Annotated in this window: 35 protein-coding genes and 1 tRNA gene; 20 read left to right on the top strand and 16 right to left on the bottom strand. The window is 47.5% G+C overall.

From position 1 onward, the window contains the following. Positions 1–1,076: 1,076 nt before the first annotated feature. Entirely contained in the window at positions 1,077–1,787 is a 711-nt protein-coding gene (locus ACZOTW_RS01110) for a hypothetical protein (protein WP_483997253.1), read from the bottom strand. A gap of 543 nt (positions 1,788–2,330) precedes the next feature. On the opposite strand from ACZOTW_RS01110, the gene mutY reads away from it, so the two are divergent. After that, positions 2,331–3,341 carry an A/G-specific adenine glycosylase gene (gene mutY, locus ACZOTW_RS01115; protein WP_483997254.1) on the top strand — a complete coding sequence of 337 codons (1,011 nt, stop codon included), beginning with the start codon at positions 2,331–2,333 and terminating at the stop codon, positions 3,339–3,341. Between the two features lie 111 nt (positions 3,342–3,452). Further along, positions 3,453–4,283, top strand: coding sequence for a type IV pilin protein (locus ACZOTW_RS01120; RefSeq protein WP_483997255.1), 831 nt, complete (start codon positions 3,453–3,455; stop codon positions 4,281–4,283). Positions 4,284–4,360: 77 nt separating this feature from the next. Here ACZOTW_RS01120 and ACZOTW_RS01125 read toward each other — a convergent pair whose 3' ends face one another. From ACZOTW_RS01125 to ACZOTW_RS01140, 4 genes are all read right to left on the bottom strand, one after another. Continuing rightward, on the bottom strand, positions 4,361–5,602 hold the full coding sequence (locus ACZOTW_RS01125) for an OmpP1/FadL family transporter (protein ID WP_483997256.1): 1,242 nt from the start codon (positions 5,600–5,602) through the stop codon (positions 4,361–4,363). A gap of 78 nt (positions 5,603–5,680) precedes the next feature. Further along, positions 5,681–6,340 (bottom strand): tetratricopeptide repeat protein, encoded by a 660-nt coding sequence (locus tag ACZOTW_RS01130; RefSeq protein ID WP_177748772.1) that lies wholly within the window; start codon positions 6,338–6,340, stop codon positions 5,681–5,683. A 38-nt stretch (positions 6,341–6,378) separates the two neighbouring features. Next, positions 6,379–6,894 carry a deoxycytidylate deaminase gene (locus tag ACZOTW_RS01135; protein WP_428043191.1) on the bottom strand — a complete coding sequence of 172 codons (516 nt, stop codon included), beginning with the start codon at positions 6,892–6,894 and terminating at the stop codon, positions 6,379–6,381. A 9-nt stretch (positions 6,895–6,903) separates the two neighbouring features. Continuing rightward, on the bottom strand, positions 6,904–7,236 hold the full coding sequence (locus ACZOTW_RS01140; RefSeq protein WP_177748774.1) for a DMT family protein: 333 nt from the start codon (positions 7,234–7,236) through the stop codon (positions 6,904–6,906). 148 nt (positions 7,237–7,384) lie between these two features. On the opposite strand from ACZOTW_RS01140, the gene ACZOTW_RS01145 reads away from it, so the two are divergent. From ACZOTW_RS01145 to ACZOTW_RS01160, 4 genes are read left to right on the top strand one after another with little or no spacing between them, the layout of a single operon-like run. Then, positions 7,385–8,755 carry a TolC family protein gene (locus ACZOTW_RS01145; protein ID WP_428044809.1) on the top strand — a complete coding sequence of 457 codons (1,371 nt, stop codon included), beginning with the start codon at positions 7,385–7,387 and terminating at the stop codon, positions 8,753–8,755. Positions 8,756–8,758: 3 nt separating this feature from the next. Next, positions 8,759–10,009 carry an efflux RND transporter periplasmic adaptor subunit gene (locus ACZOTW_RS01150; protein ID WP_483997257.1) on the top strand — a complete coding sequence of 417 codons (1,251 nt, stop codon included), beginning with the start codon at positions 8,759–8,761 and terminating at the stop codon, positions 10,007–10,009. 9 nt (positions 10,010–10,018) lie between these two features. Beyond that, positions 10,019–10,705, top strand: a complete 687-nt coding sequence (locus ACZOTW_RS01155) for an ABC transporter ATP-binding protein (protein ID WP_177748780.1) — start codon at positions 10,019–10,021, stop codon at positions 10,703–10,705. 1 nt (position 10,706) lies between these two features. Continuing rightward, entirely contained in the window at positions 10,707–11,933 is a 1,227-nt protein-coding gene (locus ACZOTW_RS01160; RefSeq protein ID WP_428041171.1) for an ABC transporter permease, read from the top strand. A gap of 386 nt (positions 11,934–12,319) precedes the next feature. Here ACZOTW_RS01160 and ACZOTW_RS01165 read toward each other — a convergent pair whose 3' ends face one another. Continuing rightward, positions 12,320–14,887, bottom strand: a complete 2,568-nt coding sequence (locus tag ACZOTW_RS01165; protein ID WP_483997258.1) for an MFS transporter — start codon at positions 14,885–14,887, stop codon at positions 12,320–12,322. A gap of 345 nt (positions 14,888–15,232) precedes the next feature. Here ACZOTW_RS01165 and ACZOTW_RS01170 point away from each other — a divergent pair, with 345 nt between their 5' ends. From ACZOTW_RS01170 to ACZOTW_RS01180, 3 genes are read left to right on the top strand one after another with little or no spacing between them, the layout of a single operon-like run. Continuing rightward, positions 15,233–15,820, top strand: a complete 588-nt coding sequence (locus tag ACZOTW_RS01170) for an RNA polymerase sigma factor (protein ID WP_483997259.1) — start codon at positions 15,233–15,235, stop codon at positions 15,818–15,820. Next, a complete protein-coding gene (locus ACZOTW_RS01175) occupies positions 15,817–16,224 on the top strand; it encodes an anti-sigma factor family protein (protein WP_483997260.1) in 408 nt (135 codons plus the stop codon). The genes ACZOTW_RS01170 and ACZOTW_RS01175 overlap by 4 nt, the downstream gene beginning before the upstream one ends. A gap of 15 nt (positions 16,225–16,239) precedes the next feature. Further along, on the top strand, positions 16,240–16,854 hold the full coding sequence (locus tag ACZOTW_RS01180; protein ID WP_483997261.1) for a hypothetical protein: 615 nt from the start codon (positions 16,240–16,242) through the stop codon (positions 16,852–16,854). Positions 16,855–16,914: 60 nt separating this feature from the next. Here ACZOTW_RS01180 and ACZOTW_RS01185 read toward each other — a convergent pair whose 3' ends face one another. Further along, positions 16,915–18,147, bottom strand: a complete 1,233-nt coding sequence (locus ACZOTW_RS01185; protein ID WP_483997262.1) for a competence/damage-inducible protein A — start codon at positions 18,145–18,147, stop codon at positions 16,915–16,917. Between the two features lie 87 nt (positions 18,148–18,234). On the opposite strand from ACZOTW_RS01185, the gene ACZOTW_RS01190 reads away from it, so the two are divergent. Both ACZOTW_RS01190 and ACZOTW_RS01195 read left to right on the top strand, forming a co-directional pair. Further along, positions 18,235–19,557 carry a Na+/H+ antiporter NhaC family protein gene (locus ACZOTW_RS01190; RefSeq protein WP_428045903.1) on the top strand — a complete coding sequence of 441 codons (1,323 nt, stop codon included), beginning with the start codon at positions 18,235–18,237 and terminating at the stop codon, positions 19,555–19,557. Positions 19,558–19,665: 108 nt separating this feature from the next. Further along, positions 19,666–20,619 (top strand): hypothetical protein, encoded by a 954-nt coding sequence (locus ACZOTW_RS01195; RefSeq protein ID WP_483997263.1) that lies wholly within the window; start codon positions 19,666–19,668, stop codon positions 20,617–20,619. A 418-nt stretch (positions 20,620–21,037) separates the two neighbouring features. Here the strand turns inward: ACZOTW_RS01195 and ACZOTW_RS01200 are convergent, their stop codons facing one another. Beyond that, complete coding sequence (locus ACZOTW_RS01200; protein WP_177748796.1) at positions 21,038–21,349, bottom strand: hypothetical protein; 312 nt, start codon at positions 21,347–21,349, stop codon at positions 21,038–21,040. A gap of 111 nt (positions 21,350–21,460) precedes the next feature. On the opposite strand from ACZOTW_RS01200, the gene ACZOTW_RS01205 reads away from it, so the two are divergent. Beyond that, on the top strand, positions 21,461–22,702 hold the full coding sequence (locus tag ACZOTW_RS01205) for a DNA recombination protein RmuC (RefSeq protein WP_483997264.1): 1,242 nt from the start codon (positions 21,461–21,463) through the stop codon (positions 22,700–22,702). 5 nt (positions 22,703–22,707) lie between these two features. On the opposite strand, the gene ACZOTW_RS01210 is transcribed toward ACZOTW_RS01205, so the two are convergent. Then, a complete protein-coding gene (locus tag ACZOTW_RS01210; RefSeq protein WP_483997265.1) occupies positions 22,708–23,334 on the bottom strand; it encodes a hypothetical protein in 627 nt (208 codons plus the stop codon). A gap of 225 nt (positions 23,335–23,559) precedes the next feature. Here ACZOTW_RS01210 and ACZOTW_RS01215 point away from each other — a divergent pair, with 225 nt between their 5' ends. The 6 genes from ACZOTW_RS01215 to ACZOTW_RS01240 all read left to right on the top strand — a co-directional run bounded on the left by ACZOTW_RS01215 (position 23,560) and on the right by ACZOTW_RS01240 (position 29,451). After that, a complete protein-coding gene (locus ACZOTW_RS01215; protein WP_483997266.1) occupies positions 23,560–24,777 on the top strand; it encodes a carbohydrate porin in 1,218 nt (405 codons plus the stop codon). Between the two features lie 30 nt (positions 24,778–24,807). Then, complete coding sequence (locus ACZOTW_RS01220; protein ID WP_177748804.1) at positions 24,808–25,404, top strand: pyruvoyl-dependent arginine decarboxylase; 597 nt, start codon at positions 24,808–24,810, stop codon at positions 25,402–25,404. Positions 25,405–25,428: 24 nt separating this feature from the next. Beyond that, complete coding sequence (locus ACZOTW_RS01225; RefSeq protein ID WP_428039694.1) at positions 25,429–26,883, top strand: amino acid permease; 1,455 nt, start codon at positions 25,429–25,431, stop codon at positions 26,881–26,883. A 126-nt stretch (positions 26,884–27,009) separates the two neighbouring features. Next, complete coding sequence (locus ACZOTW_RS01230; protein ID WP_483997267.1) at positions 27,010–28,335, top strand: hypothetical protein; 1,326 nt, start codon at positions 27,010–27,012, stop codon at positions 28,333–28,335. Positions 28,336–28,348: 13 nt separating this feature from the next. Continuing rightward, complete coding sequence (locus ACZOTW_RS01235; RefSeq protein ID WP_483997268.1) at positions 28,349–29,083, top strand: SIR2 family NAD-dependent protein deacylase; 735 nt, start codon at positions 28,349–28,351, stop codon at positions 29,081–29,083. Further along, positions 29,080–29,451: a hypothetical protein gene (locus tag ACZOTW_RS01240; protein ID WP_483997269.1), complete on the top strand. Its 372-nt coding sequence runs from the start codon at positions 29,080–29,082 to the stop codon at positions 29,449–29,451. Before ACZOTW_RS01235 ends, ACZOTW_RS01240 begins: the two co-directional genes overlap by 4 nt. A gap of 28 nt (positions 29,452–29,479) precedes the next feature. Here the strand turns inward: ACZOTW_RS01240 and ACZOTW_RS01245 are convergent, their stop codons facing one another. The 7 genes from ACZOTW_RS01245 to ACZOTW_RS01275 all read right to left on the bottom strand — a co-directional run bounded on the left by ACZOTW_RS01245 (position 29,480) and on the right by ACZOTW_RS01275 (position 37,404). After that, on the bottom strand, positions 29,480–29,881 hold the full coding sequence (locus ACZOTW_RS01245) for a DUF805 domain-containing protein (protein WP_483997270.1): 402 nt from the start codon (positions 29,879–29,881) through the stop codon (positions 29,480–29,482). Next, positions 29,878–30,468: a hydrolase gene (locus tag ACZOTW_RS01250; protein ID WP_428037374.1), complete on the bottom strand. Its 591-nt coding sequence runs from the start codon at positions 30,466–30,468 to the stop codon at positions 29,878–29,880. The genes ACZOTW_RS01245 and ACZOTW_RS01250 overlap by 4 nt, the downstream gene beginning before the upstream one ends. A 14-nt stretch (positions 30,469–30,482) precedes the next feature. After that, positions 30,483–31,277, bottom strand: coding sequence for a hypothetical protein (locus tag ACZOTW_RS01255; protein ID WP_483997271.1), 795 nt, complete (start codon positions 31,275–31,277; stop codon positions 30,483–30,485). A 51-nt stretch (positions 31,278–31,328) separates the two neighbouring features. Next, entirely contained in the window at positions 31,329–31,682 is a 354-nt protein-coding gene (locus ACZOTW_RS01260; RefSeq protein WP_428039700.1) for a DUF805 domain-containing protein, read from the bottom strand. Between the two features lie 57 nt (positions 31,683–31,739). Then, a complete protein-coding gene (locus ACZOTW_RS01265; protein ID WP_483997272.1) occupies positions 31,740–33,533 on the bottom strand; it encodes a sulfatase-like hydrolase/transferase in 1,794 nt (597 codons plus the stop codon). Between the two features lie 23 nt (positions 33,534–33,556). After that, complete coding sequence (locus ACZOTW_RS01270; RefSeq protein WP_483997273.1) at positions 33,557–35,617, bottom strand: Eco57I restriction-modification methylase domain-containing protein; 2,061 nt, start codon at positions 35,615–35,617, stop codon at positions 33,557–33,559. 92 nt (positions 35,618–35,709) lie between these two features. Further along, positions 35,710–37,404, bottom strand: coding sequence for a diphosphate--fructose-6-phosphate 1-phosphotransferase (locus tag ACZOTW_RS01275; protein WP_483997274.1), 1,695 nt, complete (start codon positions 37,402–37,404; stop codon positions 35,710–35,712). Between the two features lie 196 nt (positions 37,405–37,600). Between ACZOTW_RS01275 and ACZOTW_RS01280 the strand changes: the two genes are divergently transcribed. Both ACZOTW_RS01280 and ACZOTW_RS01285 read left to right on the top strand, forming a co-directional pair. Further along, positions 37,601–42,745 (top strand): MFS transporter, encoded by a 5,145-nt coding sequence (locus tag ACZOTW_RS01280; protein ID WP_483997275.1) that lies wholly within the window; start codon positions 37,601–37,603, stop codon positions 42,743–42,745. 250 nt (positions 42,746–42,995) lie between these two features. Continuing rightward, a tRNA-Arg gene (locus tag ACZOTW_RS01285) sits at positions 42,996–43,067 on the top strand. The last annotated feature ends 42 nt before the right edge of the window (positions 43,068–43,109 follow it).

Genomic DNA, 43,109 nt, shown 5'->3' on the forward strand with positions numbered 1-43,109 from the left:
AGCCCAGCCCAGCCCAGCCCAGCCCAGCCCAGCCCAGCCCAGCCCAGCCCAGCCCAGCCCAGCCCAGCCCAGCCCAGCCCAGCCCAGCCTCATCTCTTTCCTTTTGTTTCTTTGTTTGAAATTTAAAATGCGCTAAAACGCGCTATTTCAAAAAGGGGGATATGTAGATACCCCTAAAAACGAAATAGATGGCGTTTTTAAAAGTTGTTAAAATTTAAGCATTTTTTATTTTATACTAAAAATATGAAAATAAGTAGTGTTGTTTTTCAATTTACCTCATATCCTAAGTATCCTAAAATCGTTTTAGGGCATTTTGCAAAAATAAGTTAAAAAAATAAAAAAATTGCAAAAAGTAAAAATTGCAAAAACTGGTCGTTTTTCAAGATTTTAAAAAGGGGGTGGGGAAAAGCTCTTAAAATGATTTTTAAGTAAGATTTTGCGTGCCCAAAACAAACTGGAAAAACAGGTTTTTAATCCTAAAATAAGTGCCGGAAATAGGTTTTCCGTAAGCAAAAATAATGCGGATTTTAGAAGATATTTACGAGGTGTTTTCTGCTAACAAACAATATCTAAAATAAAAATTAGTTTACTTAAAAAAATATTTAAAATTAAAGTATAAAACAAAATATTTTAATAAAAAGTATAGGATATTATTTTTGCGTTTTTTCTATACTTTAATTAACATAATAAAAATTATCGTTAGTTGTTTAAAGCGGGCAAATAATCCCCCAAACGCAAAAATGAAAGACCTTTTTATGACAAAATCTTTGTGCTATTTACCCACATTTTTGCTGCTGATTGAGTGGATAAATAATTAGTTTTTGCAAGCAAAGTAAGTGTGAAAAATCTGATAATGTTTAGTAGAATTTATAAATTTGCTCTTTTTAGGGGAAAACAGGAATAAAAAATAGAAAAAATATATATAAAAATAAAAATACTTAAAATTTAAGTACTTTTAAATTTAAAATTATTTTTTATAACACCCCCCAAAAAATAATCCCCAATATTCCTAAAATATTCTAGGCATACTTTATAATATCAATATAAAAAAGGCCTGTTCCTTTAAAAGGTTGTTTTTACAATAATTCTTTGGCTAATTTTTCAGCCAAAACGAACGCTTTGGCAAACCCTTCATTAGTTAGCCAGTAGGTGCGGGAACGCTTGGAGCCATCGCTTGCCAGATGTCCATTGCGGATTTCCGGGGCCAAGATACGGTCCAGCCGCCCCTCATCAAAGCCAGATTTCCGCATTGATTGGGACAAGTGCAAGGCCGGATAGTTTGGCTTTTTTAATAATACGCGCGCCCCCGCCACAAGTAACGAAGCGGCTTCTGCCGCGCTTAAACGCATTTTCCGGCGCAGAACCACAATATCCCCCTCCTCTTTTAAAAGTTGTTCCCACAAACGTACAGGTTGCGGAATATCCGCAAGTGGCATATCTGCCTGCAACGCAGTCTCCCCACGCAAGGCCGGAGGTACGCTGGATAAGGGTGGTAGAGGCGTTGGCGCGTTTGTGGCGGTTTGAGGAATATCAGTCGGGCTAAATAAAGGCGACTCCGGTACGGTTTGGGATGCGGTGGGTTTTGGGCCGCCTGTCAGCGGATAAGTGGTGCGCTTACGCGGCGCCGGGATAGCAGAGGAGGCAGGCCCAGATATCTTCTTTCCTATTAGGGCTAGAAAATAATTGCGCTGTTGCTCAATAAATTCCCGGCTTCCCTCGGCTTCAAACTCCTCTCCGCCCGGAAAACGGAACCGTATTTTTAAGATTTTTTCGCTATCTCCCGACATAGTTATCCCCACCTTGCCATAAAGTTATCCACCGGAGTTATCCGCCGGATATGACATATAATAAATAATTTTTTGACATATGTCAACAGTTGCTATTTTATGTCGATTATATGACAAATCTTGTGTATAACCCCTATTCTACGACGAGAAAATGACTAAAAATTATCCCAGATTAGCACATTTTTTGCTAAATTCAGCCCAAAAATCCCCCTCGTTTTGTGTTTTGAAAATCAAAAAAATCTAATATATGTCTTGAACTTAGTTTTTTTATAAACAGCCTTATTAAAAAAATCGTTTATTCTGCACAGGTCTTTGGCAAAAAAGCGCCCTCTTTTTGACAATCAATTTTTAGAAAAACAAAATTCAAAAAGCAAAAACGATGCAAAAAATGAATTTTCTATCTTTAAAAACAATAAAAATACCTAACGGTCAAAAAGTTTAATAAACGGGCTTGTAATAAGATTGATAAAGTTAAAATTGCAAAATTAAATGTGAATTTGCAAGAAAACAAATTCGCTATAAAATTTGTAAAATAACAATAATATGAATTTGGCAAAGACTCTGTTAATTTGGTACCAGCAAAATAAGCGTGATTTGCCGTGGCGGCACACGCGGAATCCGTATTTGATTTGGCTTTCCGAAATTATTTTGCAACAAACCCGCGTGGCGCAGGGGCTTTCCTATTATATGCGCTTTACCGAGCGCTTTCCAACCCCTGCCGCGTTGGCCGAGGCCGATGAGGACGAAGTGCTAAAATATTGGCAAGGTTTGGGGTACTACTCCCGCGCGCGGAATTTGCACGCGGCCGCCAAAAGTATGCAAGGTGTTTTCCCCTCCACCTACGAGGGGGTCCGTGCGCTGAAAGGTGTGGGCGACTATACCGCCGCGGCGATTTGCTCATTTGCCTACAAAATGCCCTATGCTGTATTGGACGGAAATGTCTATCGGGTGCTGTCGCGCATATTTGAAATACAGACACCCATAGACTCTCCTGCGGGTAAGAAAGAATTTTCCGCCCTTGCCCAAAAGTTGCTTGATAAAACCCACCCGGACGATTACAACCAAGCCATAATGGATTTTGGCGCGACGGTTTGCACGCCGGTTTCCCCTCAATGTCTGCTTTGCCCGTTGGCGGACCGGTGTCAGGCGCACTTGCACGGGCGGGTGGAGAATTTTCCCGTCAAACAGCAAAAAACAAAAGTTTCTTCGCGCTATTTTCACTATATATATGTAGAGCAAGGCAAAGATGCTTGGCTGCATAGGCGCGGGGCGGGTGATATTTGGCAGAATTTGTACGAACCCCCTCTTTTGGAAACTTCCGCCGACGCAGACGCATTGCCCAAGGTGGCTTGGCTTAAAAAGCCCGAGTTGTTGGCGGAACCCATCAAACACGTTCTTTCCCACCGCGTGATTTATGCGGACTTGCGGAAAGTTACACTTCCCCCCTCTTTCCCCGTGCCGGAGAATTTTATCCGCGTGCCCGCCAAAGATGTAAAGAAATACGCGGTATCCCGCCTGGTGCAAAAACTACTAGAAAAAGCCGGGTTGTTGTAATTTTTGCTAAAAACTCTGTTTGTTTGGGCCGGCTAATGTAAAAGGGCTTGACTCGTTTTTTTTTTGATAAATTTTGAGTTGTAGCAAAATTTATCAAAAAGGAATGGAATAATGAAAAATGTGCGTATGAGCCGATTAGGCCGATTATTAAGAGGTTGGAATAAACAATTTTTTTCTTTGTCATTCCCGAGGAATTACCGACGCGGAGCGTTCGGGGAACTGGCGTTATCTTTGTTGTCATTCCGGGGCCCGCATTCGGGCGGGAACCCGGAATCCAGAAATAAAACAAAGAGTTTCTCTAATAAACAGACTGGATTCCAGGTCCACGCCTGGGATGACAACGACAACAACGGATCCCGTATAAAGACACTACGGGATGACGGCTTAACTACGCACTCCTGCACGCCTAATGTTTTTTACACTACTGCCCGTGGTTTTACCTTAATAGAACTTTTGGTTGTCGTGCTGATTATTGGAATTTTGGCATCAGTAGCGGTGCCGCAATACAAAGTGGCTGTTGGAAAGGCTCGGTATCAAAAAATAATGATGACTTTGCGCCCATTAAAGACGGCGTTGGAAGCATATTATTTGGCTAATGGCGAATATCCGCCCGATACCTTGGACGGTGTAGATATAGATATTGCAGGTTGTTCCCCCAAGGGGCACGACCAACAGCGGTGCGACGGTTTTGCTATTGATTATAATGGGGGGAGGCCTTATGCTTCCAAGGGATACGACGATATTGATGTAGTTGAGACAAGCCTTAATTTACGTTGCATTATTCACTTGGACCACTCCCCCAAACTTCCGGGAAAAACTGTTTGCGCGGGAGGAAACATTTATCATCCAAACTATAAATTAATTAAAAGTTTGGGTGGCGTGCAAACTACGGTGGCGATACATGAACTGTCGGCCTCTAATGGGTGGTATATAATGCCGTAAGCAAAATTTCGCTTTTTGATAAAACAACAAACCCGCCCGAAAAGGGCGGGTTTGTTAACGGGTACAACACAATACAACTAAAATTTATAGCCAACGGTTATGCCGTACATATCACTTCTGCCGTCGGTGTATTTTATCGGTAAATTTTGCAGTTGTTCCGATCTTCCGCTCAAACTCCGGGCAAAAATGTGCGAGTAGGACAAGTCCACACTCCAAGTGTCGTTATGATAGCCCGCACCTACGCTGGCAATATGGCGGTCGTCCACCGGCACGAGGGTGTCCATTTCGTGCTTGTTAATAGGCGATTTATCAAACACATAGCCCGCGCGGACGGCCCAGTTGGGGTTCAGGTTATATTCCGCCCCAAAATTTAAGCGGTATGTATCTTGATATTTTTTCTGGTTGCGGATAACCGGGCTAGATTCTCTGTCTTTATATTGGATAAGAATTTGGTCGTATGCGCTCCAAAAGGTACCCACGATTCCGGCTTCCAAAATCAAATCTTCCGTCGGGCGGAACGAAACACCCGCCGTCAAACTATCGGGCAGGGTAATAGCCCCCTCTGCATCTGCGCCGTGGATGTTGATAAGAGTAATAGTATTGCCGTTGGCATTAATGCGTCCGTTCAGTTTTTGTTTTACCTTGGTGCGGTACATAGCGCCCAAGGACCATTTTTCGGCCCACTCGGGGCGGTAGATAAAGGAGAAGTTTCCCCCCCAACTTACGCCGGAACCGCTGATTTCGTATTGGGAATTGGGGTCCCCGATACCGGCAGTGGCGGCTAAGTTAGAATAAGAGTTTTGGGTAAAACCAATTACCATTGCTTCCAGGCCCATAGCCACGGAAAATTCGTCATTGGCTTTTACGGCAATCGTTGGGGTAAAGGAAAAGGTTTCCAGTTTTACTTTATAGGCTAAATTGCTGCCCAGCCACATTTCAACGGGATCATCATATTCCCCCCCCAAACCATAGCGGGAAAATCCGCCTAATCCTACGGACACTTGGTCGCTCCATTTTTGGGTAACGTAAAAATTGGGCAAATACCAAACGTCATTTTTTAATCCGCGCTGTTGTCCGGCAACGGTGGTTTTGGCATTAGCGGTTACGACGGTAAGACCCAGTTGGGCCTGGGTGCCGTCCAGTTCGGTGATGAGCGCAGGGTTCACAGCCAAAGAGGCAGGCTCTGCCTTGTTTGCCACAGTGGCGCCGCCCATAGCGGTACCGCGGGCGCTGTATTCATACAAGGCAAATCCGGCGCCGTAAGACAAATCGGCAAGCAGGACGGATAACATCAATACGACGGATAACTTTTTTAACATACATCTCCTTATTTTACGGGTTTCCCCGAATTACATAAAAAACCCCGCCGGATAATAGCGGCGGGGTGTGCGGCAAAACTATTTCTGCAATTCTTTCATTTTATCCTTGGCGACACTGCCAAAATAGGTTTTGGCATAGTTTTCCGCCAAGTGTTTATAGGCATTTAACGCTTCTGTTTTGTTGCCGGCCAGTTCCTGGCTCATTGCCAATGTAAAATAGGCTTGCGGCAAAGCAAAACTTTTCGGATTTTTGCTGATAAACTTATTCATTTCTTCTGCGGCAGCCTTGTAATCTTTGGCGGCTTGCTGGCTGGCGGCCAAAGAGAGCGAGGCAACGGTGTAAACAGATTCATTGGCTGCGGTTGTTAACGGTTTATATACGTCGGCCGCTTGGGCAAAGTTTTCGCTGGCGTAGAGCATATCGCCTTTAAAAAGTTGGGCATATTGTGCCGCCGCCGAACCCGGAAAAGCCGCATTAAGCGCGTCAATCTGTTTAAAGCCTTCCTCTTGGTTTCCGCCCAATACTTGCACTTGCGCGGCATAATAGGAGGCCCAAGATTTCTCGGTTACGTTTTTAACGTGCGTGCTGTACGCAAAACCGATAACGGCGGCCAATACCAAAATACCGAGAGCCGTCAAAACACCCTTTTTGTTTTGTTTGCAAAAATCCAGGGTGGAGGTAATGAACGACAAAATAAAATCTTTTTCTTCAACAGGAGCAGTAATTTTTTTAGTCATATCTTTATTATAGTAAATATCGGGCCGGAACATAAAGCCTAGGGATTGGCGGCGATATCTTCCTCTGTAAGTTGGCGGCACTCAATCCCGTTGCGCGAAAGGAAATAAATACCTTCCTGGCTGCGGTCGTACTGGTTTTTATAAAACACTTTTTTAATGCCCGCGCTGACAATTACCTTGGCACAATGTACGCAAGGGGACCAGGTAACATATACCGAAGCACCCAAGGTAGCAATGCCGTTTTTGGCGGCAAAGGAAATGGCGTTTTGTTCGGCGTGGAGTTCATTTTCAATGGACCATTTGCCGTGTAAATCGTAAAAGGTGCGGCTGGCAACAAAATCCATATAAGTAGGGAATTTATCCCGGTAGTGGGCCTCATAAACGGCGCGGAAATTTTCTTCACAATGCCGTTGCCCGGTGGGAGTACCGTTAAATCCCATACTGATTACGCGGTTGTCCTTTACCAAAACCGCGCCTACTTGCAAACGGCAACAAGTGGACTGATCGGCCACCAGTTCCGCCATTTTAATAAACAGCCGGTGTTTATTCTTCATAGGGCTATCTTACCATTTTTTAAATACAAAAAATACCGCCGCCACCAAACAGAGAAAACCAACCAGGTGGTTCCACTTAAAACTTTCTTTAAAATAAACCGCCGAAAAGCCTGCAAAAACGGCCAGCGTGATGACCTCTTGCATTACCTTTAATTGCGTAACCGAGAAATAATTGCTGCCAATACGGTTTGCGGGTACTTGCAGGCAGTATTCAAAAAATGCAATCCCCCAACTGGCCAAAATAACCAGCCAAAGGGCTTTATTTTTAAATTTTAAATGTCCGTACCAAGCCATCGTCATAAACAGGTTGGAGGCACAAAGCAAAATAATAGGTTTCCACATATTCCTTATATATATTATCACTTTTGGAAGCGTTTTACCCCCCCTCATAAAAATAAGTGCAATAAAATGCTATCTTTTGGTGTTCTACAACTGGCGGCGCTTTATGTGGGGCCGCTTAACTATACAAGGGAATTTATATAATATAAGTATGAAATATTCTCGTTATTTACTTCTTTTTACCTGCTTTTTGGGTGGTACTTGGGCGCACGGAACTGTAATTGCGCCTGTGGAACCGGCCCCCCAAACCACGCAGAATACTGTCCAAAATACCACCCCGCTTATGACACCGCGCGGGGCGGACGGAAAGCCCCTGCCGGATATCACCCGGGAACTTTCGCTGGATGACTGCATACAACTGGCCATTGCCAACAGCCCCAAGGCGGTGGCGGCTCAGTTACAGTTGCAAAATGCCGAGGTAAATTTAAATTTGGCCAAGTCCGAATTTTTGCCAACGGCTTCTGTTGGTGCCAGCCAAGGCTATACGGTGCAAAAGGTGGGGTCTTCCCCCCGTACGGACCACGGCGATACAAATGTATATGCTCAGGCCAGTTTGTCTATCAGCGGAGTTACGGATATTGCCCGCAATATTAAAACGCAAAAATTGGTGGTAGAGCAGGGCAAATTAAATTTGGAAAGCGTTAAAAACGATTTAATCCGTACGGTTAAAAAGAATTATTATGCTCTTTTGTCTGCTTCGCGCGCGGTTGAAATACGCACCAAGTCGCGCGATTTGTATAAGGACCAGTACGAACGTGCCGAAGCCTATTACAAATTGGGCTTGCGCCCCAAGGTGGATGTTACGACGGCAGAAGTAAATTTAAATAACGAAGAATTGCGTTTAATCCGCGCAAAAAACCTGGTGAAAACCGCTTCGGCTGATTTGGCTAATTCTTTGGGAATTACGGTGCCGGACGTATTAAAGGTTGCGGAGATTGCTTCGTTTGAAAAATTTGATAAAACATTTGACGAAGCCGTCCAAACGGCTTACGCCAACCGCCCGGACGTGGAATCCGCCCGCACGGACGTGCGTATCAGCCAAATTAAATTAAACCAGGCCAAGGCGGGCTTTTTCCCCACCTTCTCCTTGTCGGCGGGTTATACCAAAAGCGGCGACGATTTCTATTTGGATAACGAGGATACCAAACTTTTAGCCGCAGTGGAGTGGCCTATTTTTAACGCTTTTAAAACGTATAATGGTGTGAAGCAAGCCAAAATTTCGTTAGAAAATACGCTAAATGATAACCGCAGTTTGCTTAATAATGTATTTTTGGAAGTACAAAGCGCGTATATTAAAATGCAGGAAGCGGCGGAAAGTATCCCAATAGCGGAATTAAATGTGGAAAAGGCCAAGGAAAACCTGGAACTTGCGCAAGGCCGCTATAACGAAGGAATCGGTGATGTGATTGAACTAAAAGATGCCGAGGTGGCTTATACGGATGCGGAACTCAGCCTGCTGACTTCCCGCTACGATTATGCCTCTGCGGTAGCAGATTTGAAACAAGCAATGGGGACGAATTAATTTATGAAAAAAGAAAATATTTTTAAACGGATGATAAAAGGATTTTGGCACCTTTCTTGGTGGAAGAAACTCCTTATTTTGGCGGTAGTGGTTGCCGCTGTGTGGGCAGTAAAAGCGTATTTCTTTGCTCCGCCGCCTGCCCCGCTGTTTAAAACGGCGGAAGTGAAAAAGGGAGATATCGTGGATATTGTGGAAGCCTCCGGCCCGATTAATCCCGTGAACACCACGGAAGTCGGCGCGTTGGTTTCCGGCGAGATCTTAAAGATTTATGTGGATTACAACAGCCAAGTAAAAAAAGGCGATTTAATGGCCGTTATTGACCAAACCCAAATTTTGGCTTCGTTGGCCGAGGCCAAGGCGCGCTTATCGTCCGCCAAGGAAAGTTTATCGTCGGCCGAGGTTTCCTACCGCTTGGCAAAAAAGAATTACGAGCGTTATTCTGCTTTGTATGAAAAGGACTATGTTTCCAAGGTAAACTTGGAGGAATACGAACTGGCCTTTGTAAACGCCAAGAGCAGTTTAAATTCCGCCCAGGCGCAGGTGGTGCAGGCGCAATCTAATTTGGAAACGGCGGAAAAGGATTTATCCAATACAAAAATCGTATCCCCTATTGACGGTATGGTACTCACGCGCAAAGTAAGCGAAGGGCAGACCATTACTGCCGGATTCTCCACCCCGGAATTGTTTGTGGTGGCGCAAGATTTAACTAAAATGCAGATTGAGGCCAAAGTGTCCGAGGCGGATATCGTTAAAATACAACCCGGCCAAACGGCTGATTTTACCTTGGACGGTTATATGGGAGAAACCTTCCACGGTACGGTCCGCCAAGTGCGTACCAACTATGTGGACAGTTCAAGTTCAAGTTCATCTTCTTCGTCTTCCTCGTCCAGCACTACCTATACCGTAGTGATTGATGTGAACAACAGCGATTTGCGCTTAAAACCCGGTATGACGGCCACTCTTACTATCCGCACCACGGATAAAAAAGATGTTTTGCTTGTGCCGAACGAAGCCTTGCGTTTCTCCCCCTCCACCAATACGCAAAAATACGAAAATACGGGCGTGTGGAAAATGGAACCCGGGCAAGAGTTGGAACGCGTGGACGTGAAAATCGGTATTATTGCCACCAAAAACACCGAAATTACCGGTGGCAATATCAAAGAGGGCGATTTGGTGGTCGTGGGCGAGAACGATTTGAAAGCGTCCGGCTCTACGGATAGTATGCGCCCGCCGCGCCCCGGCAGACGCCGCTAGGAGCAAACTATGGCGCTGATTGATACGCAGAATTTGTACAAGATTTACAAACTGGGCGACGTGGAAGTCCGCGCGCTGAACGGTGTGAGCGTGTCCATAGAAAAGGGCGAATTTGTAGCTGTAATGGGGCCGTCCGGTTCGGGTAAATCAACCTTTATGAATATTTTGGGGTGTTTGGATAAGCCGACGAGCGGTAAGTATATTTTGGATGGTATAGACGTAACGGCGACGGACTTATCCAAATTGGCCGGGGTGCGCAACCGCAAAATTGGCTTTGTGTTCCAGGGTTTTAACTTAATTAAGCGTACAACCGCGGTGGAAAATGTAGAATTGCCGATGATTTACAATCACACTCCCGCCCACTTGCGGCGTGAAAAGGCCTTGGCGGCTTTGAAGGCGGTGGGCCTTGAAAAACGGGCTTTCCACTTGCCAAACCAACTTTCGGGGGGACAGCAGCAGCGTGTGGCTATTGCGCGCAGTTTGGTGTGTGATGCGCCGATTATCTTTGCCGATGAGCCGACGGGTAATCTGGATACCAAAATGAGTATTGAGGTAATGGATTTATTTACGCGCCTTAATAAAGAAATGGGTAAAACCATTATTTTAATCACGCACGAGCCGGACATTGCCGAGTTCGCTTCGCGCCTGATTAAATTTAAAGACGGCGAAAAAATAAGCGACGAGGTTCAAAAATAATATGTGGGATTCCTTCTACTCTATTTTTAAGATTTCGCTCAAAGCGATTTTTGCCAACAAAATGCGCGCCGCGCTGACGAGTTTGGGCATTGTTATCGGGGTGTCTGCCGTAATTACAATGTTAGCCGTCGGCTCCGGGGCGCAAAAGAGCGTGTCGGACAGCGTTTCCCGCTTTGGCACGAATATTTTGTTTTTACGCCAACCCTGGGATTTGGACGAAAGTATCTCCTCCCCCAAAGACGTAACCATGGATGACGTACTCGCTATCCGCGAAGTGCCCGGCGTGTCCGCCGCCGCCCCCTACATTAGTACGGGTTTTGATGTAAAATACCGCAATACCAGCGTATCCTTGGGCGTGTTGGCTACGGACACCGATATTTTTAAAACGTACGATTGGCCGATAGAATCGGGCCGGCAGTTTACCGAAAAGGAAATTTCGGAATATGCGCAGGTAATGGTTATCGGTGCTTCCGCCGCCAAGACGATTTTTAGTGATGTGGACCCGCTGGGAAAAACAGTGGTGCTGGACAATATCCCTTTTAAAGTGGTGGGTGTGGTGCAGAAAACGGGGCAGAGCGGTATGGGCTTTGATATGGACGAAGGTGCGCTGATTCCTTATACCACGGGCAAGGTAAAAATGAACGCGGGGTGGAACAGTTCTAACCGCCGCGCCCTGGACCGCGTGGTTATTAAGGTAGCCGATTTTAACACGATTGAAAATACCAAGGTGGATATCCAAAATGCCGTGCGTAATACGCACCGTATTCACCCGCTTGCCAAGGATGATTTTCAGTTGGACGATTTCGCCTCGTTTATTGAACAGGCCAAAACAATGGGCAAAACAATGAGTTTGCTCTTGGGCGCGATTGGCGCGGTGTCCCTTATTGTGGGCGGTATTGGCGTAATGAACATTATGCTTGTGTCCGTTACCGAGCGCACGCGCGAAATTGGTATCCGTATGGCTATCGGCGCGACCGGTTGGGATATTTGTATGCAGTTTTTGGTAGAATCGGTTACGCTTTCTTGCATTGGCGGGCTGATAGGCATTATCGTAGGGGTTGGAATTACTTTATTAGTGGCGGCAAACTCGTCTATTCCGGCGGATCTGAATATTTCTGCTGTGCTTTTGGCGGTAGGGTTTTCTGCGGCGACGGGTATTTTCTTTGGGTTTTACCCCGCTTACAAGGCTTCTAAACTTACACCGATAGATGCGCTGCGTTATGAGTAAATATCTTTTTCTTGCACAAGAAAAAGAACGAAAAAGAGTGGCGGGTCGGTGCCCATAAAAGGCAGTAACGGCGGGTATTTTTACAACTCACCCTTACGGGTTCAAACAACTAAAAATACTTTTCCGCCTTATACGCCTTTTATAAACGGGCAAGACCCGCTTAACGGCAAAGAGCCTTTCAACCACTTTTATCTGCAACGCACGGGCGGCCTTAACGGCGAACGGCAACAGCGAACAGCAACTACATAAGCGGAAAACGATGCTGTTTATCCGTCTTTACTATTTTTATAAAGGTTCCGCTTTATTCCTTTTTCTTTAAAGAAGTGTAAATGTAACAAATTCCATTAAAAACCCCCTTGGGAATACCCAAGGGGGTTTTAACTTGCTTATTTTTTCTTTCCGCCAAAATAATTTGCTATTTTTTTAAGCCAATTCGGTGAGGTGTTTTTTCCGGTTGCCGTATTGAGTGCCGTGCCGGCTTGGTTTCTTTCCAGTTTCAGGAACAGCCCCGCAGAAAGCAAAGCCAATACAGACGGTACGCCAATTAACGCCGCCGTGGTGGCTCCGGCAGAGGAAAAAATCCCCGCATCCATTAAGTTTTGTGCCAAATTGCTAAACAGCATAGGTCCCAACGCGCAGGAAACCGCACTCGCCACAATGAGCGAAATGACACGGTCCTGCGTATGTGTATTTTTAGCCGTGCGGGCAAAAGCCAGCGTAAATGCGGTGGAAATGCCCACCTCTGCCGCAAACAAAGCCGCCGTCAGCGCGTATGCGTCGTTTGCTAACGGAAGGGCCACAATTCCCCCCACCGCCGATAACAAGGTGGCAATGCTCATATTGTGTTTGGGAAACCATTTTAAAAAGTTTCCGGCCAAATACCGTCCCAGTAAGAACGGTGCGGCAAACTGTGCCAAACCAAAAAGGTATTGGGCGGACGGGTCGTTAGTTAAGCCCGGGAGCAGGAATAAAAATCCGTTGCTAAAACAGGTTTCCACGGCGTTCATTACAAAAAGTCCCGCAAGTAGCGCGGCTACGCCCTTTTCCTCTTTAAACAGGTTCACATAGGCATTGTTTTTAAGGGCCGCCCATTTACCTGTTTTTGCTTCGCTGCCGGCTTTGGCTTGCGGTACGGCAACCTGCGGTTTGGAGTTGGGGATTTTGGCTAAATTAAGTCCCAACGCGGCGGCCGCCACCAAGGGAATAGGCATCGCAAAAGTGAAACTCCAATCTTGCGCCAACAGTTTAGTGGCAATAAACGGGAACGCAAACGAAGCGGCCATACCCATCGCGCGGCCTAATTCGGTGTTCGCGTTTCTTTTTTGGCGGACGAGTTCGCTTTCCCCCGCACTGATTTCTGTCATCATCGGGCCGATAGCATTATGCACAAACACACCGCCCGTGCTGGCTGCCATAATACAGCCCAAAATGGAATAAAAGTGTGCCATAGCATCTTGCCACGGTACAAAGTTGCCATTAAGTCCAAGCAGGGCAACCCCTGCGGTAAAGCCCGCGCCTAACAGGCCGAGACCCACATTTAACGAGGCTTTCCGGCCGATTTTTTCTTTTAACCAGTTAGATAAAAACGAACCTACGGAATAAGGGAAATAGGTGGCTGCCGCTACCAAAATATTATCCTCTAACGACAGACCGAAACTCGTGCCAAAGTTCGCAATAACCGGGGTGGCTACTTCCAGCCCTACCACAAACGAAGACAGATATAAACTGGCCCGTTGGACGAACGTGGAGGCTTGCGGCTGAGCCGGGAGCGCAGCCTGCGTGGCGGTTTTTTTAGTAAAAAGTTTTTTTACTCCCCCCGCCAATTTTTTTGCGGCTTTCCACAGTGCGGGAACCGGGAGTCCTCCATACAAGGCATTTTTGTCATCCGTGTTTTGGCTGTGGCCTAAAAAACTGACGGAACTTGTCTGTTGTGCGGCGGCGCGGCGGGCTTGCAAGGCTTTTTTTGCACCGCGCTGATAAGCGGTTAAAGGAGCGGCCTCAACATCAGATTGGGCGAATGTTTCCGCCTGCGCAACGGCAAGCGAAGGCATTGGCAAATCAAGCGCGGGGAGTTCCACCTGGCTAAAAGCAGGAGCAAGATTCTGCGCCTGCATGCCCGATACAGGAGCCTTTTGGGGTGTTAAAGCCACATATTCGGCCACGGCTTGCTTGGTGGGATTAGCGGCTAAAAGGGTGATTTTCCCCGCGTTTTTAAGGTTATAAGGCGTCTGTTGTGCTTGTCCTTCTACTGACGGAACGGATAACCCCATTTCCCGCGCGTATTCTACTGCACCCGCTACGGCAGTTTGGGTTTTAACTTCTTTAATAAACGGCGCAAAAGAATCATAGGCTTGCAGTTTCAGTAACGCTTTGGCAACTACGCAAGCCGCAACGCCTTCCAATTCGCTGTTGGCGGTTTTGCGGTAAAGGGCGGTTAAAAGCACGGCATCTTGCTTGCTTCCAAACAGGCCGATAGCCGCCGCATCTGCAAGGGCATTTTGTACAGTTTGCGGAGAAACATTGGCTAAATCGGTGCGCCAAAAGGTAAGCGCTTGTGCCAGTTGTTCATCGGGAATATGCTGGCCCAAGGCGGCCTGGGCAAAGTCTTCACGCAGTAAAGCGGCGCGTTCGGCGGCTTGCGGATAGGCCAAAATGCGGGCGGAAATGTCTTGCAAGTGTCCGGCTTGCACACGCTGGCGGATTTGCGGCGCAGTTAAATGTTGGGACACGCGGGCTTGCGTATCCAGGCGGGCCAGCGTGGAGCCTAATTTAGCGGTATTGACGGCGGCAGCAGCCGGGATTTTTACGGAAAAAGAGGAAACCGGCAGGGTAACTTTTACTTTGCTGGCGGCACGGAAGCCTTTTGCCCCCTTTAAAGGTACTTGCGAATAGGCCGATACTGTATTTAAGGCAACTAAGGTGATACTAAGCAGCGATGCTATAACTTTGTTCATTATCTTTCTTTTTCCTCTTTTTTGTAAATAAAAAAACCCGCTCTTTTTAAAAGTGCGGGTTTGTATTAAAAAATAAAAATATACTATCTTATACAAACTCCGCTCCCCGTCTTACGCATAATAAACATTTCCGCGCTAATGTGGTTTAGCACGGACGGTTTATTAATAGACGTAGTGGAGCAAGAGTTAAAAATCATTACTTTTTTATCCTTTTAAAAAAACGACCTTTTTATTTTAGCAATTTTTTTAAAAAGTGTGCAATCTTTTTTTGTATGACGCAAAGCAGGCAATTTTTGTACAGTAATATAAGTGCAATAAAAAAAGACCTTTGGGGGTTATAGTAGTATGGAAGTTAATTTAGCGCAGCGTACGGATGATGAACTTGTCAGCCTGTTCCGGGCCGGCTCCGGCGTTGCTTTTGAAACCTTGGTCTTGCGCTATAAAAACCAACTTTACCAATATGTTATGGGTATGGTTCAGGATGAAGGCGCGGCGGGTGATTTGTTTCAAGAGGTGTTTATTTCGTTTTTCAAGCACGCGGATAAATACGAGTCGCGCGGGAAATTTAAGTCTTGGTTATTTTTAACGGCGCGCAATAAAGTGCTGAATTTTTTTAGGGACAGCGATAAATTGGCCTCCCTGGACCAGACGGATGAAGAAGGAAATGCTTTTTTGCACGAGACTCTGCCGGACGGGGAACGTCCGCTGTTAGACGAGTTATCCGGGCAGGAAACGCTGGAACAAATCCGCCGGGCTGCGTTAATGCTCCCGCCCCGCCAGCGGGAAATGGTGTACCTAAGGCAATATATGTCCTTTAAAGAAATTGCGCAAGTGCTGGACCGCCCGTTAGGTACGGTATTAGCCGATTGCCACCGGGCAGTAAAAAAATTACAGCAGTTGCTGGCAGAACATACGGAAGGGGTGAATTTATGAATAATACTTGTGAAAAGGCAATTTTGTATGCCGCAGGGGAATTAACGGCAGACGAAAAGACCGCTTTTGAAACGCACCTTAAAACGTGTGCTTCCTGCCGCGCGGAAGTGGCCTTGTTAAATAAAACGCAAGAAGCGCTTATTCCCCCCGCCGCTCCCGGTGTGGTGGTGGAGGAGTTGTTTGCCAAAACAACCCGCAAAAAAATATCCTTTTGGGCCGTGTGGAAAACGGCCCTGGCAGGTACTGCCGTATTGGGGGTAGGAATTTTCTTCTTACTGGCTACCCTGCACCCGGACAGAGCCGCTTTTGATACAACGGAAATTGTTGCGTATATGAGCGAGCACCTGGACGAAGACTACCAAAACTTTTCAAGCGATTTGGAATTGTTTGAAGAGGACTTTTAAATAGGAGGAAGAAATATGAAGAAATTGCTGTTAGTTTCTCTTTTGGCGGCACTGTGTGCCCCGGCCTTTGCCGAGGGGACTTGCCCGTGCCAAGACGGCGCTGAAAATTGCCGTTGCAAAGCGGCCAAAGAAGCCCGCGTAAAACCGGGGCCGCGCCACGGAGATAAAGAAGCGCGCCGGGACGAGTTTAAAAAGGCCCGCAAGGAACACAAGGCCAAGATGCGCGCTACCGAAGAGAAAGCCGAAAAACTGGTGGAAGAGTATAAGAAATTAAAGCCCGGCAAAAAGAAAGATGCCAAAAAAGCCGAAATAGCCGCCTTTGTGGCTTCTATCCGCGAGGAACAACTGAAATTTAAAGAGGAACAGTTGTCTAAATTTAAGGACCGCTTGGCCCGTATGGAAGCAGGCCTTGCCCGCCAAAAAACAGCCGAAGACAAACAAGCGTGGGTGGAACATAAAACCAACGACTTGATTAATGACGACGGCGATTTGGATGCGTTGTTTGATGAGCGCGAAATGGGCCCCGCGCCGAAAGGCCATCCGATGCCTGGACCGAACCTTGCGCCAGACGGCAGAGAGAACGGAGAATTGCCTTCTCCGCCTATGCCGGAACCGCCCGCTGCCCGATAATTATTCGCAACAAAAAACACCCGGAGAATTTTCTCCGGGTGTTTTTCACTAGACGAAAAGTTATTTTTTTTCAATTTCTTCTAATAACAGTTGCAGGGCTTTTATAGAGGCTTTGCCTATATTGCGCTCGCGCGTACGGGCAAATAAGAATTTTTGCGCATACGCCCCTTTGGGCCCGGCTACGCCAATCCACACGGTGCCGACCGGTTTTTCATCCGTTCCCCCGTCCGGCCCGGCTATGCCCGTGGTGGAAACGGCAAAATCGGCCCCGGTTATTTTTCGCACGCCTTGCGCCATTTGCACGGCTACCGGCTCGCTTACTGCCCCAAGCTTTTGCAAATCTTCCGCACGAACGCCCAAAACGCGCTTTTTAACCTCGTTAGCATACGATACCACACCGCCTAAAAAATAAGCCGAGGAACCGGGAACGGCCGTAATTAAATGAGCGATATTTCCCCCTGTGCAACTTTCCGCGCACGCTACCGTAACGCCGCTTTTGCGCAGGCGACGGGCAAAATCGTCTTCGGCAGAAGCATTGTCCGCTATTGTAAAGGTAAGGCCGGAAAGCGCCTTTAAAAGCGCCTCAAAAAAAGTATCCAGTTTTTCCACCGCTTCCCCTTTTGCGGTTACGCGCAAACGGATAAAGCCCGCAGACGGCAAATAGGCCAGGCCGATTCCGGCGGGCAGCGTTTCCTCGTACGCGGCTAATTTCATTGCAAGTTCCGCTTCCGGGATATTAAAAACGGTAACCATACGGTAGCGCAAAAGCCCGTCCTTAAATTTGGCTTTTAAACGCGGTAAAACCTCCGCCGGGAACAAATATTCCGTTTCAAACGGCACTCCGGGCAGAGAAACTAACACTTTTCCCCCTTTTTCAAACCACATTCCGCTGGCTGTGCCCTTTAAATTGCGCAAGGGTGTGCAACTTTTTGGCAAAACCGCCTGGGATTTATTGTATTCGTTCATCCGTTCCGGGCGTCCGGCGAACATTTCTTCCAGCCACGCATAAGCCTGCGGGTTAAATTCAAGCGTAGTGCCAAAGTATTCCGCCAAAACTTTTTTGGTTAAATCGTCCTTGGTCGGGCCTAATCCCCCCGTTACCAACACGATATCCGCATTTGAAAAACCTTCCTCTACTGCGCGTAAAATTTCGGTGCGTTCGTCGGCTACGGACAGCATTTTTACCGTTTCCGTGCCGATTTGTGCCAAACCCCGCGCCAAATAGCGGGAGTTGGTGTCTAAAATCTGGCCGAGAAGAATCTCGTCTCCAATGGTAATAATAGCGGCTTTCATAAGTGTATTGTATGATTTTCGGCTAAAAAGATACAGAGGGTCTATATTTTATACAATATAAAAAAGCGGACTTTCCGCGAAATGCTTATGAAAACCGAAAATAATACCATTACCCCTAATGTCTGGGCCTTAGTGCCTTTGGGTGTGTTTTTAATCGCTTATTTAGCCGTTTCCGTAGTGGCGGGCGATTTTTACAAAATGCCGATTACGGTGGCATTTGTATTGTCCTCTATTGTAGCCGTTTGGATGAGCAAGGGCGGCTCTGTGCATAACCGCATTGAACTGTTTTGCAAGGGGGCGGCCAATGCCAACATTATGTTAATGGTAATGATTTTTATTTTGGCGGGAGCCTTTGCACAAACCGCCAAAGCGATGGGCGCGGTGGACGCTACGGTCAATTTGACGCTTTCCATTTTGCCGGGTAATGTATTGGCGGCCGGTATTTTTCTGGCGGCTTGTGTGATTTCCGTTTCCGTGGGCACATCCGTCGGTACGATTGTGGCTCTTACGCCTGTGGCGGCGGGGCTGTCTGCCCAAACAGGCTTGCCTTTATCCCTTATGGCCGCGGTGGTGGTGGGCGGGGCAATGTTTGGCGATAATTTATCTTTTATTTCCGATACTACCATTGTAGCCACCCGCACCCAAGGGTGCAAAATGGCCGACAAATTCCGCACGAACTTTGCTATCGTAATGCCTTTTGCTATTTTGACGACGGTTATCTATATTTTAATGGGCAGCGGCGTACAAAATGTCTTTATCCCCGGCGAAATTTCGTGGGTAAAGGTATTGCCTTATTTTGCCGTGTTGGCGGCGGCGGTAATGGGCGTAAACGTAATGATTGTTTTGTTGGGCGGTACGGTGTTGTGCGGGCTTATCGGTATTTTGACGGGGGCTTTTAATATTTGGGGCTGGACGACCGCTATGGGCAACGGCATTACAGGAATGGGCGAACTGATTATTGTTACCATTTTGGCGGGCGGTATGCTGGAAATGATTCGCTATAACGGCGGTTTGGCGTGGATTATCCAAAAGATGACTGCCAAATTGCACACCCGCCGCGGGGCGGAAGTGAGCATTGCGGGTGTGGTTAGTTTTGCCAATCTCTGCACCGCTAACAATACCATAGCACTTATTATGGCCGGACCGATTGCCAAGGAAATTGCCGGGCGCTTTAACATAGCCCCCAACCGCGCGGCCAGTTTGTTGGATATTTTTTCCTGCTTTGTGCAAGGGATTATTCCCTATGGGGCACAACTGTTAATGGCCGCCAGTTTGACGGGTGTTTCCCCGGTAAGCATTATGAAATATTTGTATTATCCGTATTTGTTGGGCATTGGCGCGTTGCTTGCCATTTGGCTGCGCTACCCGCGCAAACACGCTATGGGAACCAATGCCGCCCAGGAAGCATAACTTTGTAAAAAGCCCCGCTTGGACGGGGCTTTTTAATGGGTGGCTACTTGCTTTTTTAACTTTTTTTCAATATACTATTATAAACATAATATACAACAGGGGTTATCTATGAAAAAATTGTTAATTGCAGGAGCGTTGTTTTTAGCGTGTCCTTTGGCCGCGGAAATGATTTCCGCAGTATCGTATAACCCGTCGCGTATGGGAGATTACGTCTATTTAAAGGTAGCCGATAAGGCTAATTTAAAAGGCGGTATTGAAGCCAATACAATGACGGTCCGCTCCGGAGGTACTGTGAGCGCAAGTTCGCCTAATTTAAATTATAATGTTCCCGCTGTGGTGGGTGCGTCCGGCTCTACGCTTGATATGCCGAATACGGCTATCCACGGGGCGGCGGCCAATACTTATACTAATTATCAGGCTGTCAATACAGGCACGCCTACGGCACTTTTAAATAAAGTGTATGTAAACGGCGGAACGACCACGGTTAAAAACGATTCTTATATTGCCACGTTGGACGCGGTAAACCGCTTAAAACAAAAGGCGGCTACGTTGCGCGCGAATAAATTATCTGTCAGCGGGTCCGAAAATGCAAGCCTTTATGAGGGCGCGACGACGAACGGCTTTACCTTGGCGGGAAACGATATTCCGCAGCCGACATCTTCGCACGTCAACACGGGCTCGGCCCTTAGCGACTGCACCTTAAAATGGGAAGACCGCATAACAAGCAGCAACCAAAAGGTAAAACTTTTGGCCTTGGCGGGCTGTAAGGGCAGCGGCAGTGGCGGTTGTACGAGTGATCCAGATAAGGTCAGTGAGTGTGAAAGAATTGGTGGTACTTGGAACTATACCACTTGTTTCTGTAAACTTTCTTTCGGTGGTGGTGGTTCCGGTGATAGTTGTTCGTGCCCGCAAGGACAGCATGTAGTCAAGAATAGTCAGGGCTGTTGCTGTGAATATGATACTTGTGGACAGGTGATTTATGGGCAGTATAGTGCTTGCAAGTGCTTCAAGGATGGCACTGTTTCTCCGGGTACGGGCCTGGATAATATGATTATAAAATAGATATTATTTATTGTTCCAAAGGAAAAGAGCCCCAGGTGTGTGCCTAGGGCTCTTTGATGTTTTTAAGGAGTGGCCTTTTGTCGTCATTTGCGGGTCTTTTTATATGGGTAAAAAATAAGAGGTTTTGTTATGTTGTGGTAGTTAGTAGTCATTCCCGAAGGTTTTTGTCGGGGATCTGTCGTTTTGTAAGAGAACAATCACGTCAAAAACAGATTCCCGAACCCTGCGGGCCGCCCCACACTCGGGAATGCCCCCTAATAGATAACAAAACCCCCGGGAACAGTAAAAAGTCCCCGGGGGGTTTTTAAAAAGAGGTCATTCTGGAAAGTTTCTGTCCAGAATCTGTTGTTTTCCTTTTTTTGAGTAACGGCAGATCCTGGACTACAACCTTCCAGGATGACGGCAATTACTAACCCAACTATTTCAGCAATTCGGCCCAAGCGTCTTTTTCGGCTTGGAGTTGTTTTTTGGTTTCGTCAGCCTTTTGCTGTAATTTTTCCTTGGCTACATCTGCCGCCGTTTTAGAGCCGCTGGCTACTTCGGCCGCAGTTTTCGCGTTTTGGTAAGATTGTTTGGCTTCCAACAGTTTTTGGCGGGTTTCAGCCGATTTTTGCAAGGCTTCCTCCAACGTCATTGGTTGGGTGGCGGTGGTGGAAGTGGCGGTGCCCGTAGAAGCACAGCCCGCAGCCAATACCGCGGTTACAAAAGCGAGTAAAATAGTCTTTTTCATTGCATACTCCTTACTGGTTGTTTCTTATATTTTATAAAACTTTTCCCCCGCCGGTGCAAGTGTTTCTCTCAAAATTGCTACAATAAATCAAATACAAAAGGAGATTTTGATATGCATATGGTATGGGGATTTTTGGCGGGAGCCGTGTTGGCGGGCCTGCTGTTTGCCGCCCGGAATAACGGCGCACTTGCCAAGTTGCGTGCGGAAAATGCCGACCTGCGGGTGGAAAACACTAAACTGACGGAAGAAAAAAATTCCGTCCGCCGGGAAAAAGAATTAGTAGAGGAGCATTTTAAATCTTTGGCGGGTACTTATCAGGCGCAATTTGCCGAGGTGGCTTCCAAAATTTTGGACGATAAAACCAAGGGATTAGAAAGCAAAAATACCGAACTTCTGCGCCCTTTATCCCAGCATTTGGACGACTTTGTCAAAAAGGTGTCGGATATGGAGCGGCAAAATATTGCTGCACAGGCCCGCCTGGAAAAGGGACTGACTGATGTAATCAAATCCACCGAAAAAATTGACCAAAGTGCCGTTCATTTAACGAGTGCCATTAAGGGCGAATCTATTATGCGCGGCGCGTGGGGAGAGGAAGCCGTCAAGCGTTTGTTAGAAGTGGCCGGGTTAAAGGTTGGGGTGGATTATTTCCCGCAAGTAACGGATAGCAACACGAGCAAGCGTGTAGATTATAAAATCGCCTTGCCTGGCGGACGGTGGCTGATGTTGGACGCCAAGACCATTTTCAACCATTACGCGGCCTATTTTCACGCACAAGACCCTAAGGAAAAAGCCGCCCTGCTTGCGGAACACGTAAAGGATATCAAAAATACGATTGCCAATTTGAGCGCGAAAAAGTACCCCGCCTTGCAACAGGCGCAAAGCGAAAAAATACAACCGGATTATACCTTGATGTTCGTTTGCCCGGAAAGCGCACTTTTGACGGCCGTAGAGGCCGCGCCTGAGATTTTGGACGAGGCGTGGAAGCATAATATTGCGCTCGTGTCGGCTACGTCGCTGATGAGTACGCTTAAATTGGTGTCCAAATTATGGGATATAGACCGCCAACATACCTATATGGAAGGGTTTAAAGAGGATATTTTAAAACTGGTGGAAAAATTTAACGAATTTTTAGTAAATTTCGCCAAGGCCGAAATGGCCGTTAAGCAGGCGGCGGAAAAGGTGCGTATCGCCCGCGACCATATAGACGGCGACAACGGGGCTTTTTTGCCTGTGGCCCAGCGCATTGTGGACTTGTACGGCGTACCGCTTACCGCCAAGAACGCAAAATTGGTTAAATCTATGGGATACGCTTACACCGGTGAAAAGTCCTCCCCCATAGAACTTCACAAATAATCCCTTTACCGGGTAATAAAAAAGCGGTCCAAGCCGTCGTTATCGTTGTTAAAATTGTGCTTGTCGGGGTTGTTCCACTCCCAAAAGTGCGTGGCAAATAAATAAGTGCCCAGCGCGGTGGTAAACGCGCTCAACAGGTAGAACCCTTGGCGCATTTGGTATTCGTACCCCTCGGTTCCCAGCCATTTGTGCATATAGTCCCAGTCCGGCAGCGTTTCCGGCCCCGCGTTTAATAGGGTGATTACCGGGTCCAAACTGCACCCCGTGTAATGCCCCACACTATAAAACGCTACTGCAAGTAAAAACAGACAGCCGTCTGCCTGGATTTCTTTGCCTTGCCGCAAAAAACAAAAATACGCCAGTAACGGTACCCCTACTTCGGTAAGTGTACCGCCCCAAATGGACCACATAAAATTTCCGCCGGAAAGAAACCTGAAAATAGGGTGTCCGGCCTCGTGTATGCCGATAGTAAAGAACCAAAATATCCCCGCCAACGGACAATGGTGCGGCCCTTTAAACCACGCATAACATAAGGCCGTTGCCACCATAATAAACAAAATCCCCTTCCAACCGTAGCGGTGAAAAAGCGGGCCTTTTCGCATCGGGTCAATAAAATCAAAAAGATGTCGCATATGTATAGTTTCTCCCCTTGAAAATATATTGTACCCCAAAAATGGCTTTTCCGGTTAAAAAACTTTTTATACCGCGTAAAAGGGGTTAGTTTTTTTAATATCACAGACGGAGACTTTTTAAACTAATCTGTTTTTGGCGTTGCGGGAATTTGCCTGTATTGCTACTGTAACAAAGACGGATACCAATCCGTTAAATTTGTTCAGAAACGTTTACGGGGGTAAACAATGAACTGTATAAAAACCGTACTGGCGGCAGGGCTTATTTTAGCCTTTACCGCCGCCAACGCGCAAAATACCGCGCCGCTTTCTGCTAAGCACGAACAGCGGCTTGCCTCCCGGCAAAAATTGGAACAGGATTTATCCGCTGATTGTCGGTTGGGGCACATTAAACTAAAACAACTGCTGCAAGATAAACTCGGCCTGCAAGTTGGCGCCGATATTTCCTACACCTTGCAGCGCGGCGCCCCGTCCGGCAAACAGACGGCGGTGCAGGGTATTTATTACCCGTACCTTACTTGGTCCTTGTTTAAAGATTCGTCTTTCGGTTCGGGCCAAGTGAACTTCAACTATAATCTTATCCGCTATTGGGGAACTTCGGCCGCCGCGATACAAAATCGCGTGAAAACAGCCGTAGCGTTTAATGATTATTCCACCAACCAGGAAATCTTCTCTCAACTGACTTATACGCATACGTTGCCTGGGGAACTGGACTGGCTGTCGGTTACGTTGGGGCAATTCCCGCTGTATAACTTTGACGGTACGGAATATATTGCAAACCAACAAACCGCATTAATGAACTATTCCTTGGCGCAAAATGCGTCGTCTGCGTATCCGTCGGCCTCGCTCGGCGCGTATATGCAGGCGCAAGCAGGCGCGTGGACACTCAGTGCCGGCTATCAGGATGCAACCAATCTTTCCGGTGCGCAACTGCGCGTAAAAGATGCGTTCCGTGGGGCTTATACCGGGTTTGGTGCAGTCCAATGGGCGCCAGAGTTTGCGGGTAATCCCGGCCAGTACGGCGTGATGTATTATTATCAGCCGTCCGTAGAGGGACAGGAAGAAAATGTAAACGGCTGGTCCGTAAATATGCAGCAAAATATGGGCGAAAAATTAGCGTTTTTCGGGCGGGCTAACGGCTCCTCCGGCGGGGCTACGCCCGTCAAACTTTCGTATGCTGCGGGGGCCGCGTGGTTAAATCCGTTAGAGCGCAACACGCAGGACGCCATTATCATAGGGGCCGCGTATAACCGGCTGAGCAAAAAAGGGATGGATTATCCCCCCTATATGCGCTCGGGTGAGGTTGTTTTGGAAGCCCAATGGGTGTGGGGCATTGGCAAATTTATAACGGTTACGCCGGATGTGCAATTTTATCCGCGGGCCGCTTCCAACCCGGACAAGGAGTTCGTAACGGTGGCTGGGTTGCGTACAACCATAATGTTGTAGTGGGGTAAATTAAAAACAGGAGATGTATCTATGGAAAATAATTTAGTATTGGGAACGCGTTATCCAACTTTGGCGTTTATTTCTGGCGGGGCCGGGCAGGCGGCAGACGGTATTCCGCCCCAGCCGTTTGAAACATTTTGCTATGATTCGGCCCTTTTGCAAGCAAAGATAGAAAATTTTAACGTAGTGCCTTATACATCGGTACTGCCCAAGGAACTTTACGGCAATATTTTGCCCGTTGACAAGGTGGCTTCCCACTTTAAACACGGGGCGGTGCTGGAAGTGATTATGGCCGGAAACGGCGCACGCATAGAGGACCACAAGGCTATTGCCACAGGTGTCGGCGTGTGCTGGGGAAAGGACAAAAAAGGCAATTTGGTAGGCGGCTGGGCGGCTGAATATGTGGAGTATTTTGATACACCCATTGATGACGAAATTGCCGAGGGACACGCGCATATGTGGCTCAATAAATCTTTGCGGCACGAGTTGAAAATACGCGGCGTGGAAAAGCACAGCGAGTTCCAAATTTGGCACAACTACGTCAATATCACCCAGCCGTTTGCGTATTGTTTAACGGTAATGGGCTTTTTGAACTTTAAGTTTGCAGAACCTGTAAACGTAAAATAAACCTGTAACGGTTTTGGGGGATATATGGGAGAAAACAAACAAACTGCCGGCAAGTTGGGGGTTATCGGGCTGGCTTGTATTGTAATCAGTTCAATGGTCGGGGGAGGCGTTTTTTCCCTCCCCCAAAATATGGCCGCCGGGGCCAGTGCGGGCGCGGTGTTAATTGCGTGGCTGGTAACGGGTATCGGGATGTATTTTATCGCCAATACGTTTAGCATATTGTCGCGCGTAAAGCCGGATTTAACCTCCGGTGTGTATATGTACGCCCGCGAAGGATTTGGGCGGTATGTGGGGTTTACGATTGGCTGGGGTTATTGGCTGTGCCAAATTTTTGGCAATGTGGGTTTTGCCGTAATTACAATGGATGCGCTGAATTATTTTTTTCCGCCGTATTTCGCGGGCGGAAATAATCTTTTATCCATTGTGTGCGGTTCGGTGCTGATATGGGTGTTTAACTTTGTGGTTTTGCGCGGGGTGCGCCAAGCCGCTATTTTAAACGTTATCGGTACGGTGGGTAAGTTGGTGCCGATATTGCTGTTTTGTCTTATAATGCTTTTTGTGTTCCATTTGGATAAATTTGATTTTAACTTTTGGGGTCATATTGCAGAAGACGGCAAAACTTTGGGCAGTTTGGGCGCGCAGTTAAAAAGCACAATGCTCGTAACCCTCTGGGCGTTTATCGGTATAGAAGGCGCAGTTGTACTGTCCGGCAGGGCTAAAAGCCAGGCGGCTGTCAGTAAAGCCACTTTTTTAGGTTTTTTGGGATGCTTGGTTATTTATTTGGGGCTTTCGATCTTGCCGTTTGGTTTTTTATCGCAAGAGGAACTGGCGGCGATTGCCAACCCCTCTACGGCGGGTGTGCTGGAAAAAGTAGTCGGCCCGTGGGGTGCGTGGGTGATGAACATCGGTCTGTTGATTGCGGTGCTTTCCAGTTGGTTGGCGTGGACAATGATTTGCGCCGAAATTCCCGCCGCGGCGGCGGAAAACGGTACTTTCCCAAAACAGTTTGCCGTGCAAAATAAAAATGGCGCACCGTCTGTTTCCCTGTGGGTTACAAGTGCGCTTATGCAACTGGCTATTTTAATGGTATATTTTGCAAGCAACGCTTGGAATACAATGCTTTCCATTACCAGCGTAATGGTGCTGCCCGCGTATTTGGCAAGTACGGCCTATTTATGGAAGATGACTGAGGACGGCGAATTTGCCCAAATCAGTAAAACGGGCCGGGCGGCGGCTTTGTTTACGTCCACCTTGGGGACGTTTTACGGCTTGTGGCTTGTATATGCGGCAGGGCTTAAATATTTGTTCCTGGCAGTGATTTTTTTGGCGTTGGGGATTCCCGTATTTATTTGGGCGCGGTGCCAGCAGACCGATGACGGAAATATTTTTACACCGGGCGAAAAGGCCGTTTGCACGCTTTTAGTGCTTTTTGCGCTGACGGCGGTATATGTCTTTGCACGGGGGCTTGTAAGCATTTAACAGGCGCACCTGTTTTAGCGCAAGGCAGGCCGGGTGTATTTCCATACGCCCGGCCTTTTGAGGGCCTAAAAGAAAATAGGACTTTGGACCCTTGCGACGGACACGGCAGGCGGATATACTATATTTATGAAGATATTTCTTGCTTTATCCGTTTTGTTTTTATCGGTGTTCGCCGCGGCGGCTCCGTTTGGGCATTTGGAAAATGTATCCACCCAACGGACGGTGTTTTTAGCGGACAAACTGGTTAAAAAACAGCCTATTACCTATTGCCTGCAAAAGGGAGATTTTGAAACGATTTCCGCCCCCCTTTCGGACCTGACACGCCAAACGCAGGCCGCCCTTAATGAGTGGACCCGCGGTGTAGCCCTGCATATAGAAGCGGCAGGACGAAAGAAGGAATTTGCGGATATTATTCCCCTTTTAAAAAGTGCGCAATTTACCGAAGTTCCGTGCGATTTATCCAACCACCCGGCGGCCGGGGTGTTTTTTCTGGCGCGCAAAAATGCGCAAGAGGCTGATATTACGATTTTGGTGTCTAATAATTATTGTGAGGGCCATTTCCATAAAACTTCTTCTTTTTATACCGAGCAAATGTCCCCCGCTAAACCCTTTATCTGTCTGCAAACGCACTACGCCAGTATTCCAAATGATAACGAAAACCTTTCGCAAGCCGGGCTTTCCGCCGAGCAAAAAAATATCTTAACGGACGCTCCTAAAATATTATCGCGCGTGGCTTCTGGCGCCTATGCGGCGGACGACCAACGCCGTTTGTGGATATTAAACCGTTTGTACTCTTATGACGGACCTACTTATTTGGCGGCGGTTACGCACGAACTGGGCCACGCCTTTGGCCTGGCGGACGAATACACGGGTTCCGGTGTGGACCCGCTGTACAAAACCGCCACGCCTGTTTCCGGGATAATGAAGCGTTTGTACGACCCCTTGGGATGCAGCGAAGTGGACGGGTTGATTACCCTTTTGGACCGCTACACGCATACGAGCCGTACTTTTACCAGTTTTTGCGGAAAGGATATAACCTTTGTGTCTGGGGTGCAGAAGGTATTGAAAAATATCCCCACCAAATTGCGTGTGCGCCCGGGATTAGTGGAGAGGTGGAGCCTTACGCCTGTTTCACCCACCGCCAAGACAATGCTTTACGAAAGTGTCCGTCAGGCAGACGCTTTGGACGAAACCACCCGCACCGCCGCCGTTTCCTTGGGAGCAGCGGACGAAATTTATTCCCGCGGGGCGGTTTTGCCGGGGAACCTCCGGCAAGGTGCTTGGTTAATTATTGCGCGCCACGGAAAAAAATACAAAGCCGCGCAAGTGCAATACAATGCTTCGGGTCGTGTGGCCCATGTCCGCCGGATACAGGTAAAGCCCACGCAAGCGGTGCAATATTTCGCCGAAATCAAGGCTGCTGAAAAATCCCCCCTTTCCGTGGATAAATAAGTACAATATTTTTATGGCAACTATCAAAGAAGCGGTAAAATTAATAAAAAATGCCCGCTATGCGGTAGCGTTTACCGGGGCAGGCATTAGCGTAGAGAGCGGTATTGCGCCCTTTACGGGGGCTGGCGGCTTGTGGAACCAGTACGACCCAAAATTTATTGAAATTAATTTTTTTGAAACCCACCCCAAAGAGTCCTGGGAAGAAATGAAGAAAATATTTTTTACCGATATGGACGAGGCTGATCCCAACGCGGCACATAAAGTGCTTGCCAAATTGGAACAAAAAGGGCTGTTAAAGGGTGTGATTACGCAGAATATAGACGGCCTGCACCAAAAGGCGGGGTCTAAAAATGTACAGGAATTCCACGGAACGATTAAAACGCTATCCTGCCTGTCCTGTGGGCGGAAATATAATTTAGAAGATGTAAATTTAGACAATGTTCCCCCTCTGTGCTTTTGCGGCGGGGTACTAAAACCCGATTTTGTGTTTTATGGCGAGGGTATCCCCGTTAAGGCTTACCAAAATTCCTTGGAAATGGCCCAAAATGCTGATGTAATGGTAATTGTGGGTACGGCAGGGCAGGTAATGCCCGCTTGCAGTCTGCCGCTTACCGCCAAGCAATTCGGCGCGCAGATTATAGAGGTTAACCCGCAAGCCTCCGCCTTTACCGGGAGCATTACAGATTTGTACTACCCGATGAAGGCCACGAAATTTTTTACTGAGTTAGAAAAGGAAATGAAATTATGACAAAATTTGATGATTTTTTAGAATGGTTGGAAGCAAACCCTTGGATTGTGCTTTGGGTCGGAGTCTTGGCTCTGTGCGGATTTTTTAGGGGGCTATATTATTGGAAGGTCCCTTTTACGGTTTCCGCTTTGGGGAGCGGTATCGTGGTAGGCCTATTAGTTGGTTTGGTATTTTTGGTCGCGTGTGCGCTAAATGCCGAAACCGGCCCAAGTTACTCTCCGTGGGCCGCCGTAGTAGTGCCTTTTGTTGTGGCGGGGGCGCTGGTGGCGGGATTAGTGTGGTTGTCTTACCATTATTGGCAGTATGTGTGGACTGCGCTTACCGCTTTACTATTAGGAACGATTATTTTTACGTCTATAAAACATTAAAAAAAGGCGGCTTGTAAGCCGCCTTTTTTTAGCGGGGTTGTTCCCCAAAGCGGTTTTCCCCCTCGGTTCCAGGGAGTAACATACAAATAAACAGCGCAAGCCCGCCCAAGTAGGGTACAAACAGCAAAAGTTGCCACCAGCCGCTCATCCCGATATCGTGCAAGCGGCGCGTGCGCAGGGAAAGCGGCAAAAGCAATGCTCCTAAATAGGAGCCGACAATACAAATAATACAGCCAATCCAGCCTACCCCTTCTTGGCTTCCCGGATCGCTATACAGCATAATGCCAATAGCCATACAAAGAAACATTACGATAAACCAGGCGGCAAGCATCAGGGCAATATACCAACACATAAAAAGCCAAAATTCCTTGCGGTTGGCGCGGCCCTTAAAATCAAATAGCCGTTTTAACGGATTAATTAAATAGTTCATTTGGTGAGTTCTTCCGATTCGGTTAGCACAGTTTTTTCCGTTTCGCGCATAGCGGACAAAGTCTTTTCAAACAGTTCTTCCAAGGGCCAACCTAACATATCAGCCCCTTGTTTGATGATGTCGCGCGAACAGCCGGCGGCAAACTTTTTGTCTTTGAATTTCTTTTTTAAACTGGAAACTTCCATATCTTGCGTGCTTTTTGAGGGGCGCATTTTGGCCGCCGCGCCGATAAGCCCGGTCAGTTCGTCTGTGGCAAAAAGCACTTTTTCCATTTCGTGTTCCGGCTTGACGTCCACGGTAATACCGTAGCCGTGGCTGCAAATCGCGCGTATGAGTTCCGGCTCTGCCTTAATTTCCGCCAGCAGTTCAGGCGCTTTTTTACAATGTTCTTGCGGGAATTTTTCAAAGTCTATATCGTGTAACAGCCCGCACAAACCCCAAAATTCTGCTTCGTCAGCATATCCTAATTGTACTGCCAGATAACGCATTACGGCTTCTACCGTCAGTGCGTGCAACAGGTGAAAAGGCTCCTGATTGTATTTTTTCAGCAGGTTTAGCGCTTGCCCGCGCGTAATATTTGTGTGCATATGATAAAAAACTCCTAGAAAGTATATTCATCTAACATAAAAATCTGTACAGAGTGGTCCTCTGCCATATGGCGTTTCATAAAGGTTTTTTTTAGGCTGGGGCGTATGGTGGCGGAATAATAGATAGCCTTGGGCAAGTGCGGAAAATACGCCTTTAAATAGGTATATTTGCCGAAACTGGCCGACACGGCGGCGGGTTCATATGCCTGCCACTCTTTTAGGGCCGCTTCGTTGATGGCGTTCCGTTTTGCGGCACTTTGCTCATCATTTTCAAAGCCTTCCGGTAGTTGTAAAAGTAAGTTGAGTTTATTTTTTTTAATAAGGCGGGCCGTAGGGCCGGGTTGTGTTTCCCAATACAAATGGTCCGTAGGAATATGATAAGCCTTTGCAGTATGTAAAATATAGTCTATATCTGCCTGTGTGAGGTCCGTTTTGAGATCCAGCCACCAATATTTTTCCGCCGGGGCACGCAAGACTGAAAAAATATCATCCGGTTTTATGTGTTTTTTTAGTTGTTTTTCATCGTGCGCCACATAAATTTTTTTATCGTTCTTTTCAGGCACGGCCATTAAATCCAGTTCAAAGCCGGAATATTTATCCTCTTTTTTCTTGGCTCGGCGCGGGGTGTTGACTTGGTGCAGAAATAAAATTTGTTTGGCGGACGTTCCCACGGTATAATCGGACGGCTCCGTTAAGAGTTCCGGCAAGGTGAATTTTTGCTCGGTATATACATACATAAAAGCCGTATAGGCCCCTGTTAAAACAAGAGCCAACAAAACAAGCGCTAAAACCAAACGGTAAGTTCTCATAGCCTTTCGGACAAAAAAATACCGCCCCCGTAGGAGCGGTATTTTTATAAATTAGTTATTGGCGGGACCGAAGCGGTTTTCGCCTTCGTTGCTGGGAAGCACGGCAAAAACAAACAACACAAGACCACCGATAAAAGGCACGAGGTTCAAAAGAAGCCACCACGCGCTTTTGTTGGTGTCGTGCAAGCGGCGGGCCAAAATAGCCAAGGACGGCAATAAAATTGCCAACTGGCACAGTGTATAGATGATATTGCCGGTTTTACCCAAGAAACTAACCACCGCGGCAAGAATCAAGAAGGCGATAAACGTAAACAATACATACAGCCAATATTGTTTGCGGGTTGCGCGGCCTTTAAAATCTACATAATGGTTTTTAAAAACATCCAAAAAATATTTATTAATCATAATTTCTCCTTTAAACAACTACTTAATTTATAGCACAAATTTTAGGCGCGTTTCAAGTTATTTGTAAAACTTGGCAAAGGTTTTAAACGCTTCCCCGATTTGGGCCGGGTCTGCCCCGTCCGAGATAGGGGTAAAGTTTTCGTCGTAAAATTCCAAGTTCCCGTAAGCATCCATTACCGTTAATTTGTCCCCGGTGCGAACGGCCTTTTTGGTGTAACTGGAAATAATGCTAAACGGGCGCGGGGTGCTGTCAAACAAGTCTTGGCCGATAGAGTAGGCAGCCGGCAGATTGGCACAGCGGTAAACGTGCGTTAAAACCGTGGGCGCAACATCATAGTGGTTAGTGCGGTAGGTGAGCGTTTGGGCGGGCGCGCCGGACGGACTCCACACAAAAAGCGGAACGTGCGTTTGGTACTTGGCAAAATTACTATTGTGGCCCCAAAAATTGTTGCGCGTATCGTTAATTTCCTGTCCGTGGTCTCCCGTCAACACAACCCAAGTATTTTTTAAAAGCCCGCGCTTTTGTAAGTCCGTCAGCAGGCGGTCTATCATTTTATCGGTAAAGTGCAGAGAGTTTTTATAGCGGTTCATATACGGGGTGGGCTCCGTGTTTTTAGTTAAAAGAAGGTAATTCATCGCTTCTCCGGCAGGTTTAAAAATTTGGTCCTCTTTGGGTGAATCACTGCCGTGCGGAGCATCTAAAAATACAAAACCGAAAAACGGCGTCTTGGGGTCGTGTTTATCTAAAAAGGTTTCAAAATCCGTTACGGCATCTATATCCCTTTCCCATTTGGTTTGGCCCTTGGATTCCAGGCGCAAATTGGGGATAGCGGCAAAAATATTTTGGTGGAAGGCCGGGCTGTTTAATTTGCCGCTGCTGTAAATGGCGGGAGTATAGCCCAGGGTTTGCGCCTCGCTAACCAAAACGGGCGGCAGATGACGGCTGGTAAAATCGTTCCAATACGCATAGGGCATTGAATAAAAGAGTGAAAAAACGCCCGCTTCGGTGGCATTTCCGCCGCTTAAATGGTTGGCAAAATAGTTGGCTCCTGTTTGTTTGCTCCATTGGGTCAAACGGGGCATAATTTCAGGTGTAAAACTGTCAGAGCGCCACGATTCTACCAAAATAATAAGCACATTTTGCTTTTTATCCGGCGCACAGGAAAGCGTATTTAGCGGATAGGCTAATTTCCCGCGTGCGGGCAGCGCATACGGCTCGCGCTTAGGCTCAAAGCCCATTTTGCGCAGGCGGCGGTTGGCGGAAAGTGGATTGGCGAATGGAAGTCTGTCCCGCTGGGCGGTAATGGACGGAACCATCATAAACTTGGCCCACGCAAATAAACCGTTATATACAAATAAAATCATTACCAAAAATACACTTGCCCAAACGAGGGCTTTATTGGACAAGGTGATTTTTTTGCTGATTAGCGTCAGACCCCACGCGGCTGCAAACAAAATAACCAACCCCGCAAATGCCATTACCCAAGTAGCGGCCGGGAACATAAAGATTTCCCGCCCGGCCGGCCCAAAAAACAGTTCCAACATCGCAGGGCTAATGTGAAAGCGGTATTGGGAATAGACGATAATGTCCAGTACAAAAAAAAGCGAGAAAATTCCCCCCCACGCGGTAGCCGCGGCTTGCAGTGCGCGCGGGCCGATTAAACGGAACGGAAGTGATAATATAAAAAGCCCTGCGGCAAAGAGCGACATTTGCCCCGGGATAAAAAATACCGTAAAGAGATTTCCGTAAAAATCGCCCGAAAAGCCGCCTGTTTTAAAATAAAAAAGGGACAAAATGCACCACACCAGCCAGTTAATAAGTACAAAAGCACAGAGGTTTCTAATTTTCATAAAAAAGTCCTTGAAAGGGTTTGTTAAATTATATCTTTTTTGGCGGTTTGACGACGTAAAAACTCTACGCATCGGGCCAATTCGGTTTCTGTCAGCCTCAATACACTACCTGCCAGACGGTTTACTTCGCTTTCCAAAAATTCCGTATTTGTCTGCTGATTTTTGGTTTTTAAAGTGTAAATTTGCTTTGCCAGTTTTTCAAGTGCGGCCTGTTCCTGTTTCCCGGCAAAAGGTACGGGCAAATCGTTTAGCGGGGCGGAGTAAAGTTCCAGCAAATTCCCCTTGCGTTTACCCTTGTAAAACAGCCACGCATAATACGGCGCAGAATTAAACAAAGCCAGCAAATACCATAGCGAAACCCCGCGCGGGGCCGATATAAAATACACATCAGAACTGGCATACCACGGCCCAGGCGTATAGGCAAAGGTGTTTTTGGGGGCGCGTTGGGGCACGGCCAGTTTAGGGGCATCAAAATTCATTTTTCGCCGTACGGAGCCAAACCAATATTCCCCCCGCTTTAAAACTTTGTCTATACCGTTGTTGTTTTGCTTGCGTGCGAGTAAAACGGGCGCAAATTTTTGCAGGTGCGTACGCAAGGCGGAATATCGGGAAAAATCGGTATTTTTATCTCCGGGATAGAAAAAATCAATCAGCCAGCGGTTTGGAATCTGCCGTGGCGCATAAGGAAAAATATCGGAATTTTTAAAAAACGGTTTTAATTTTGTTTTTTCTGTTTCGGACAGAAATAAACCTGTTTTTTCGCGTGAGGATAAAACAAACACGCCGTCGCCTTTTTTAATACCGGGAAGTGTAAATTTTTTTAAGTGGGCGGCAGAAATTTTGTCGCACCCTGTCATCAGCCCGTTTGTAACAGCGGCTACCTCTTTTAAGGTGCGCGTAACCTTTTCCATTTTGGCGAGTACCTTGTTTAAATTTTCCCCGGTTTGCAGAAGCAGATAATCATTGGGGCCGCGAAAAAGCGCATATTGGGGAACGGGCATACCATTTACGGTGCAGAGGGTTTCGCTTTTGCCCTTTTCAAAAATACTTATTAAACTGTGGTGTCCGCCGGCCGCGGCAAAGAGGCGCTGTTCGCCAAAGTCCTGCAAATGCACAAAAGTTGCATTTTGGCGTAAGGTTTTGCGCAAGAGAGCGCCCCCTTGCGCGGTAGCAAAGTAAGGGGTGGTCAAAAAACCTGCGGTGCCGGACGAGTGTAATATTTTGAGCGCGAGAAGAAAAAACAGATAAAGCAAATCACTTTTCGGCATTATTTGATTTTGCCAAAGCGGATTTGTGCGTAACGGTTCAAAAACGGCGCGGTGGTTCTTCTGCCCGACGTATGGCGGATTGGAAAGAACTATATCAAATCCGTTCTTTTGGGTAAATACGGCAGGAAATTCCGTTTGCCAAATGGGTTGGCCGTTGACTGCTGATAGGGCATCTAATACCCGCAAATTAGGAAAATCGCGGGGTGTTAGGTCAGTTAAAAGAGCCAGGCGCAATTTAAAGGTGTCTATGGCCTGCCGGGAAATATCGCCCGCGTACAAATTCTGCCGGACCACTTGCGCTAAAATTTGCCCGTAAGGCCTTTGCGGCTTGGCTTTATGGATAAGGTTCGCCAGTTTTTGCGCAAAAGGAATTAGTAAATTTCCAGCCCCGCAGGCCGGGTCGCATACGGTTAGATTTTTTAAAAAAATAAGCGTTTTGCCCCCCGCCGTTTGGGTGCCGTTTAGCAGGGCTTGTGCGGTTGGGGCAGGTAAGCCGCCTTGGCGGCATAAAACATAAAACAAAGTTTGCTCGGCCAACTGGCGGGCTACCGTATCCGGCGTATAAAAAACACCTTTTTCACGTCCGTCCGATTGTAACAGGGCTTGCAAAAATCCTAAATCTGCGGGAGAAAAGTCTGTTTTATTTAGGGCTTTTACGAGCCACGGAGGTAAAACCGGTTTTTTAGGCAGAAAACCGGACCACGCGCGGGCTTTATCTCCCACCAATTTATGGACCAAGGCAGCATACAAACCTGTCAGCGGGTAATCTTCCTGCCGGCAAAGGAGCAAAAGGTTTGTAAGGGTGCGCGGGAGCATATAAAAATATCCGTTACTTTATTCTGGCACAGAATATAAAATGAGGAGGCGGGCCATTTTAATAAGCCCGCCTCGGTGCATAATAAAATGCGTTATTTCACTTTTTTGCCTTGTTCCAAGAGCAAGGTGAAAGTGGTCAGGTTAGTTACCTCGTCGGGACCGAAGAATTGAATCGGTCCGGGGAAGGTGTAAAGGTCCAACTCGGCCCAATCGGCGCGGTTTTTAAGCAAATGCTTAAAGGGTTCGCCTTTGAGTTCCACGAGAGCCTTTTTGATAACCGGTTTTTCTTTACCTTTGCGGCGTTCAATGTTCATCATCATTGTCAGCGGGATACCGCCGCATTCCCAATCTTGCGCTTTTTTAGTCAGTTTGCGTACGGAAGAAAGGTAGCCCGAGCATTTGTTGAGTGCCAAAACGGCGGCATTGTAGCCCAAGGCATAGGTATAGTTCGCGTCAAAGGTGGACGGAATACCGCAGCGGCCTTCGTACCCGAAGAAGTGCGTAATGGCGGAGAATTTACCGTCGTATTTGCCTTCCTTCTTCATTTCGGCGAGTTTCGTGCGGAGCATTTCCACCAAAAGTTTTTCGGTTTCAATCAAGGAAACCTGTACGTTGCCGTGCGGGTCGCGGTCCAGCATCAACTGGCTGGCGATACCGGCGGGCAGGGATTTCATCAGGTCGGCGAGTTTGGCCGGGAGTTTGGAAATGATAAAGGCTTTCTTTTCAGCCACGGTGTTCATTTTGGACAGTTCCGCTTCGTTTTCGGCCAACGAGTCGTTAAGCGCGCTGATGAGTTCCTTCATTTCCGGGATAAATTCAATTAATCCTTCCGGCACTAATACCACACCGTAGTTTTTGCCCGCTTTGGCGCGTTTGGCAATGAGTTTAGCCAAATCGTCCACAACTTGGCCGAGCGTCATTTTTTTAGCCAATACTTCTTCGCCGATAAGAACTGCGTTGGGATGCGTTTTAAAGGCTACTTCCAACGTAATGTGGGAGGCGCTTCTGCCCATCAGGCGGACAAAGTGCCAATATTTGCGTGCGGAATTGACGTCGCGTTCAATATTGCCCACGAGTTCCGAATAAATTTTGGTAGCGGTATCAAAACCGAAAGAGGTTTCAATTTGTTTGTTTTTGAGGTCGCCGTCAATCGTCTTGGGCACACCGATAACGGAAATATCCACACCCTGTTGTTTTAAATATTCGGCAATTACGCAGGCGTTGGTATTGGAGTCGTCGCCCCCCACCACTACGAGTGCGTCCATTTTGTTCGCCAACAGATTGTCTTTGGCGGCTTTTAATTGTTCGTCCGTTTCAATTTTGGTGCGGCCGGATTGGATAAGGTCAAAACCGCCGGTATTGCGGTAGTCTTTCATCAAGGCCGGGGTAATTTCAATAAATTTGTTTTCTACGATGCCGCTGGGGCCGCCCAAGAAACCAAAAAGTTTATTTTTGGCGTTGGCTTTTTTAAGACCGTCCAGCAAACCGCCGATGACGTTGTGTCCGCCCGGGGCTTGACCGCCGGAAAGAACCACGCCCACGCGCACGGCCTTTTTGCAGGCGGCGGTATTGGTGCCTTTTACAAAAGTAATTTCAGGCAAGCCGTAGGTGTTGGGGAAAATCCGTTTTACGGCGGCTTGGTCGGCTACGCTTTTGGTCGCTTTACCCAATTTGGGTTTTACGGCCGCGGGGCCTTTTTTGAGGATGTTGGGAAGCACAGGCTGGTATTTGCAGCGGTGCTTTTGAAGATGAGAACAAACGCTTTTAGCGGTATGTTTAGTAGGCATTACTCTTCTCCTGTTAAGATAAAATCTTTACCTTTATTATACAAAATTCCCCCGGGGTGTATTGGGAAAAATAAAATAGTATAAAATAATTAATAACATTTTGGGTCTTTTGGCCCTTGCGAAAAAAACTGTTTTGTTGGACAATATAAAGAGGATGTCTAATTTTTATCTTCTTAATTAAGGGAATTTTCTATTTATGAATAATTTATCTGCTTTGGCTGATTTGTTAAAACGCTTTACCTGTTTGTTTGTTGCCTTTTGTTTTTTTATCCATATTGCTTCCCCGGCAATGGCGCAAGTATCAAAGCCCCGCTTTAAGTTAAACGAAAAGCAAAAAGAAGCATTAGATAAATCCCTAAACCAAAGAACTTTTGAAGCCGTTTCCACCCGAGAAAGCACCTCTTTACCCCGCATTGAACAAGAAAAACGCCTGCAACAGCAAGTCTATAAAATTGACCAAGGCCGCCTAAGTGATAAAGACAAAGCCCGTTTAATCCAGATAGACGGTTTATTAAATCCGAATAGTACCTTTTCCTCCAAAACTGCCAAAGATGCTTTTGCCACCTTTAAAACGGAACTGACCAAAGATACTGCCGCACAGAAGAAAGCCCAACTTGCCCAAGTAAACGAGCGCGCCGCCCAAGCCAAGGCGGATTTAAAGGCCCAAGCCAACCAAATGATTGACTCCGGCAAATACGATACGGCCCAAGTGGAAGAGTGGCGCAAAGGAAATGAAGCCCTCATTAATAAGTGGCAGCAGGATTCCGTTGCCCAATTAAACGCTTGGAGCAAAAAACGCAATGCACAGGCCGAGAAGATTTTTAACCAGGCGCAGGCGGACTCTTTGGCACGGTTGGAAAAGCAAATTTTCCAAGCCGTAAAAGATTTGTTTGTTTTAAAGGATAAAGCACCCTTTGCCAAACGTAAGTTAATGACCTTGTCCCTGCGTGTGTTGCCCTTGCGCACCCGCGACGGAAAATCCTTTTTTACCCCCCAACAAAAGCAAACCTTGCACTCTTTATATACGAATGCCTTAAAATCGGCCAAGTGTGATAAAGACTGTTCTTTCCCGCTTACGGCGGTAGTGGGGCTTGGTATGGTGGGGTCGTCTGTGCAGGATGCCCAATTAGTGGAAAACTTTATGGAGAAGCAGCGCGCGGGCGCATACTCTGTGCCGGTGCTTCTGGCGGGCGCAAGTGCTCTCTTGGCAATGAAGCAATACGGCGTTTTGCGCGGGTTTATTCATTCCGCCACCGAGAAAGAGCGGGATATTTCCCATTTAGATTTGTTCAGTGTAACGACCGCCGTAGATGTGCTTAAAAATATTAACGGGCAGTATTTGGGCGAGGTTTCCAAATATGCCGTTTATCCGTTGACAAAGGACGTATCCAACACCGCCGCTTTTGGTAACGCGTGGGAAGATTTGGCCTTATTGTTGGCAACGGAGGGCAGTAAAGAAAGTTTGGCAATTCTTAAAGAATTTGGGGTGGACCGCTGCGTTGTATATGTTTCCAAAACCGTAACGCTTAAAAATGAATATAAAATGGCCTGCACGGGTATTGTGCCGTTCCTGGCGGGTGCTTTGCATAGTGGTAAAAGCGGTGCAGAAAATTATACCCCGCAAGGCAATTATTTACAGCCCGGTGCGTATTTAGATTCCTTTGGACGCAGTGTACAGATTACCCCCCAACAGGCTTCTCAAAACCGTAAAGGTTGGGAATCCCGCCGCGCCCTTTTTAACCAATATCTTGCAATTACAGGTCTTTCCGCCTCTGCCGCCGTGGCACGGCATTTGTTTAAGCAAAGTATGGGCGATTTGAGCGCGGAAAGTGAACTGCTTTTAGACCAAAAATTATATAAAGTGTATGCTTCTTCCGCCAAGAAGCGCGCTCCCAGACCGGGCTATGCTATTTCCGCTTACAGCCGCGGAAGTGCCGCTTATAATGCCAAGCGTGTCCGTCAGGACCGCACCAACTGGTGGTTGAAGGCTGCGCAATATGCCGATATTGCCATTTTGGTATGGTGTTTGGTGGATATTTCCAAACTCGCCTTAAAGGGAGCCAACTTGGGCCGTGCTATGTACAAGGCGATGAATATGGCCCGTTCGGGTGCTACCGTAACCCAACGCGCAATGATGCTCCGCCGCTTTAATGTGGTAAAACCGTTGCGCACGATGCGCAATATCCCGGTGCGCTTGCGCAAGGGGTTGGAGCCGGTTGTGCTCGCGCAGTTGCCGCAATTTGCCACCGTGCCCACCACGGCGGAACTGTTAAAAGTTCCGGGAGGATTTGTGCCGGCGGCCTCTAAATTAGTGGCTTCCAATTTAAAATTTTCTGCCGAAGTTGGTGTGTTGTCCGTCGGAAAGCCGGCGGCGGTACACCCCACGGTGTTAAACGAGGGCGAAGTGGCCAGCCTTAACGCCTCGTTAGCCGCAGCCACCCAGCGTGCCAATACCGCGTTTGCCAACCGCGGCACCTTAGCCAAATTAACCACGGTAAGCGCGGACGGTGCCTACCGCCAGATGTTAGCCAAAGAAATTTCCCAGTTGGGCGCTTTGCCGGGCTATAAACCGGGCGAAACGGCCTCTTTTGCGGCGGAAGTAAAGAATTTAAAAACGGTAAAAGTGCCCGAAAATATAGCCTCTTTTGAACGTCGTCCGCTTCTTTCCAATGGACAGCCGGACGGAGTGGCCCTTAACAGTTTATTATCCGCTACTTTGGGTAGTGCGCCTACTGCCCAACAAACGGCCTATGTTACAAACTTGCTTACCCAAACGATTCAAAAAACAAACGCGCAATATGCCGCCAAGAGTTGGTTCAAACGGAAGTTCTCGCGCGGTTCCTATAAAAAGGCCTTTATGAGCAATTTGGCCCAAACTATGGATGCGGATAAACTCTTTTTAACCGAAGAAACCTATGGCAAAATCGGCCAGGCCCTTATGCACGCGCTTAATGGGGATGCTTCTGTTAAGGCTCCCACCTCTTTGGCAGGCATTGTGGCGGAAAAAGCCGCTCCGGCCAAAAAACAAAAGGTAGCCTCCTTGGGTACAAGTGTGCTGGTGGAGGACGGAGCCGCTCCGGCGGAGTTGCCGCTTAATGTATATGTGGCGTCCGGCTTTGGCGGTGCGAAGAAGGCGGGCTATCAACGCGCTGTATTTACGCAAGGCAAGTCGGGGGTGAAGTTTGGTTTTGGTACCGATTTATCAAGCGTAACTACTCCCGGTAACTTTAAATTGACATTGGCGGATTCCCAAATTCCCGCTTTTGCGGCGGCCGCAGAACGCGCCAATTTAACTTTTCCCTTTGAACTGAAACTGACCTCCACCGGAAAACCCGGCTTCTTTAATTCCTTAAAGAGCCCCTTTGTAAACCGTTGGAATTTGTTCCAGGCACAAAAGGCAGAAACGGGCAAATGGTCGTTTAAAAACATTTTAACACGCAGTAAAGAAGATATGTACGCGCACTCGATTCCGGTTTTCCGCCAGACGGAAGCGGGCGGACTTGTTTCTGTGCCGCTTACCTTAAAGGCTGATACCTATTTGGGCTTGAAAGATGCGCAAATGGTGTTAGGCCCGTCCGGCTCGGTAAATTTCTACCGTGGCGGTCAGTTGCTGACGGGACTTTCCCCTTTCTCTTATGGGGTGCGCAAAACGCAGTTAAAGCCGTTTATGGACATTGTTCGCCAAGCCCCTGCGGGTATGCGCTTTGACCTGACCGTCAAGGGTACACCCAGCAAACTGGTGCCACTCTATATTGCCACCGGGCTTAGTTTGAGTTCCGCTTCGTCCAGTTTAATTGCCCCTCTTGAAAATATTTACGGAGACCGTATTACAGAGACGGATAAAACAATGATTTCTCTTGCATTGCCGTATATCCCGTCTTTGCTGACGCCGGTGTTTTCTCCGCTGGTAATGAAAATCGGTGCGTTAAAAACCGTTAAAATTGCCTTGGGGACGGCCTTTGGCGGCCTCTTGTTTGCGGGTGTGTCCGGCTTTGGCGGTAAGGTAAATGAGGATAATTTGCCCCCCATTTGGCCGTTGTTTGTATCTGGCGCGGCTATTGGTTTATCCTCCGCTTTAAACCGCTCCGGGCTTAACCTGTTAATTGACCGCATTGGCGGCGGCGGTTCTCTGCTTACCAGTATGGCGTTTAAAAATATGGGTTCTATGGCAATGTTACTGCCCCCCATTTTAGCCAATACTTTTGCCCCGGGCGCGACGGACTTTTCGCTTGCGTTCCCGGTGTTGGGCACGATTTCCGCGTTGTCCTTCGGCAGTTTGTATTTCTCACGCATTGACCCCAATATCGGCAAGGTGGCTGGTTTTATGAAATTTAAACCCGTGGCTTTGCGCGGCGGTTTCTATCCGGCCCTGACAAATGCTTGGCAGAATACCCGTACCCTTATGCGAGACGGATGGGGCGAAACATGGGGTTCCTTGCGGATTTTAGCCAGTAAAGAACTACTGCCGCTGACGGCTGCTGCCTTTACCTTTACGGGCTTTGAAGCCGCTACCTTTAACAAAGCGGCCAACCAGTTAATCCGTCCGTCGGTAAAAGGATTTGACTGGATTAACAATAATATTCACGAGGATAACCGCAATAACTGGGTAGCCTTGGTTACAAGCGGCACTGTAGTAGCCTTCCCGCTTTTGGTGCGCTTGCGTGCCAAATCACTCTTGGGTGCGTTAAAAGACCCGCTCCGCCCCGGTTTGGAATATCAGCGTATGCTGAAACTTTCTTACGGGATGAACATTTTGGGCGGCGCTACAATGATGACCTTCGGCTTTGACGGTTTTACAAGCCCCGGTTTCTTGGGTATTGCTTTGGTCGGTATGGGTACGGCCAACGTAACGCAATCTTTGCAGAAATTGGCCAATATGAACGTGGTTCGCGGTGGATATGTGGCCGCCCGCACAAAAGGCCTTGCCGCAGCCGAAGCCGCTGTTGTACGCGATAAGGCCGCTACTACGGCAATGACGGTGTTTTCACTTTCCCAAACGGGCTTGGCTGCCGTGCCGTTAATGGTCAGCCATTATACGGACGGACATATCCAAGCCGGAATTGAGGCCCGCGCAGAGGTGCCGAGGACCTCGCTGTGGATGCCGCTTACCTCTATCGGGCTTAGTATGGGCTTAGCCGCGCCTAGTATTGGCTTATTCCCCAAGCAAATTCCTACGGGTGCATTTGGGTTAACCAAGGGCGTTTTTGGTTCCTACGGCCAGGCGTTTGGGCAAACATATAATTGGTTTACCCCCCAACAGGGCACCCCCTACGGAACCCCGTCCGGCTTTATGCCGATGCCGACCCAAACGGCTTCCCCGGCTCCGGAAGAAAAGAAGTAATTTTAGTGCAAGCCTTTTAAAACGCCCTCTTTTTAGAGGGCGTTTTTGCGTGTGGGGTACAGGCGATTTTTTGGAAATGCCATATTTATTCGGACAAAGAGACTTTTTTCTCTGGAAAAAATCTGTATTTACAATAAGCCGGGAAATGAATTATTTGACAGAAGTTCGGAATATTGCTTTCCCCGTCCTGTAAGAAAACTTTGAATCTTGCGTGAAATTTTTGTAAAATAATCTATATAAAAAGATTTGCGCCCCCATAGCTCAATGGATAGAGCATCTGCCTTCTAAGCAGGGGATATAGGTTCGATTCCTATTGGGGGTAAATATAGAACCCGCGGAAGCGGGTTTTTTATTTGCGCCCAAA

It is taken from the genome of Candidatus Avelusimicrobium sp. (assembly GCF_056976295.1).

Coding starts and splice junctions, on each gene's coding strand:
- ACZOTW_RS01110 (WP_483997253.1), bottom strand. CDS start 1,787: ATGTCGGGAGATAGCGAAAAAATCTTAAAAATACGGTTCCGTTTTCCG.
- mutY (WP_483997254.1), top strand. CDS start 2,331: ATGAATTTGGCAAAGACTCTGTTAATTTGGTACCAGCAAAATAAGCGT.
- ACZOTW_RS01120 (WP_483997255.1), top strand. CDS start 3,453: ATGAAAAATGTGCGTATGAGCCGATTAGGCCGATTATTAAGAGGTTGG.
- ACZOTW_RS01125 (WP_483997256.1), bottom strand. CDS start 5,602: ATGTTAAAAAAGTTATCCGTCGTATTGATGTTATCCGTCCTGCTTGCC.
- ACZOTW_RS01130 (WP_177748772.1), bottom strand. CDS start 6,340: ATGACTAAAAAAATTACTGCTCCTGTTGAAGAAAAAGATTTTATTTTG.
- ACZOTW_RS01135 (WP_428043191.1), bottom strand. CDS start 6,894: ATGAAGAATAAACACCGGCTGTTTATTAAAATGGCGGAACTGGTGGCC.
- ACZOTW_RS01140 (WP_177748774.1), bottom strand. CDS start 7,236: ATGTGGAAACCTATTATTTTGCTTTGTGCCTCCAACCTGTTTATGACG.
- ACZOTW_RS01145 (WP_428044809.1), top strand. CDS start 7,385: ATGAAATATTCTCGTTATTTACTTCTTTTTACCTGCTTTTTGGGTGGT.
- ACZOTW_RS01150 (WP_483997257.1), top strand. CDS start 8,759: ATGAAAAAAGAAAATATTTTTAAACGGATGATAAAAGGATTTTGGCAC.
- ACZOTW_RS01155 (WP_177748780.1), top strand. CDS start 10,019: ATGGCGCTGATTGATACGCAGAATTTGTACAAGATTTACAAACTGGGC.
- ACZOTW_RS01160 (WP_428041171.1), top strand. CDS start 10,707: ATGTGGGATTCCTTCTACTCTATTTTTAAGATTTCGCTCAAAGCGATT.
- ACZOTW_RS01165 (WP_483997258.1), bottom strand. CDS start 14,887: ATGAACAAAGTTATAGCATCGCTGCTTAGTATCACCTTAGTTGCCTTA.
- ACZOTW_RS01170 (WP_483997259.1), top strand. CDS start 15,233: ATGGAAGTTAATTTAGCGCAGCGTACGGATGATGAACTTGTCAGCCTG.
- ACZOTW_RS01175 (WP_483997260.1), top strand. CDS start 15,817: ATGAATAATACTTGTGAAAAGGCAATTTTGTATGCCGCAGGGGAATTA.
- ACZOTW_RS01180 (WP_483997261.1), top strand. CDS start 16,240: ATGAAGAAATTGCTGTTAGTTTCTCTTTTGGCGGCACTGTGTGCCCCG.
- ACZOTW_RS01185 (WP_483997262.1), bottom strand. CDS start 18,147: ATGAAAGCCGCTATTATTACCATTGGAGACGAGATTCTTCTCGGCCAG.
- ACZOTW_RS01190 (WP_428045903.1), top strand. CDS start 18,235: ATGAAAACCGAAAATAATACCATTACCCCTAATGTCTGGGCCTTAGTG.
- ACZOTW_RS01195 (WP_483997263.1), top strand. CDS start 19,666: ATGAAAAAATTGTTAATTGCAGGAGCGTTGTTTTTAGCGTGTCCTTTG.
- ACZOTW_RS01200 (WP_177748796.1), bottom strand. CDS start 21,349: ATGAAAAAGACTATTTTACTCGCTTTTGTAACCGCGGTATTGGCTGCG.
- ACZOTW_RS01205 (WP_483997264.1), top strand. CDS start 21,461: ATGCATATGGTATGGGGATTTTTGGCGGGAGCCGTGTTGGCGGGCCTG.
- ACZOTW_RS01210 (WP_483997265.1), bottom strand. CDS start 23,334: ATGCGACATCTTTTTGATTTTATTGACCCGATGCGAAAAGGCCCGCTT.
- ACZOTW_RS01215 (WP_483997266.1), top strand. CDS start 23,560: ATGAACTGTATAAAAACCGTACTGGCGGCAGGGCTTATTTTAGCCTTT.
- ACZOTW_RS01220 (WP_177748804.1), top strand. CDS start 24,808: ATGGAAAATAATTTAGTATTGGGAACGCGTTATCCAACTTTGGCGTTT.
- ACZOTW_RS01225 (WP_428039694.1), top strand. CDS start 25,429: ATGGGAGAAAACAAACAAACTGCCGGCAAGTTGGGGGTTATCGGGCTG.
- ACZOTW_RS01230 (WP_483997267.1), top strand. CDS start 27,010: ATGAAGATATTTCTTGCTTTATCCGTTTTGTTTTTATCGGTGTTCGCC.
- ACZOTW_RS01235 (WP_483997268.1), top strand. CDS start 28,349: ATGGCAACTATCAAAGAAGCGGTAAAATTAATAAAAAATGCCCGCTAT.
- ACZOTW_RS01240 (WP_483997269.1), top strand. CDS start 29,080: ATGACAAAATTTGATGATTTTTTAGAATGGTTGGAAGCAAACCCTTGG.
- ACZOTW_RS01245 (WP_483997270.1), bottom strand. CDS start 29,881: ATGAACTATTTAATTAATCCGTTAAAACGGCTATTTGATTTTAAGGGC.
- ACZOTW_RS01250 (WP_428037374.1), bottom strand. CDS start 30,468: ATGCACACAAATATTACGCGCGGGCAAGCGCTAAACCTGCTGAAAAAA.
- ACZOTW_RS01255 (WP_483997271.1), bottom strand. CDS start 31,277: ATGAGAACTTACCGTTTGGTTTTAGCGCTTGTTTTGTTGGCTCTTGTT.
- ACZOTW_RS01260 (WP_428039700.1), bottom strand. CDS start 31,682: ATGATTAATAAATATTTTTTGGATGTTTTTAAAAACCATTATGTAGAT.
- ACZOTW_RS01265 (WP_483997272.1), bottom strand. CDS start 33,533: ATGAAAATTAGAAACCTCTGTGCTTTTGTACTTATTAACTGGCTGGTG.
- ACZOTW_RS01270 (WP_483997273.1), bottom strand. CDS start 35,617: ATGCTCCCGCGCACCCTTACAAACCTTTTGCTCCTTTGCCGGCAGGAA.
- ACZOTW_RS01275 (WP_483997274.1), bottom strand. CDS start 37,404: ATGCCTACTAAACATACCGCTAAAAGCGTTTGTTCTCATCTTCAAAAG.
- ACZOTW_RS01280 (WP_483997275.1), top strand. CDS start 37,601: ATGAATAATTTATCTGCTTTGGCTGATTTGTTAAAACGCTTTACCTGT.